The sequence below is a fragment of the Streptomyces canus genome, from assembly GCF_041435015.1.
GTDB classification, from domain to species: domain Bacteria; phylum Actinomycetota; class Actinomycetes; order Streptomycetales; family Streptomycetaceae; genus Streptomyces; species Streptomyces canus_G.
Map to the genome: position 1 here is coordinate 1366690 of NZ_CP107989.1, position 56591 is coordinate 1423280.

At 70.8% G+C, this 56591-nt stretch carries 52 protein-coding genes and 2 pseudogenes (2 of these 54 only partly in view); 30 read left to right on the forward strand and 24 right to left on the reverse strand.

The window, feature by feature from the left end:
- Positions 1 to 1228, reverse strand: partial view of a PA14 domain-containing protein gene (locus OG841_RS06390; protein ID WP_371563957.1) — the 5' end (the start) only. 1403 nt of this gene lie to the left of the window's left edge; the window shows 1228 of its 2631 coding nt (coding positions 1-1228); its start codon is at positions 1226 to 1228; the stop codon falls past the left edge of the window.
- 149 nt (positions 1229 to 1377) lie between these two features.
- On the opposite strand from OG841_RS06390, the gene OG841_RS06395 reads away from it, so the two are divergent.
- On the forward strand, positions 1378 to 1761 hold the full coding sequence (locus OG841_RS06395) for a hypothetical protein (protein ID WP_371563959.1): 384 nt from the start codon (positions 1378 to 1380) through the stop codon (positions 1759 to 1761).
- 12 nt (positions 1762 to 1773) lie between these two features.
- On the opposite strand, the gene glgC is transcribed toward OG841_RS06395, so the two are convergent.
- The 3 genes from glgC to OG841_RS06410 are packed head-to-tail and all read right to left on the reverse strand — an operon-like array spanning position 1774 to position 4999.
- Entirely contained in the window at positions 1774 to 2994 is a 1221-nt protein-coding gene (gene glgC, locus OG841_RS06400) for a glucose-1-phosphate adenylyltransferase (RefSeq protein ID WP_311716074.1), read from the reverse strand.
- Positions 2995 to 3043: 49 nt separating this feature from the next.
- The gene (gene glgA, locus OG841_RS06405; RefSeq protein ID WP_371563961.1) at positions 3044 to 4210 is read right to left on the reverse strand and encodes a glycogen synthase; all 1167 of its coding nucleotides are present in this window, start codon (positions 4208 to 4210) and stop codon (positions 3044 to 3046) included.
- 39 nt (positions 4211 to 4249) lie between these two features.
- Positions 4250 to 4999: a (2Fe-2S)-binding protein gene (locus OG841_RS06410; RefSeq protein ID WP_328643728.1), complete on the reverse strand. Its 750-nt coding sequence runs from the start codon at positions 4997 to 4999 to the stop codon at positions 4250 to 4252.
- Between the two features lie 210 nt (positions 5000 to 5209).
- Between OG841_RS06410 and OG841_RS06415 the strand changes: the two genes are divergently transcribed.
- Positions 5210 to 6355 (forward strand): DMT family transporter, encoded by a 1146-nt coding sequence (locus OG841_RS06415; protein WP_328642350.1) that lies wholly within the window; start codon positions 5210 to 5212, stop codon positions 6353 to 6355.
- Here the strand turns inward: OG841_RS06415 and OG841_RS06420 are convergent.
- Entirely contained in the window at positions 6345 to 7472 is a 1128-nt protein-coding gene (locus OG841_RS06420) for a transglycosylase family protein (protein ID WP_371563963.1), read from the reverse strand. The genes OG841_RS06415 and OG841_RS06420 overlap by 11 nt on opposite strands.
- A 263-nt stretch (positions 7473 to 7735) precedes the next feature.
- Here OG841_RS06420 and gndA point away from each other — a divergent pair, with 263 nt between their 5' ends.
- Positions 7736 to 9175: an NADP-dependent phosphogluconate dehydrogenase gene (gene gndA / locus OG841_RS06425; RefSeq protein ID WP_371563965.1), complete on the forward strand. Its 1440-nt coding sequence runs from the start codon at positions 7736 to 7738 to the stop codon at positions 9173 to 9175.
- 512 nt (positions 9176 to 9687) lie between these two features.
- Here gndA and OG841_RS06430 read toward each other — a convergent pair.
- Both OG841_RS06430 and panD read right to left on the reverse strand, forming a co-directional pair.
- The gene (locus OG841_RS06430) at positions 9688 to 10038 is read right to left on the reverse strand and encodes a GNAT family N-acetyltransferase (RefSeq protein ID WP_328642347.1); all 351 of its coding nucleotides are present in this window, start codon (positions 10036 to 10038) and stop codon (positions 9688 to 9690) included.
- Positions 10039 to 10072: 34 nt separating this feature from the next.
- Positions 10073 to 10492 carry an aspartate 1-decarboxylase gene (gene panD, locus OG841_RS06435; protein WP_328642346.1) on the reverse strand — a complete coding sequence of 140 codons (420 nt, stop codon included), beginning with the start codon at positions 10490 to 10492 and terminating at the stop codon, positions 10073 to 10075.
- A 632-nt stretch (positions 10493 to 11124) separates the two neighbouring features.
- Here panD and OG841_RS06440 point away from each other — a divergent pair.
- Positions 11125 to 11391 (forward strand): SDR family oxidoreductase, encoded by a 267-nt coding sequence (locus tag OG841_RS06440; protein WP_328642345.1) that lies wholly within the window; start codon positions 11125 to 11127, stop codon positions 11389 to 11391.
- 59 nt (positions 11392 to 11450) lie between these two features.
- Positions 11451 to 11777 carry a hypothetical protein gene (locus OG841_RS06445; RefSeq protein WP_328642344.1) on the forward strand — a complete coding sequence of 109 codons (327 nt, stop codon included), beginning with the start codon at positions 11451 to 11453 and terminating at the stop codon, positions 11775 to 11777.
- 204 nt (positions 11778 to 11981) lie between these two features.
- Here OG841_RS06445 and OG841_RS06450 read toward each other — a convergent pair whose 3' ends face one another.
- Positions 11982 to 12521 carry a MarR family winged helix-turn-helix transcriptional regulator gene (locus OG841_RS06450; RefSeq protein ID WP_327342689.1) on the reverse strand — a complete coding sequence of 180 codons (540 nt, stop codon included), beginning with the start codon at positions 12519 to 12521 and terminating at the stop codon, positions 11982 to 11984.
- A 326-nt stretch (positions 12522 to 12847) separates the two neighbouring features.
- Between OG841_RS06450 and OG841_RS06455 the strand changes: the two genes are divergently transcribed.
- The 15 genes from OG841_RS06455 to OG841_RS06525 all read left to right on the forward strand — a co-directional run bounded on the left by OG841_RS06455 (position 12848) and on the right by OG841_RS06525 (position 33247).
- Complete coding sequence (locus OG841_RS06455) at positions 12848 to 13351, forward strand: flavin reductase family protein (protein WP_328642343.1); 504 nt, start codon at positions 12848 to 12850, stop codon at positions 13349 to 13351.
- Positions 13352 to 13391: 40 nt separating this feature from the next.
- Positions 13392 to 14858, forward strand: coding sequence for a 4-hydroxyphenylacetate 3-monooxygenase, oxygenase component (gene hpaB, locus OG841_RS06460; protein WP_365118718.1), 1467 nt, complete (start codon positions 13392 to 13394; stop codon positions 14856 to 14858).
- Positions 14858 to 16291, forward strand: coding sequence for a fumarylacetoacetate hydrolase family protein (locus OG841_RS06465; RefSeq protein WP_328642341.1), 1434 nt, complete (start codon positions 14858 to 14860; stop codon positions 16289 to 16291). The genes hpaB and OG841_RS06465 overlap by 1 nt, the downstream gene beginning before the upstream one ends.
- Positions 16288 to 17220: a 4-hydroxy-tetrahydrodipicolinate synthase gene (gene dapA, locus OG841_RS06470; RefSeq protein ID WP_371563969.1), complete on the forward strand. Its 933-nt coding sequence runs from the start codon at positions 16288 to 16290 to the stop codon at positions 17218 to 17220. Before OG841_RS06465 ends, dapA begins: the two co-directional genes overlap by 4 nt.
- On the forward strand, positions 17217 to 18698 hold the full coding sequence (hpaE, locus tag OG841_RS06475; protein WP_328642339.1) for a 5-carboxymethyl-2-hydroxymuconate semialdehyde dehydrogenase: 1482 nt from the start codon (positions 17217 to 17219) through the stop codon (positions 18696 to 18698). Before dapA ends, hpaE begins: the two co-directional genes overlap by 4 nt.
- Complete coding sequence (hpaD, locus tag OG841_RS06480; protein ID WP_328642338.1) at positions 18695 to 19696, forward strand: 3,4-dihydroxyphenylacetate 2,3-dioxygenase; 1002 nt, start codon at positions 18695 to 18697, stop codon at positions 19694 to 19696. Before hpaE ends, hpaD begins: the two co-directional genes overlap by 4 nt.
- Before the next feature lie 51 nt (positions 19697 to 19747).
- Positions 19748 to 20701 carry a helix-turn-helix domain-containing protein gene (locus tag OG841_RS06485; protein WP_365118720.1) on the forward strand — a complete coding sequence of 318 codons (954 nt, stop codon included), beginning with the start codon at positions 19748 to 19750 and terminating at the stop codon, positions 20699 to 20701.
- 266 nt (positions 20702 to 20967) lie between these two features.
- Entirely contained in the window at positions 20968 to 22314 is a 1347-nt protein-coding gene (locus tag OG841_RS06490) for an MFS transporter (RefSeq protein WP_371563973.1), read from the forward strand.
- A 263-nt stretch (positions 22315 to 22577) separates the two neighbouring features.
- Positions 22578 to 23660 carry a PEP/pyruvate-binding domain-containing protein gene (locus OG841_RS06495; protein ID WP_328642335.1) on the forward strand — a complete coding sequence of 361 codons (1083 nt, stop codon included), beginning with the start codon at positions 22578 to 22580 and terminating at the stop codon, positions 23658 to 23660.
- Positions 23661 to 23710: 50 nt separating this feature from the next.
- Positions 23711 to 25552 (forward strand): PEP-utilizing enzyme, encoded by a 1842-nt coding sequence (locus OG841_RS06500; RefSeq protein ID WP_328642334.1) that lies wholly within the window; start codon positions 23711 to 23713, stop codon positions 25550 to 25552.
- A 27-nt stretch (positions 25553 to 25579) separates the two neighbouring features.
- On the forward strand, positions 25580 to 26287 hold the full coding sequence (locus tag OG841_RS06505) for an HD domain-containing protein (RefSeq protein WP_371563975.1): 708 nt from the start codon (positions 25580 to 25582) through the stop codon (positions 26285 to 26287).
- 31 nt (positions 26288 to 26318) lie between these two features.
- A complete protein-coding gene (locus tag OG841_RS06510; protein WP_371563977.1) occupies positions 26319 to 28730 on the forward strand; it encodes a SpoIIE family protein phosphatase in 2412 nt (803 codons plus the stop codon).
- Between the two features lie 409 nt (positions 28731 to 29139).
- Positions 29140 to 30087: a helix-turn-helix domain-containing protein gene (locus OG841_RS06515; protein WP_371570591.1), complete on the forward strand. Its 948-nt coding sequence runs from the start codon at positions 29140 to 29142 to the stop codon at positions 30085 to 30087.
- 146 nt (positions 30088 to 30233) lie between these two features.
- The gene (locus OG841_RS06520; RefSeq protein ID WP_371563979.1) at positions 30234 to 31784 is read left to right on the forward strand and encodes a GMC family oxidoreductase; all 1551 of its coding nucleotides are present in this window, start codon (positions 30234 to 30236) and stop codon (positions 31782 to 31784) included.
- An 11-nt stretch (positions 31785 to 31795) separates the two neighbouring features.
- Positions 31796 to 33247, forward strand: a complete 1452-nt coding sequence (locus OG841_RS06525) for an aldehyde dehydrogenase family protein (RefSeq protein ID WP_365118725.1) — start codon at positions 31796 to 31798, stop codon at positions 33245 to 33247.
- Between the two features lie 359 nt (positions 33248 to 33606).
- On the opposite strand, the gene OG841_RS06530 is transcribed toward OG841_RS06525, so the two are convergent.
- The 10 genes and pseudogenes from OG841_RS06530 to OG841_RS06575 all read right to left on the reverse strand — a co-directional run bounded on the left by OG841_RS06530 (position 33607) and on the right by OG841_RS06575 (position 40361).
- Complete coding sequence (locus OG841_RS06530) at positions 33607 to 34275, reverse strand: TetR/AcrR family transcriptional regulator (protein WP_328642329.1); 669 nt, start codon at positions 34273 to 34275, stop codon at positions 33607 to 33609.
- Positions 34275 to 34679, reverse strand: a complete 405-nt coding sequence (locus OG841_RS06535) for a PaaI family thioesterase (protein WP_328642328.1) — start codon at positions 34677 to 34679, stop codon at positions 34275 to 34277. The genes OG841_RS06530 and OG841_RS06535 overlap by 1 nt, the downstream gene beginning before the upstream one ends.
- A gap of 46 nt (positions 34680 to 34725) precedes the next feature.
- Entirely contained in the window at positions 34726 to 35007 is a 282-nt protein-coding gene (locus OG841_RS06540) for an SMP-30/gluconolactonase/LRE family protein (protein WP_371563982.1), read from the reverse strand.
- A 22-nt stretch (positions 35008 to 35029) separates the two neighbouring features.
- On the reverse strand, positions 35030 to 35527 hold the full coding sequence (locus OG841_RS06545; RefSeq protein ID WP_371563984.1) for an SMP-30/gluconolactonase/LRE family protein: 498 nt from the start codon (positions 35525 to 35527) through the stop codon (positions 35030 to 35032).
- 101 nt (positions 35528 to 35628) lie between these two features.
- A complete protein-coding gene (locus OG841_RS06550) occupies positions 35629 to 36594 on the reverse strand; it encodes a sugar kinase (RefSeq protein ID WP_328642327.1) in 966 nt (321 codons plus the stop codon).
- A complete protein-coding gene (locus tag OG841_RS06555; protein WP_328642326.1) occupies positions 36591 to 37211 on the reverse strand; it encodes a bifunctional 4-hydroxy-2-oxoglutarate aldolase/2-dehydro-3-deoxy-phosphogluconate aldolase in 621 nt (206 codons plus the stop codon). Before OG841_RS06555 ends, OG841_RS06550 begins: the two co-directional genes overlap by 4 nt.
- Positions 37212 to 37257: 46 nt before the next feature.
- Positions 37258 to 37575: pseudogene (locus OG841_RS06560) on the reverse strand (enolase C-terminal domain-like protein); the annotation flags it as partial.
- Positions 37576 to 37765: 190 nt separating this feature from the next.
- On the reverse strand, positions 37766 to 38695 hold the full coding sequence (locus OG841_RS06565) for a sensor histidine kinase (protein ID WP_328642325.1): 930 nt from the start codon (positions 38693 to 38695) through the stop codon (positions 37766 to 37768).
- On the reverse strand, positions 38692 to 38988 hold the full coding sequence (locus OG841_RS06570; protein WP_328642324.1) for an STAS domain-containing protein: 297 nt from the start codon (positions 38986 to 38988) through the stop codon (positions 38692 to 38694). Before OG841_RS06570 ends, OG841_RS06565 begins: the two co-directional genes overlap by 4 nt.
- Positions 38989 to 39149: 161 nt before the next feature.
- Complete coding sequence (locus OG841_RS06575) at positions 39150 to 40361, reverse strand: PP2C family protein-serine/threonine phosphatase (protein ID WP_328642323.1); 1212 nt, start codon at positions 40359 to 40361, stop codon at positions 39150 to 39152.
- A gap of 336 nt (positions 40362 to 40697) precedes the next feature.
- Between OG841_RS06575 and OG841_RS06580 the strand changes: the two genes are divergently transcribed.
- The 4 genes from OG841_RS06580 (at position 40698) to OG841_RS06595 (ending at position 42388) form a co-directional block, all read left to right on the forward strand.
- Positions 40698 to 40901, forward strand: coding sequence for a cold-shock protein (locus tag OG841_RS06580; RefSeq protein WP_007379522.1), 204 nt, complete (start codon positions 40698 to 40700; stop codon positions 40899 to 40901).
- A 60-nt stretch (positions 40902 to 40961) separates the two neighbouring features.
- On the forward strand, positions 40962 to 41246 hold the full coding sequence (locus OG841_RS06585; RefSeq protein ID WP_328642322.1) for a DUF2071 domain-containing protein: 285 nt from the start codon (positions 40962 to 40964) through the stop codon (positions 41244 to 41246).
- On the forward strand, positions 41243 to 41881 hold the full coding sequence (locus tag OG841_RS06590; protein WP_328642321.1) for a hypothetical protein: 639 nt from the start codon (positions 41243 to 41245) through the stop codon (positions 41879 to 41881). Before OG841_RS06585 ends, OG841_RS06590 begins: the two co-directional genes overlap by 4 nt.
- Positions 41882 to 42136: 255 nt before the next feature.
- Positions 42137 to 42388: a SpoIIE family protein phosphatase gene (locus OG841_RS06595; protein WP_328642320.1), complete on the forward strand. Its 252-nt coding sequence runs from the start codon at positions 42137 to 42139 to the stop codon at positions 42386 to 42388.
- A gap of 22 nt (positions 42389 to 42410) precedes the next feature.
- Here the strand turns inward: OG841_RS06595 and OG841_RS06600 are convergent, their stop codons facing one another.
- Positions 42411 to 44297, reverse strand: coding sequence for an ABC transporter ATP-binding protein (locus OG841_RS06600; RefSeq protein ID WP_328643726.1), 1887 nt, complete (start codon positions 44295 to 44297; stop codon positions 42411 to 42413).
- 150 nt (positions 44298 to 44447) lie between these two features.
- Between OG841_RS06600 and OG841_RS06605 the strand changes: the two genes are divergently transcribed.
- From OG841_RS06605 to OG841_RS06615, 3 genes and pseudogenes are all read left to right on the forward strand, one after another.
- Positions 44448 to 45422, forward strand: a complete 975-nt coding sequence (locus OG841_RS06605) for a lysylphosphatidylglycerol synthase transmembrane domain-containing protein (protein ID WP_328642319.1) — start codon at positions 44448 to 44450, stop codon at positions 45420 to 45422.
- Between the two features lie 387 nt (positions 45423 to 45809).
- Positions 45810 to 45976 (forward strand): annotated as a pseudogene (locus tag OG841_RS06610) (amino acid permease); the annotation flags it as partial.
- 158 nt (positions 45977 to 46134) lie between these two features.
- A complete protein-coding gene (locus tag OG841_RS06615; protein WP_328643725.1) occupies positions 46135 to 47220 on the forward strand; it encodes a mechanosensitive ion channel family protein in 1086 nt (361 codons plus the stop codon).
- 5 nt (positions 47221 to 47225) lie between these two features.
- Here OG841_RS06615 and OG841_RS06620 read toward each other — a convergent pair whose 3' ends face one another.
- Positions 47226 to 48761, reverse strand: a complete 1536-nt coding sequence (locus OG841_RS06620) for a M1 family metallopeptidase (RefSeq protein ID WP_328642318.1) — start codon at positions 48759 to 48761, stop codon at positions 47226 to 47228.
- Between the two features lie 205 nt (positions 48762 to 48966).
- On the opposite strand from OG841_RS06620, the gene OG841_RS06625 reads away from it, so the two are divergent.
- Entirely contained in the window at positions 48967 to 51186 is a 2220-nt protein-coding gene (locus tag OG841_RS06625; protein WP_328642317.1) for an NADP-dependent isocitrate dehydrogenase, read from the forward strand.
- A gap of 99 nt (positions 51187 to 51285) precedes the next feature.
- On the opposite strand, the gene OG841_RS06630 is transcribed toward OG841_RS06625, so the two are convergent.
- Positions 51286 to 51615, reverse strand: a complete 330-nt coding sequence (locus OG841_RS06630; RefSeq protein ID WP_328642316.1) for a DUF5713 family protein — start codon at positions 51613 to 51615, stop codon at positions 51286 to 51288.
- Between the two features lie 47 nt (positions 51616 to 51662).
- Between OG841_RS06630 and OG841_RS06635 the strand changes: the two genes are divergently transcribed.
- Positions 51663 to 52460, forward strand: a complete 798-nt coding sequence (locus OG841_RS06635) for an N-formylglutamate amidohydrolase (protein ID WP_328642315.1) — start codon at positions 51663 to 51665, stop codon at positions 52458 to 52460.
- On the opposite strand, the gene OG841_RS06640 is transcribed toward OG841_RS06635, so the two are convergent.
- The 3 genes from OG841_RS06640 to OG841_RS06650 are packed head-to-tail and all read right to left on the reverse strand — an operon-like array spanning position 52450 to position 55012.
- Positions 52450 to 52944, reverse strand: coding sequence for a hypothetical protein (locus OG841_RS06640; protein ID WP_328643724.1), 495 nt, complete (start codon positions 52942 to 52944; stop codon positions 52450 to 52452). The genes OG841_RS06635 and OG841_RS06640 overlap by 11 nt on opposite strands.
- Positions 52945 to 52949: 5 nt before the next feature.
- Positions 52950 to 53525 carry an RNA polymerase sigma factor gene (locus OG841_RS06645; protein WP_266392925.1) on the reverse strand — a complete coding sequence of 192 codons (576 nt, stop codon included), beginning with the start codon at positions 53523 to 53525 and terminating at the stop codon, positions 52950 to 52952.
- A 59-nt stretch (positions 53526 to 53584) separates the two neighbouring features.
- Positions 53585 to 55012, reverse strand: coding sequence for a S8/S53 family peptidase (locus OG841_RS06650; RefSeq protein ID WP_328642314.1), 1428 nt, complete (start codon positions 55010 to 55012; stop codon positions 53585 to 53587).
- A gap of 148 nt (positions 55013 to 55160) precedes the next feature.
- Between OG841_RS06650 and OG841_RS06655 the strand changes: the two genes are divergently transcribed.
- Positions 55161 to 56591: the 5' portion of a CHAT domain-containing protein gene (locus OG841_RS06655; RefSeq protein WP_328643723.1), read on the forward strand. Its footprint extends 1137 nt past the window's final position; the window shows 1431 of its 2568 coding nt (coding positions 1-1431); its start codon is at positions 55161 to 55163; its stop codon lies off the right edge, out of view.

The following is a 56591-nucleotide window of genomic DNA, read 5'->3' on the forward strand; positions in this document are numbered from 1 at the left end:
GCCAGTCGACCGCCCCGAAGTTGAGCTGGAGGCGCTTGCCGGAGCCGATGCGCCAGTCGGCCGGGACGGTGAAGGTGCGGCGGTACCACATGCGGTCCTCGTGCCGTTCCAGGCCGGAGAGTTGCGACTCCACGGGGTACGGGACGAGGATGCGCTCGGCCAGGTTCCTGCCCACCGGCGGCCGTTCACCCGCCTCGGCGGCGGCGAACTGCCAGCGGCCGTTGAGGCCCAGCCACGCCTCACGGGTCAACTGCGGCCGCGGGTACTCGGGGTGGGCGTTGTCCGGCCCCACCTCGTCGGCCCACTTCGTGCGCAGTTCGTACGTCGAGCGATTGGGCCCGCTGCTCCAGAACGCGCTGACAACGTTGCCGTCGGCACTGGTGAGCCCGGCTTCGCCGTCGTAGCGGAGGTCGGCCGTGCCGCGCGCGGTGCCGGTCCTGTTGCCCACGACGGGTTCGGCGAGGGTGACGAGCAGGACACGGGGGTCCGCCGGGTCCTGTTTCGCCGTACCCAAGGGCCACTTGGCGCCGCCGATCACCGCCTGGAGGTGGTCGGTGAGCGCGGCCGGCGGTGCGGCGAGGGGCTGGGCGAAGTCGAGCTTCAGGGTGCGGCCGGTGGCGAGGACGGTGGTCGCGACCGGTCCGTCGTAGTCGTAGCCCTCGGGCAGCCGGAACGCCGACTGCGGAACGGCCTGTTGGGTTCCGCCGGGCCGGACCCAGCGCAGGTGGAGGTTGGAGCCGCCGTAGTGCTCGAAGTACTCGACCTTGATGTCGTAGGACTCTCCGGCGGTCAACTCGACGGGCTGCGCGGTCTGTTCGCGGTCCCAGTCGTCGACCCAGTGGTCGATGAGGAGCTGTCCGCCGATCCAGAGACGGAAGCCGTTGTCGCCGATGACCGAGAAGGTGTGCGGTCCGGAGGCCGTCGGCACCAGCCTGCCGGTCCAGCGGACGCTGACGTCGTCCGAACGGCCGGTCGCGGCGGCCAGCCGGGGCTCCAGGTTGTCGAAGTCCAGGTTCGGGTCGAAGGTGGTCGCCTTGAGCTCGTGGAAGTCGAAGGCGCCGGGAGCGGACTGCGTGTAGTACTCGCCCTTGAGACCACGGGCCTCGACGGGATCGTCGGCCAGGGCGGGATTCGCGGTCAGACCGGCGAGACCGAGGAGGGCGGCGAACAGTAACGCCAGCCGGGCTCTGAGACGGGTGAGGTGCCTGCTGTGCACGGAAGCCTCCATAACAACGTTGTCATGGGCAGGAAGTGGCATGACAACACGGATTCCGGCTTCCGTCCAGGGACATGACAAGCCTGCCGCGCATGCCGTCGACGCGCAGTACGCGGAGAATTGACAGCAGGACCCTCCCCTGCCGGAAGAAGGCGATGGAGATGCCGAAGGTTTCCCGCGACACGGCCACCCAGGGCGGCGACTACGGCGCGGTCGTCGACCGCGCCGAGGAGTTCGGCGACTACACGGTCGACTTCGTGACGTTCCGTGAGGACATCGACCACCGGCCGCTGCTCAAGGGGCTGCCCGACGACCGCTGCCAGTGCCCGCACTGGGGCTACGTCTTCAGGGGCGAACTCACCCTGCACTACGCGGACCACGACGAGATCTACCGCGAGGGCGACGCGTTCTACGCCCCAGCAGGGCATGTGCCGATCCACACCGAGCCGGGCAGCGAATACCTCCAGATCAGCCCCTCGGACGAGCTGCGCCGAACCAACGAGGTGATCATGAAGAACTTCACCGCCCAGCGGCCACCGGACTGACCCCACCGCCGCTCAGGACACCAGCTGTCCCTTCCCGAGCGCGATCACCCCGCCCTTGGACACGGTGTACAGCTCCGCGTCCCGCTCCGGGTTCACGCCGATCGTCGCGCCCGGCGGGACCTCGACGTTCTTGTCGAGGACGGCACCGCGGACCACGGCGCCCCGGCCGATCTTCACGTTGTCGTGCAGCACCGAGCCCTGGACCACGGCCCCCGGGTCGACCAGGACACCGGGCGAGAGCACGGACCGGGTGACCTGGCCCCGGATCAGGCAGCCCGCGCTGATGATGGACTCGCTGGCGATGCCGCCGGAGTTGAAGCGGGCCGGGGAGAGCTGGCCCGAATGGGTGTAGATGGGCCACTGCCGGTTGTAGAGGTTGAAGGCGGGGCGCTCGGCGATCAGGTCCATGTGGGCGTCGTAGTAGGCGTCCAGGGTTCCCACGTCACGCCAGTAGCCGCGGTCGCGGGTGGTCTCGCCGGGGACGTGGTTGGCGCTGAAGTCGTAGAGCTGCGCCTCGCCGCGCTCGGTGAGCTGGGGCAGGATCGAGCCGCCCATGTCGTGGACGGAGTGCTCGTCCTCGGAGTCCCGCTGGAGCGCCTCGATCAGGGCCTTGGTGGTGAAGATGTAGTTGCCCATCGAGGCGAACACGCTCTCCGGGTCGTCCGCCAGCCCCGGCGGGTCGGCCGGCTTCTCGAGGAAGCCTTCCACCGTGAGGCCGTCCGAGCCCGGGGAGATCACTCCGAACGAGGGGGACTCCGAGCGCGGGACCCGGATCCCGGCCACCGTGACGCCCGCGCCGGACTCGATGTGCTGCGCGAGCATCTGGCGCGGGTCCATGCGGTACACATGGTCGGCGCCGAAGACCGCCACGTACTCAGGACGTTCGTCGTACAGCAGGTTCAGCGACTGCAGGATCGCGTCCGCGCTGCCCAGGTACCAGCGCGGCCCGAGGCGCTGCTGGGCGGGCACCGGCGTGATGTAGTTGCCGAGCAGGCTCGACATCCGCCAGGTGGTCGTGATGTGCCGGTCGAGCGAGTGCGACTTGTACTGCGTGAGCACACAGATGCGCAGGATGTCGCCGTTGACGAGGTTGGACAGGACGAAGTCGACCAGGCGATACGTCCCTCCGAAGGTGACCGCCGGTTTGGCGCGGTCGGTGGTCAAGGGCATCAGGCGTTTGCCTTCTCCGCCCGCGAGTACGATGCCGAGCACCGAAGGTCCGCCACGACGCATGGCCGCTCTCCTCACCCTGGTTTGACCCATCACTGCCCTTGCGAGGGGCCTAGTACGCCTGTTTGAGGATCTCCTCGTACAGCCGGACCGTGCGCCGCGCGACGGCGTCCCAGCCGAACTCGCCCACCGCGCGCTCACGTCCCGCCTCGCCCATCCGCCGCGCGGTCTCCGGATCGCCGATCACTGAGTCGAGTGCCCTGGCGAGGCCCGTCTCGAACGCGTCGTCCACGGTGACGAGCAGGCCGGTCCTGCCGTCGTCCACTACCTCCGGGATACCGCCGACCCGCGAGGCCACCACGGGGGTTCCGCAGGCCATCGCCTCCAGGTTGACGATGCCGAGGGGTTCGTACACCGAGGGGCAGACGAAGACGGCCGCGTGGGTCAGGAGCTGGATCACCTCGGGGCGCGGCAGCATCTGCGGGATCCAGTGGACGCCCTCGCGGACCCGGCTCAGCTCCTCGAAGAGCTCGCGGAACTCCCGGTCGATCTCGGGAGTGTCCGGCGCGCCCGCGCACAGCACGACCTGCGCGGCCGGGTCGATGTCCCGGACCGCCCGCATCAGGTGCGGCACGCCCTTCTGGCGGGTGATACGGCCCACGAACAGCACGAACGGACGCTCACGGTCCAGTCCGATCCGGTCCAGTACGTCGGTGCCGTGGTCGGGCCGGTACAGAGCGGTGTCGATGCCGTTGTGCACGATGTGGACCTTGGCCGGATCCAGCGCCGGGTAGCAGCCGAGGATGTCCTCGCGCATGGCTCCCGACACGGCGATCACCGCGTCGGCGGTCTCGATCGCGGTGCGCTCGGCCCAGCTGGAGAGGGCGTATCCGCCGCCGAGCTGCTCGGCCTTCCAGGGGCGCAGGGGCTCCAGGGAATGGGCGGTCATCACGTGCGGGATGCCGTGCAGCAGCTTGCCGAGGTGGCCGGCGAGATTGGCGTACCAGGTGTGCGAGTGGAGCAGCTCGCGGCCTTCGAGGCCCGCGGCCATGGAGAGGTCCACGGAGAAGGTGCGCAGCGCGTCGTTGGCGGTGTCGAGCCCGGACCAGGGCCGGTGCCGGATCACGCCCGCCGCTCTCTCCTTGACGGACACCTCGCCCCAGCAGTGCACGTCCAGGTCGACGAGGGACCTCAACTCCCGGGCGAGGAACTCGACATGCACACCGGCACCGCCGTACACGTCCGGCGGGTACTCCCGGGTCAGCAGGCCCACACGCACCCGGAACCCCCTGTCTCAGCGGTTGGTTGGCTTTCATGGTCACCCAGATGCGCCGCGCGGGGAAGGGCGCGGGGCTCGTGTGAAGCAACAGTCACCACATACGCCACCTTCCGGCACCCGGTAGTACAGACAGCAGCTGCGGCGGCGGAAGGCGGTGCCGGTGAGCGTGCCGGTTCCGGCGAGGAGGGGGTGGGCGAGGAGTTCCGCGGCCAGGTCACGGGCGCGCGCGGCGAGGTCCGGACGGTGGCCCAGCTGACGGGCGGCGCCCACGAGGGCCGAGGCGGCGTTGCCCCACATCAGTCCGGTGGCGAGCCGGTACTCGGCGTGCAGCGCCGCCGTGAGCGGTTCGAGGTGGCCGTGCAGGACGACGTCGGCGATGGTCCCGGCGTCGCCCGGCAGCGGCTCCACGGCATCCAGCCACAGGTCGTCGGGGGCACTCGCGTCGGGGTCCCAGTGCAGCCGGCGCGGCGCCAGGTCGGGGATCCGGCCGTACCGGGCCGCGCAGCCGAGGGCCACCGACCACAGCCGGGCCGCGAGGCCCTGCTGGGCGATGGAGGCCGCGATCCGGAGTTCGGGGGCACGCAGGGCCCCGGCGACCTTCCGGACACGAAAAGTCAGGGTATTTCCATAAACTTCCGGCGCCCCATGCTCGTAGACTTGTGCGAGGGTCGGCAGCGCCGGGCGCGCTGTCCCGGGAGTGCCGCCGATCGTCCGTAGTACGAAGAAGGCGCCGAGCGGTCGCAGCGCCACGAGATCAGGGTCCAGGTCCACGACCAGCAGTAGTACCAGGGCCCGTAGGGGTACCCACCAGGGGGCCTCCACCCCGTGTCACCCGCCTTGGGGAGGACACGGACCCTTTTGTACTCCATCGGCAGTAGGACCCATTGCCTGCTCAGGTACGACGACGGGAAGAACTTTTCCCGGCATCGTGTTGGTCATGGAAGACGACCGTTCGTCGCGCCGGGCAGCCAGCCCCCGCCTCACGCAGAGGAGCAGCTCATGAGTGCCCTCGCGTTGTCCGTGCTCCTCTCCCTCGTCTCCGCCGTCGCCTACGCGGGCGGAGCGATCGTGCAGGAGCAGGTCGCGGTGTCGCACCCGGACGAGCAGTACGCTCCGCTGCGCCGGCCGAGCTGGTGGGCGGCTGTCGCGCTGATCAGCCTCGGTGGACTGCTGCACGTGGTGGCGCTCGCCTACGGCCCCCTCAGCCTGGTCCAGCCGCTGGGCGCCCTGACGATCGTGTTCGCGCTGCCGATGGCCGCGCTGTTCGTCGGCCGCCGGGCCGGGGCCACCGCCTGGCGGGGCGCGATCATGGCGACGGTGGGTCTGGCCGGTCTGCTCTCCCTGGTGGGCGCGTCCGACGCCCAGTCCCTCGGCACGGCCCAGCGGGTGTTCGCCGGTCTGCTGACGGCCGCCGCGGTGGTCGCGCTCATGATCGCGGGACGGGCCGCGCACCGGCACCCGGTGGTGCGCAGCGTGCTGCTCGCGACCGCGTCCGGCATAGCGTTCGGTATGTCCTCGGTGTTCACCAAGACGGTCGCCGTCGACTGGAGCGGTGGCGTGTCGGCGGCGGACCTGCCCTCGCTGGCGGCGATCGGCGTCCTGGCGACGGCCGGGCTGATGCTGTCGCAGGCCTCCTACCGCGGCGCCGGTCTCGCGGCCCCGCTGGCGACCCTGACGGTCGTGAACCCGGTGGTGGCGGCGGCGGTCGGCATCACGATGTTCGGAGAAACCTTCCGCTACGGCGCCACGGGCACCGCGCTCGCCCTGAGCTGCGGTGTGGTGGCGGCCGGCGGCCTGATCCTGCTGACGACGGAGCGGATCCAGCGCACCCACGCCGAGCCGGAGCCCGCGGCGCCCGTCGTCCTCGACGGCGAGGACGGGTTCGTCCCGGCACCCGCAGAGGAGCCGGCGGCGGCCGTCCTCCGTGAGGGGGTACTCGTCGAGGAGATCGCCGCCCTGCGCGAGGAGATCCTCGTCCCGGCCCCCGCCTCACCGACGGCTCCGGAGGCGCTGCCGGACAGCACCTCCGACGAACTCCTGGAGAAGCTGGGCGACGAGCCCCCGGCGTACTACGGCCCCTTCTACGGCGCCGCGTACATCCCGGTGCCGGTCCTGGACCGGCACCGCACCCGTGTCAAATCCTGATACCGCCGGCCCTGAGATAGGCCACCGGGTCGATGTCGGAACCGAAGCCGGGCCCCGTCCGCACCTCGAAGTGCAGATGCGGGCCCGAGCTGTTGCCCGTGGAGCCCGAGCGGCCGATGCGCTGCCCGCCGCCCACGCTCTGCCCGGCCTTCACGGAGATCGCGGACAGGTGGGCGTACTGCGTGTAGCGGCCGTCGGCGTGCCGGATCACCACCTGGTAGCCGAAGGAGCCTCCCCACCCCGAGGTGACGACCTTGCCGGCCGCGACCGCCTTCACGGACGTCCCGGTGGGCACCGCGAAGTCGACACCGGTGTGGTAGCCCTTCGACCAGGCGGAGCCCGCCTTGCGGTAGGGCGTGCCGAGGGAGGCGTTCACGGGAGCGACCAGGCCGGTGTCCGCGGCCTTCTCGGTCTTCTCGGTCTTCTCCGCGGTGTCGGAGGAGGTCTTCTTCGTCGAGGTCCGGTCGGTGGTGGTCGTTCCGGCGGTGCCGCGCAGCTTGAGCCGCTGACCGGGCAGGATCAGGTCGGGGTCGGCCCCGACGGTCCTCCGGTTGGTGGCGTACAGCCCCCGCCAGCCGCCCCGGACCTTCTGGGCGTCGGCGATCCGGGAGAGCGAGTCGCCGCGGACCACGGTGTACATCTCGGCGGACCCGGCCCGCGACTGCGGGGTGGTCTGCGGCTGTACGTCCGCTACGGAGGCCGTCCTCTTGGTGAGGGGCTGGACGTCCGGGGCGGAGCCCCCACGGGTGAGCCCGGCCCGCACCGAGCACGCCGGCCAGGCGCCCGGTCCCTGTCCGTCCAGCACCTTCTCCGCCACGGCGATCTGCTGGTCCCTGGTGGCCAGATCCGCCCGTCCCGCGTACCGGGTGCCGCCGTAGGCCTCCCAGGTGGACCGGGTGAACTGGAGCCCGCCGTAGTAGCCGTTCCCGGTGTTGATGCTCCAGTTGCTGCTGGACTCGCACGCGGCGACCTTGTTCCAGGTGTCCACGTCGGCCGCATGGGCGGTGCCGGCGCCGATGAGCGGGACCGCGATGCCGACGCCGCCCGCGGTGACGGTGAGCGAGGCGCGGTTGATCCTGTTCGGCTGATACCGGCGGTGCCGGCCCCGTACGGCCATGGAGGCCTCCCCCTACAACATGCGTCAGGAGGGGCAAAAGTAAGCGCGGCGAACAGGCCATGACAAGACGGCAATCAGCCGCGTAGGGGCGCGCGCCGGACCGGCGTCTCCCGCTGAACGCAACGAGGCGCCCGAACCGTATCCCTGGTGTGCGGACAGTCCTCCGACAGGCCAGGATGACCGGTGGACGATACTGACAAGCACGACCGGCAGCAGCGACACATGACCTACGCGATCCACAGGATCTTTTGGGAGCAGGCGGTATGAGCACAACAGCGCAGATCGGCGTCACGGGCCTCGCGGTCATGGGCCGCAACCTGGCCCGCAACTTCGCCCGCAACGGCTATACGGTCGCCCTGCACAACCGGACCGCGTCGCGCACGCACGCCCTGGTCGAGGAGTTCGGTGGCGAGGGCGACTTCATCGCGGCCGAGACCGCCAAGGAGTTCGTGGCGGCGCTGGAGCGGCCGCGCCGGCTGGTCATCATGGTGAAGGCCGGTGAGCCGACCGACGCGGTGATCCAGGAGTTCGCGCCGCTGCTCGAGCCCGGCGACATGATCATCGACGGCGGTAACGCGCACTTCGCGGACACCCGGCGCCGGGAGCGCGAACTGCGCGAGCAGGGCATCCACTTCGTGGGCATGGGCGTCTCCGGCGGCGAGGAGGGCGCGCTGCACGGACCGAGCATCATGCCGGGCGGCCCGAAGGAGTCGTACGACTCTCTCGGCCCGATGCTGGAGAAGATCTCCGCGAAGGCGGCGGACGGGGCGCCCTGTGTGACGCACGTCGGTCCTGACGGCGCCGGGCACTTCGTGAAGATGGTCCACAACGGCATCGAGTACGCCGACATGCAACTCATCGGCGAGGCGTACCAGTTGCTGCGGGACGTGGCCGGGTACTCCCCCGCCCAGATCGCCGACATCTTCCGCACCTGGAACACGGGCCGCCTGGACTCGTACCTGATCGAGATCACGGCCGAGGTGCTCTCGCACGTGGACGCGGCGACGGGCAAGCCGTTCGTGGACGTCGTGGTGGACCAGGCGGAGCAGAAGGGCACGGGCCGCTGGACCGTGCAGATCGCACTGGACCTGGGTGTCCCGGTGTCGGGCATCGCGGAGGCGGTCTTCGCGCGGTCGCTGTCGGGTCACGCGGAGCTGCGGGAGGCGTCCCGCGGTCTCGCCGGGCCCAAGGCGTCGCCCTTGTCGGAGGCGGAGGCCGGGGCCTTCGCGGACCGTGTCGAGCAGGCGCTGTACGCCTCGAAGATCGTGTCGTACACGCAGGGCTTCCACGAGATCGCGGCCGCCCGTGAGGAGTACGACTGGGACATCGACCTGGGTGCCGTCTCGGCGATCTGGCGCGGCGGCTGCATCATCCGCGCGGCCTTCCTCGACCGCATCCGGTCCGCCTACGACACCCGCGCGGACCTGCCCAGCCTGCTCTCCGACAACACCTTCGCCCAGGAGATCGCCGACGCCCAGGACGACTGGCGCGAGGTCATCGTCGCGGCGACCCGCCAGGGTGTCCCGACGCCCGGCTTCGCGGCGGCGCTGGCGTACTACGACGCACTGCGCGCCGAGCGGCTGCCCGCGGCGCTCACGCAGGGGCAGCGGGACTTCTTCGGGGCGCACACGTATCGACGCACCGACCGCGACGGTTCCTTCCACACGCTGTGGGGCGGGGACCGGTCCGAGGTGACGGGCTGAGCTTCGCCCTGACGTGGAGGAGGGCCACCGTTCGGTGGCCCTCCTCCACTGTGTTCACGTTGATTGCCGTCAGCTGAGCGGTGGCCCCGGCTCCGGGTTCGGTACCGGTTCAGGGCCCGGCGGGACCGGGGACGGCGGCGGGTCGGGGACCGGGCCCGGTCCCGGAGTCGGGTCCGGGTCCGGGGGTGACGGGGGCTCCGGGGTGGGGCCCGGCGGCGTGGGGACCGGGCCGGGGCCCGGAGTGGGACCCGGTGGGACGGGGTCGGGATACGGGTTGGTCATGGGGTCCTCCAGCCAATCGGTCGACGTCGGCTCTGGACTACTCCCCCGCGTACCCGTGAGCCCTCCCGCCAGTCACCCACCCGCGTGACGGGCGTGGCCCGCGTGGGTGTGCTCGGGGTGGCTCCGGGTGCGGGGAGGGGGTCTCGACGTACGGCACGGCACGGCGCGATGCGGCCCGGCGCGGCGCGGTGCGCGAGGCCGGCGTGATCGCGGCTTTCGGACCCGCCCGCTCAGAAGCCCTCGGGGTGGGCCACCAGCCACTCCCGCGCCGCGCGGAGCAGTTCCGGGTCGGCTGCCGGCGCCTCGTCGGGGTGGCGCTCGGCCCACTTGACGACGTACGGGCAGAGCGGGGCGACGGTGATGCCCTCGCGAGCCGCGATGGTGTAGAGCTCGCGGGCCAGGGAGCCCGCGATGCCCTGTCCTTCGTGGGCCGGTTCCACGATGGTGTGGACCGGGACCAGGGCGCGCGCCGGTGATTCGAGGACGAAGTACTGGATGTGGCCGACGACCTCGCCTCCCCCGGAACCGAGGGCCTCGAGCCGGCCGGCCTGTCGGTCGTCGCGGATCTCTATGTCGCTCATGGGCACGCTCCTGGTCCGAAGGTCGTCGAGCAGGTCAGGCCGACACCGCCTGTGGGCTGCGCTCCTGGTCCGAACCCGGCACCGGCTCGGACGGGTCGGCCCCCAGCGCCACGATGCGGTTGTCGTGGTCCACGTGCACGACCTGGGGTACGAGCGCCCGCGCCTCGGCGTCGGTCACCTGAGCGTAGCTGATGATGATCACCAGATCTCCGGGGTGGACGAGATGGGCGGCGGCACCGTTGATGCCGATCACGCCCGAGCCGCGCTCCCCCTCGATGACGTACGTCTCGAGCCGGGCGCCGTTGGTGATGTCGACGATGTGGACGAGCTCACCGGGCAGCAGATCGGCGGCGTCGAGGAGATCCGCGTCGATGGTCACCGATCCCACGTAGTGCAGGTCGGCCTGGGTGACGGTGGCTCGGTGGATCTTGGACTTGAACAGAGTACGCAGCACTTTGGACTCCTAGAAGACGGCTCCCCGCCAGCTTCCTGCAGGTCAGGGGCGTCGTTCACTGTACATCGGCATGCCTTCGACTCGAAGACCAAGCCAAGATCTAACGCTTGGTCATCTATGCAGGTCATAGGCATGATGGAGCCGCCCGGGTCAGCACATGGTCAGCTTGGGGCGCGGTTCGCTACGTGGCTCGACAGCTCGCCCGCGGCATGGGGTCGTTCTTCAAGGAGCACGACTGCGGCAAACCGACCCGTTGCGCGCACCCATACACGATCCGTTTCAGGGACGCTCTGGGCAAGCGGCGCGAAGAGGCGGGCTTCGGCACGCAGGACGAGGCGATCCAACGTCCTACCCAAAGAGACACTGAAAAAGGCGCACGGCGCCCTCTGTGGCGGAAGCCCGCCGCGAGTTGGGGCAAAGGACGGTCGCGGAATGCGAAGCTCTGGCGGCTCCGACAGCGCCGGATGACCGAATACTCCACCGGAGAGAGATTTCCAGCGGGTCCCGGTGCGGTTCCGAGGCAGGGCAGGATCGGGTGGCTGGTCTCCCGCAGGCTGTGGGCGGGGATGCGCGTGCCCTCGTCCGGAGCGTCCGGTCGAGGGCACGCTACTGCGCCTCCAAGGGGCGTCCTCATGCCGGCCAAGGCACTGGCCACCGATCTTGACCCGCACGGGACACGCGTCAACTGTGTCGCCCCCAGCATCGTCGACACCCCGATGTCCCGCACCGACCTCGGCCTCACCGAGAGCGGCTTCGACGGCCAGCCGTTCCCCGTACACCGGCCCGAGGAGATCGCGGCGGCCGTCTGCTACCTCGTCTCCGACCTGGCCCGGGGCGTCAACGGCACCACCCACGTACTCGACTTCGGCGCCCTGGCCCGCTCGGCGTTCCCCGCCTGACCGGGCGTTCACGGCCGCCGGCCACTTCCTCCCCCAAAGGAACAGGAGTACCGCTCACCATGAGCACCACCCGCAAGCCCTCCCGGCGTGCCCTGGTCGCCGCTGTCGTCACCGCGGCCGTCGCCGTCGTGACCACCGCCCCAGCGGCGATCGCGGCACCCCGGACGCACTGCCCGAAGCCGACGACGGTGCATGAGAAGTCCGTCGCCGTCCAGGCCCTCAAGGGCGTGTTCGAGCGCGGCGACACCAAGGTCGTCGACCGTTACCGTACGGCCCCGCTTCTGGTCCGAGCACCTGATCGACCCTGCTCAACTCGAACTCTTCCCTGGGCCGGAACGGTTCTGGAAAGCGATCCCAGATCCCGGACTACTGAAGATCAGCCGTGAGGCACAGAAGATCGTCGACGAACTCGACCAGCTCGCGCGGGCACAGTCGTGGACCGATGCGACCCGCGCGAAGCGTGGTCGAACATGCTGGTGCTGATCGGCGGGTGGCCGACGTACATGGCGGACTGCCGGCCGGCCAGCAGGTGGGGGTTGGTGGTTCCAGGCCGGCGGCGAAGGCGTGCGGTGATCCATTCGGCGGCTGCGTCACGCGCGATGACGCGCTTCGAAGTGCACTGAGTGCGCTGTCAGCTTCTCGAGCAGGGCGATCAGCGTTGCCTGTTCCTCCCTGCTCAGCGAGCCCGCCCATTCCTGCTCGCGCGCGTTGTGCTCGCGGAAGGCCTCACTGATCGCTTCCCGGCCCTGCGCGGTCAGGGTCAGGTGAACGGCACGCTTGTCGTGCGGGGCGCGCTCCTTGGAGAGGAGGCCGTCCCGCTCCAGTGTGGCGACCAACGCGGAGACGGCGGCACGGCTCATCCCGGACAGCTCGGCAACCTTCTTGGCCTCGACCGTCCCGGTCAGCCAGACCGCGAAGAGCACCCGGAAGCCGGCCCAGGACCACCCGCGTGGCCGGTGGACAGTGGATTCCAGATCGTAGACCAGCATGTTCGCGGCGCGGTGGAGGGTGAGCACCAGGCGCATGGCGAGCGGGTCCAGGTCCGGAAGGTCCCGGGTGGTGTGCGAGATCGCGTGGTCGATGAACGACCAGAAGTGCAGTTGTTCGTTGTCCGGCTGGTCCTGGGGCACATCCGGAGTGTAGGCCGTCGACCCCGCCAGCGGTCCGTCCGCTCCCGGCACCTCCTGCGTCGGCGTCCGCCTGCCACCTGCCGCCTGGTCCGCTGCTGCACAAGGATGTGTCGGCCGCCGCCTCCGCAATGTTGCCGGCGAGTAGCAGAAACCTTGCCGCGAGGGGTTCCCAAGCAACGTTCCCGAAGGTACGGTCCCGAATTAATCAAAGCATTGATTACAAGCTTTGGTCCCCTTACATCCCCATTCACCCCTCCTCGTGGCACCAGTCGGACTACGGGGCATCCCGCCCGATGCCCGACCGGGCCTTGCCAAGGGAGTCACCCATGCCCGAAGCCCTCGCTCCCCCGAACCCCGGCACCCTGCGCGCCTGCATGTCCCGCTTCGCCACCGGCGTCACCGTCGTGACGTACGAAGCAGACGACGGACCGCGCGGCGCCACCATGAACTCCTTCACCTCCGTCTCGGCCGAGCCCCCGCTGGTGCTGATCAGCGTCGCCCGGCGCGCCCGCTGCCACGACCAACTGCTCGACCGGCCGTTCTGTGTGAACATCCTCGGTGCCGAACAAGAGGCCGTGGCCCGGCAGTTCGCCGGTGCCCAGGGCGCGGCCGAGCCCCGCTGGGTGGACGGCGCCCGCGTCCCGCGTCTCGCGCATCCCCTCGCCTGGGTCGAGTGCGAGCCCTGGCGCACCCACGACGGCGGCGACCACACCCTCGTCCTCGGCCGCGTCACCGACCTCGGCCACCGCGACGGCGACGCGCTCACCTACGCCTGGAGCCGATTCGGTACCGCGGCCGAGGCCACCGACGGCATCGAACACCTCATCTGACCTGCCCTCTCCCGGACACGCACATCTCAGGAGCACGAACATGGCCGCACGCACCGGCAAGGAATACCTCGAGCGACTCTCCGCCTCCCGCCCCACCGTCCACATCCAGGGCGAGACCGTCACCGGAGGGATCCAGGATCACCCCGCGTTCCGCAACGTGGTGCGCACCTACGCGGAGCTGTACGACCTCCAGCACACTGCCGAGCACAAGGACACCCTCACCTACACCTCCCCCACCTCCGGTGAGCCGGTCGGCACCTCCTTCCTCACCCCGAAGACCCCGGAGGACCTGACCAAGCGCCGCAAGGCGTTCAAGGTGTGGGCCGACCACAGCAACGGCATGCTGGGCCGCACCGGTGACTACATGAACAGCTCGCTGATGGCCCTCGCCTCGGCCGCCGACTGGTTCGCCCAGGCCAACCCGGCCTTCGGCGAGAACGTCCTGCGCTACTACGAGAAGGTCCGCGAGGAAGACCTTCTGTGCACCCACACGCTGATCCCGCCGCAGGTCAACCGCTCCGTCGCGGGCACCCAGCAGGCGGGCGGCAAGCTCGCCGCGCGGATCGTGAAGGAGGACGACAACGGCATCGTGATCCGGGGCGCGCGCATGCTCGCCACCATCGCCCCCTTCGCCGACGAGATGCTCGTGTTCCCCTCGACCGTGCTGCGCGGCACTCCCGAGGACAAGCCGTACTCCTACGCCTTCGCCATCCCCAACGACGCCCCCGGTCTGCGCTACGTCGCCCGCGAGCCCCTCGACTACGACCGGCCGCGCCACGACCACCCTCTCGCCTCGCGCTTCGAGGAGTCGGACTGCGTGGTCGTCTTCGACGACGTGCACGTGCCCTACGAGCGGTGTTTCGCCATCGGCGACGCCGAACTGTGCAACGGCTTCTACTCGCAAACCTCGTCCGTGGTGCACATGACCCACCAGGTCGTCACTCGCACCACCGCCAAGACCGAGTACATCCTCGGCCTGGTGACGCTGCTCACCGAGGCCATCGGCATCGAGCAGTTCCAGCACGTCCAGGAGGACATCGCCGAGATCATCACCACGTTGGAGATGCTCCGCGCCTTCCTGCGCGCCGCCGAGGCCGACGCCCAGGTCAACGAGTACGGCGTGCTCACCCCGGCCTTCGCCCCGCTCAACGCGGCCCGCAACCTCTACCCCAAGCTCTACCAGCGCTTCCCGCAGATCCTGCGCAAGCTCGGCGCCTCCGGCCTGATGGCCACCCCGACCGAGCTCGACATCAACGGCCCGGCCGCCGAGGACATCGAGGCGTACCTGCAGTCCGCGACCCTGACCGGCTCCGAGCGCGTCAGGCTGTTCCGGCTCGTGTGGGACACCTGCATCTCCGCGTTCTCCGGCCGCCAGGCGCTGTACGAGTACTACTTCTTCGGCGACCCGGTCCGCATGGCCGGCGCGTACGTGAAGTCCTACGACCGCGAGCCGTACAAGGCCAAGGTGCAGGACTTCTTGAATCGGCACAGCCTGGAGCGTTCCTGATGACGCACCCGCTGGGGAATCCCCCATCGAAGGTCATCGCCGTTCACCTCAACTACCGCAGCCGAGCCAGGGAGCGGGGCCGCATCCCCGCCCAGCCGTCGTACTTCCTCAAGCCGCCGTCGTCACTGGCGGGCACCAAGGAAGCGATCGTCCGGCCGGCGGGCTGTGAACTCCTCGGGTTCGAGGGGGAGATCGCCCTCGTCATCGGCTCGCGTGCCCAGCGCGTGGCGCCGGAGGACGGCTGGTCGTACGTCCGCTGGGTGACGGCCGCCAACGACGCGGGCGTGTACGACCTGCGGTACGCCGACCGGGGCTCCAACCTCCGTTCCAAGGGCGCCGACGGGTTCACGCCCCTGGGGCCACGGCTGCTGGACGCCCGCGAGGTCGACCCGGCCGGGCTGAGGCTGAGTACCTGGGTCAACGGCGAGCTGGTGCAGGACGACACGACGGACACGCTGCTGTTTCCCTTCGGGCAACTGGTCGCGGACCTGTCCCGGTTGGTCACCCTGGAGCCTGGGGACGTGATCCTCACCGGTACGCCGGCCGGCGCTTCGGTCGTCCGCCCCGGTGACCTCGTCGAGGTCGAGGTCTCGTGCGGGGAGCTGTCCACCGGGCGGCTGCGCAACCCGATCGCCGACGGCGACCCGCTCGCTCCCTACGGGGCCATGCCCAGGAGCGACGAAGCCGAGCGCGAGTCGGCATACGGCTCCGCCTACCTACGGGAGCCGCTGCTCGACCCGCGCCTGGCGGACGGACTGCGCTCGGTCGCCGTGGCCACGCTCAGCGCCCAGTTGCGCGCACGCGGCCTGCCGCACATGTCCGTCGACGGCGTACGACCGGTCGGCTCCGACGGCGGGACGATGGTGGGTGTCGCCCACACGTTGCGCTATCTGCCGCTGCGCGAAGACCTGTTCAAGCGGTACGGCACCGGCATGAACGCCCAGAAGCGGGCGATCGAGGAGGTGCGGCCCGGCCATGTCCTGGTGATGGACGCCCGCCGCGACGCAACCGCGGGCACACTCGGCGACATCCTCGCGCTGAGGGCCCTCAAGCGCGGGGCGGCCGGCGTCGTCACCGACGGTGCCGTGCGCGACGCCGCCGCCATCGCGGACCTCGGCCTGCCGGTGTACGCGGCCGGGGCCCACCCCTCGGTCCTCGGCCGCCGGCACGTCCCGTGGGACACCGGCGTACCGATCGCCTGCGGCGGCGCCCTGGTCCAGCCCGGGGACCTGATCGTCGGGGACTCCGACGGCGTGATCGTCGTCCCGCCGGACCTCGTCGAGGAACTGATCGTCGACTGCCGGGAGCAGGAGCGCCAAGAGCGCTTCATCACCGAGCGGGTCGCGGCGGGCGAGAGCGTCGAAGGCCTGTATCCGCTGGGGCCGGCCTGGCGGGACGCCTACCAGAACTGGTGCAAGGGAGAGACACAATGAAGTTCCGCAGTGATCCGTCGGGAATCCGGGGGTCCATCACCCCGGTCGTCACACCGTTCACCGCGGCGGGCGCCGTCGACCACGACAGCCTGAGCGACCTGATCCGCTTCCAGATCGAGTCCGGCTCGCACGGCATCTCGCTGGGCGGTTCGACCGGCGAGCCGAGCGCCCAGAGCGTCGCCGAACGGATCGCGGCCATGCGAACGGCGGTGGCGGAGATCGGCGACCGGGTGCCGTTCCTGCCCGGCACCGGTTCCCACAAGCTCGACGAGACCCTCGAACTCACCGCTGCCGCTCAGGAGTTGGGTGCGGACGCGGCTCTCGTGATCACGCCGTACTACGCGCGCCCGACGCAGGAGGCGCTCTACCAGTGGTACGCGACGGTGGCCCGGGAGTTTCCCGACCTGCCGATCGTCGCCTACAACGTGCCCTCCCGCACCGCCGTGGACATCGACCCGGAGACGGTGAAGCGGCTGTTCACCGACTTCGACAACTTCGTCGGGGTCAAGGAGACGACGAAGGACTTCGAGCACTTCTCGCGTGTGCTGCACGCGTGCGGGCGTTCACTGCTGGTGTGGTCGGGCATCGAACTGCTGTGTCTGCCGCTGCTGGCGCTGGGCGGTGCCGGGTTCGTGTCGGCCGTGTCCAATCTGGCCCCGACCGCCGTGGCACGGATGTACGAGCTGTGGGAGGCGGGCGACTTCGACGCCGCGCGTGACCTGCACTACCGGCTGCACCCGCTGGTCGACCTGCTGTTCGTCGAGACCAACCCCGCCCCCGCCAAGTGGGTGCTCGCCCAACAGGGCCGTATCGCCTCGGACTTCGTCCGCCCACCGCTGGTCTCCCCCACTGAGCAGGGCCTGTCCAAGATCCGCGCGCTGCTCGCGGAGGGCGGCGACCTCACCGCACAGATCGGAACCGAGAAGTGACCCCTGAGAACCTGCCTTCCGTCATCCGGCACTGGATCGGCGGTGAGCTCGTCGACTCCGTCGACGGGCAGACGTTCGACGTCTCCGATCCGGTGTCCAACACCCCCTACACGCAGGCCGCGCGCGGTGCGGCGGGCGACATCGACCGCGCGGTGTCCGCGGCGGGCGCCGCGTTCCCCCAGTGGGCCGGTCTGTCCAACCGGGCCCGCGCGAACACCCTGTACCGCATCGCCGACGCTGTCGAGGCCTGCCACGACCAGCTCGCCGACTTCGAGTCCTACGACTCCGGACTGCCGATCACCCAGGCGAAGGGGCAGGCCCGGCGCGCGGCAGAGAACTTCCGCTACTTCGCGGACGTCATCGTCGCGCTCGGCGAGGAGGCGTTCCGGCAGGGCGAGGAGCAGTTCTCCTACGTCGTACGCCGGCCGGTCGGGGTCGCCGGGCTGATCACGCCCTGGAACACCCCGTTCATGCTGGAGAGCTGGAAACTGGCTCCCGCCCTGGCCTCCGGCTGCACGCTGGTCCTCAAGCCGGCCGAGTGGACCCCGCTGTCCGCGTCGCTGTGGCCGGAGATCTTCGCCGAGGCCGGCGTCCCGGCGGGGGTGGTGAACATCGTGCACGGCATCGGTGAGGAGGCCGGCCAGGCACTCGTCGACCATCCGGACGTGCCGCTGATCTCCTTCACCGGGTCGACCGACACCGGCCGCCACATCATCCGTTCCTCCGCCCAGCACCTGAAGACCACTTCCATGGAGCTGGGCGGCAAGTCCCCGGCCATCGTGTTCGCCGACGCCGACCTCGAAGCCGCCCTCGACTCGGTCGTGTTCGGGGTGTTCTCCCTCAACGGCGAGCGCTGCACCGCCGGTTCACGGGTCCTCGTCGAGCGCCCGTTGTACGAGGAGTTCACCCGTCGGCTGGCCGAACGGGCGGCGAACGTCCGCGTCGGGCTGCCCGCCGACCCCGCCACGGAGGTCGGCGCGCTGGTCCACCCCGAGCACTACGCACGGGTCCTGAGCTACGTCGAGACCGGCCGGAAGGAGGCCCGCCTCGTCGCGGGCGGCACCCGCCCCGACCATCTGCCGGACGGCAACTACCTCCAGCCCACCGTCTTCGCCGACGTCGAGCGCGACGCCCGCATCTTCCAGGAGGAGATCTTCGGCCCCGTCGTCGCCGTCGCCCCGTTCGACGACGAGGCCGAGGCGATCGAGCTGGCCAACGCCACCCAGTTCGGTCTTGCCGCCTACATCTGGACGTCGGACCTCAAGCGCGGCCATCGCATCGCCCACGCCGTCGACTCCGGAATGATCTGGCTCAACTCCCACAACGTCCGCGACCTGCGCACCCCCTTCGGCGGGGTCAAGGCCTCCGGCGTCGGCCGCGAGGGCGGCGCGCACTCCATCGACTTCTACACCGAATCGAAGATCGTCCACGTCGCCCTCGGCGACGTCCACACTCCCCGTTTCGGAGCCATCTCATGAGCACCCCGGCACCCGACGTCATCCGGTCCGCCTACGCCCAGCTCGCCGTCACCGACCTCGGCGCGGCCCGCTGGTTCTGGGTCGACATGCTCGGCTTCCACCTCCAGTACGAGGACGCCGAGTCGCTGTACCTGCGCGGCACCGACGAGCTCACCCATCACTCCCTGGTACTGCGCAAGGGTGAGATCGCGGCCCTGGACCACATCTCCTACCGGGTCCGCACGCCGGAGGACGTCGACAATGCGGAGAAGTTCTTCGCCGAACTCGGCCGCCCGGTCAAGCGGGTGAAGAAGGGCGAGGGCACCCACGGCATCGGTGACGCCGTGCGCGTCATCGACCCGCTCGGCTTCCCCGTGGAGTTCTTCCACGACATCGACCGCGCCGAGCGCCTCATCCAACGCTACGACCTCCGCCGCGGCGCCGAGATCGCCCGCCTGGACCACTTCAACATCTGCACCCCCGACATCCCGGCCGCCTACGCCCACTACAAGTCCCTCGGCTTCGGCTGCTCGGAAACCATCGAGGGCGACGAGCACGAGCTGTACGCGGCCTGGATGTACCGCAAGCAGACCGTCCACGACGTCGCCTTCACCGGCGGCGCCGGCCCGCGCCTGCACCACCTCGGGGTGGCCACCCACGAATCCCACCAGGTCCTGCGCAGCGCCGACATCTTCGGCGCCCTGCGCAAGGAACACCACATCGAGCGCGGCCCCGGCCGGCACGGTGTCTCCAACGCGTTCTACCTCTACCTGCGCGACTGCGACGGACACCGGGTCGAGATCTACACCTCCGACTACTACACCGGCGACCCCGACCACGAGACGTACCGCTGGAACGTCAAGGACGACCGACGCCGCGACTTCTGGGGCAACGCCGTGATCGAGTCCTGGTACAAGGAGGCCACCCCGGTCCTCGACCTGAACGGACGGCCGCAGCCCGTCTCCGACGCCCTGCTCGACGAGTCCGCCGTGCAGGTCGGCGCGGACGGACTCGGCTGAGTCACCCGGGAGCCCCGACCCGCGGGCTCCCGATCCGCGAAGGAGACCACCATGCCGTCGATGACGACGCCACGGGACGACACGTCCGCCGGGCGCTTCGAGTTCTGGCGGGAGACCGTCCGCCGGAGCTTCGTACCGCTGGAGGCTCTGCCGGGCGATGCCTGCGACTTCCACGCGTCCCTGCACACCGCACACCTCGGCGCCGTACAGGTGTCCGTCGTGACCGCGCAGCCGCACGGTGTCATCCACACTCCCCGACACATCGCCGCCGACCAGCCCGACTTCGTCAAGGTGAGCCTCCAACTGGCGGGCCGGTGCCGACTGGCCCAGGCAGACCGGCAGGCCGAGCTCGGCCCCGGTGAGCTGGCTGTTTACGACACGCGCCAGCCGTACAGCCTCGACTTCGACCTGCCGTACCGCATGCTCGTGCTGATGTTCCCCCGCGCCCTGCTACGGCTGACCGATCAGGAACTGGCGCTCCTGAACGCCACCGCCATTTCGTGCCGTGAAGGGCTTGGTCCGGTGGTCCAGCCCCTCCTGCGCGGCCTCGCCGGCCAGGTTCGGGAACTGGAGCACCTGGGCACACCCCAGGTCGCCGACAGCGCCGTCGACCTGGTCGGCGTCCTGCTCGCACAGCACAGCCGCGCGTCCCGCGCCCTGGAGGCCGACGGGCGGGAGGTGCTCAGACAGCGCATCTTCACGTTCATGGAACAGCGGCTGGCCGACCCCGAACTGGGCCCGGACCGAATCGCGGCCGCCCACCACATCTCCCGCCGCTACCTGTACAAACTCCTGGCCGAGCAGGGGCATACCGTCTCCGGCTGGATCCGGGAGCGGCGCCTTGCCCGGTGCCGACGCGACCTCACCGATCCCGCGCTCGCCCATCTGCCCGTCGGCGCCGTGGGCAGCCGGTGGGGCTTTCCCGACCCGGCCCAGTTCAGCCACACCTTCAAGGCGGCATACGGGGTGAGCCCTCGGCAGGCGCGTACCACCGCGTACGTGTAGTCGGCCGGGCGTGGCAGCCATGCCCGGCTTCACAAGAACCCGTGCACACCACGGCAAGCTTGTCGGCTCCGCCGGGCGCACCCTTCCGACAGGAATTCCGCCCGTGGCCGTGCGTCTTTCGTCCAGTCGCCGGTCGGCGGTCTTCCGGCACGAGCGCCCCGGCGCACGAAGACAGCGCCGCAGGCCGCTCCGGCCCTCGACTCCCCCACGAGTCCGGCCGCCCGTGCCATTCAGGGACACCACTCAAGCCCGCAAGCGAGGCAATGATGCTCGACCCGACTCCCCTGCCCGGCTCCGACCGTGGCGCGGACCGCGCGGCGCGCCGCTACGAGAACAAACTGCTCCTCATCCTGTTCCTCACCTTCGGCTTCGTCTTCTTCGACCGGCAAGCACTGCTCTTCCTCATCCCGTTCATCAACAAGGACTTCCACCTGTCCAACACCGCACTGGGCACACTCTCCGGCGTGCTGGCCCTGGCCTGGGCGCTGTCGGGGATGTTCTCGGGCCGACTGGTGGACCGGCTCGGCAGACGCAAGCCCGTCATCATCGCCGCCGTGCTGCTGTTCTCCGCCTTCTCGGCGGTGGGCGGTCTGGTCGCGGGGTTCGCGGCGCTGCTGGTCGCGCGTGCCCTGATGGGAACGGCCGAGGGCGCCGTGCTGCCGTCGGCGCAGTCCCTGATGGTCGAGGCGTCCCAGGAGCACAGGCGCGGGCTGAACATGGGACTGCTGCAGGGCTCCTCGGCCGGCCTGCTCGGCGGCATCCTGTGCCCGCTGGTGGTCGTGTGGGTGGCGGAGCACTACCACTGGCGCACCGCGTTCCTCGTGACCGTCGTCCCGGGCATGCTGCTCGCCCTCTGGATCTGGCGGTCCGTGAAGGAGGTGCCGCCGGGCGGTGTCGTGGCGGCCGCGGAGACCGCGCCGGTCGGCGCGGCCTGCGCTCCGGCCGACCGGAAACCGGGGATCCGTGAGATCCTCGGGCACCGCAACATCGTCCTGTGCGTGCTGATCTCCTGCGCCTACATGACCTGGTTCTTCGTCATCGTCACCTTCACCCCGGTGTACCTCACCACGGTGAAGGGCTTCTCGCCGGGCACGATGAGCACGGTCATGACCTGCTTCGGGGTCGCCTGGGTCATATGGGGCTTCCTCACTCCGGCCGTCTCGGACCGTTTCGGGCGGAAGGCCACCCTGATCGCGTTCACCGCCGTCGCCGCGGTCTGTCCGCTGGCCGTGATGTACGTGGGCAGCCCGCTGCTGCTCGGCGTACTCGTTCTCCTCACGTACACCGGTCTGGGCTGCTTCACCCTGTTCATGGCGACGATCCCTGCCGAGACCGTGCCTCGGGGCGCGCTCGCCACCGCGCTGGGACTGGTCATGGGCATCGGTGAGCTCGCCGGCGGCTTCCTCGCTCCAGTGATCGCCGGGTGGGCGTCGGACACCTGGGGACTGCAGGCCGCCATGTACATCTCCGCGGCGGGCGCCGTGGTCGTCGTACTGCTGTCCCTCGGCCTGCGCGAGACGGCCCCGGCGGTCCTGCGCCGCCGGTCCGCCTCGGCCCCGTCCGGCCTGAGCGCGTCGCCCGACCGGGCTCCGGCCGACTCCGGGGCCGCCTGAGCACCACGTGATCGTCGCCTGAGCACCACGCGATCGGCCCTGTCTCCACCTCTGATGCGAGGCGGGAGCCGGGGCCGATTTCCTGGCAGGGGCGAAGGTCCCGGGTTACCAACGGAATTCACTGACCTGCGGAAACGTAACCCACGTCGGGTGGACTTCCGCCTGGCACGACGCCTGCCGGGCCACCGACTGCCGTCGCCGCACACACGCCGTAAGCTCAATGGGGGATGCCGTGCAGCCGTGTCAGTGCGGAGAACCCTTCCATGACCGACCAGTACACCCTCGCATTCGATTCCGGTGCCGATCCCTCCACCGCCCGGGTCGGCGGCAAGTGCGCCGGTCTGCTGACGATGACCCGCTGCGGGGTACCGGTGCCGCCCGGGTTCGCGGTGACCACTGATGCCTTCGACGCCGTACTCGACGGCGGCGGTCCTCGTGCGGAGATCGGCTCCGTCCTCGCCGGGCTCGACCCCTCCGACACGGCCGACACCGAAAGGCGTGCCGCCGAGGTCCGCGGGCTGATCACAGGCCGGCCCGTACCGCCCCCGGTCGCTACGGCCGTCACCGCGGCCTACCGAGTCCTCGGGGCGGCCGGGGACGTCCCCGTGTCCGTGCGGTCGAGCGCCGAGATGGAGGACCTGCCGGCCATCAGCTTCGCCGGGCAGTACGACACGTACCTGGGGGTCCGCGGGGCCGACGCCGTCGTCGACGCCGTACGCCGCTGCTGGGCGAGCCTGTGGACGGCACGGGCGATCACCTACCGTGCCGCACGCGGGGTGCCCGAGCTGGGGCTGAGCATGGCGGTCGGCGTGCAGGCAATGGTCGACGCCCGCACCGCCGGTGTGGCCCTGACCGTGAACCCGGCCGACGGCGACCCGTCGAAGATCGTCATCGACGCCGCCTGGGGACTCGGCGACCCGGTGGTGTCCGGCGGGACGACCCCCGACAACTACGTCGTGGACAAGGTGCTGCTCGTTCCCGTGAAGACGACCCTGTCGCCGATCCACCACGAGCTGGTCCTCGCTCCGGACGGGCACGGCCTCGTCCGACGTGCGGTCGAGGACGCCCGACGGAGGCAGGCGTGCCTGGCGCCCGCCGAAATCACCGCGGTCGCCGAGCTGGCCAAGAGAGTCGAGCGCCACTACGGCTGCCCGCAGGACATCGAGTGGGCCATCGCCTGTGACGCGGCCCTGCTCCCGGACGGCGGCCCCCGAGTGCTGCTGCTCCAGGCGCGGTCCGAGACGTTCTGGAGTCGCAGACCACGCGCGAGAGCCGCGGTGGTGCCCGGGGCGGGCGTCTCCAGCATCGCCGACACCATGCTCGGACTCGGGACCCTCCCGACCTGAGCGACTCGACCCCAGGCCCAGCCATCATCGGCCCGACGAAGGGATCTCGCATGGCGACCCAGCAGCGCACGTCGTCCGGACAGCACACGAGCTTCCCCAGCCCCTACGAGCAGCCGGCGCCCGAGGGAGCCGAGGACTGGCGGAGCCTGTACCCCTACAACGTGCTCTTCCAGCCCGAGCGGCGTGCCATGGAGGAGGCGAAGTTCTGGTTCTGCGACAGCCAGCACTGGCCCACGGTGCTCAAACCGTTCGAGACGATCGGCCCCGAACTGTCGACGAAGTGCCTGGGCCAGTTCAACACCCGGTACTTCCTCGTACCGCCCGCCAACGGCCTGGAATGCCGCATCCACCAGGGCTACGTCTACCACAGCCCGGTCACGGTCGATCCGGACGAGGCGGCGGCGAGGGTGCCGGAGTTCCTCCGGCGCGCCGGGTACTACTTCAAGCACTGGGACGCGCTGCTGGTCAACTGGAAACGCAAGGTTCTCGCCACGATCCGGGAGCTGGAGGCTCTCCGGTTCGGCGAACTGCCCGACGCCCAGCCGTACGAGGAGATCGAGCGCGGCACCGGGCTGGACGCGACCGACACCCTGCTCGGCGGGTACGACAGGCTCCTGGCGCTGTGCCATCGGGCCTGGCAGTACCACTTCGAGTTCCTCAACCTCGGCTACGCGGCCTACCTGGACCTCTTCCAGGCGTGCAGACAGTGGTTCCCCGGTATCCCCGACCAGGCCGTCGCGACCATGGTCCAAGGCGTGGACATGGAACTGTTCCGCCCGGACGACGAGCTGAAGCGACTGGCGAAACTCGCCGTCGAACTCGGCCTGGACCACCTGCTGACCGCCCCCGGACCGGCCCCCGGCCAGGACACCCTCGACACCGTCGCGTCGGCGCCGAGGGGCGAGGACTGGCTGGTTGCCTGGGAGACGGCCCGCGACCCGTGGTTCAACTTCACCTCCGGCAACGGCTTCTATGCCGACGACCGGTACTGGCGGGACGATCCCGCGCTCCCCCTGGGCTACATCCATGACTACGTCCTGCGGCTGCGCCGGGGCGAGTACATCGATCGGCGCGTGGCCGAACTCGTCGCCGAACGAGACCGGATCACGGGCGAGTACGCCGCCCTGCTCGACCCCGCACAGCGCGCGGACTTCGAAGCCAAACTGCGGCTCGCCCGACAGGTCTACCCGTATGTGGAGAACCACAACTTCTACATCGAGCACTGGACCATGGGCGTCTTCTGGCGCAAGACCCGCCAACTGTCCGCACTCCTGCACCGGGCGGGCTTCTGGCCCGGCGAGAACGACATGCTGTACCTCACGCGCGACGAGGCCCGCGTCGCATTGTTCGACTTCGCGTCCGGCTGGGCGCGGGGCTCCGCGCCCCTTGGCCCCGACCACTGGCCGCCCGAGGTGGAACGGCGGCGGCGAATCGTGCGTGCCCTCGCGTCCCGGCGCCCGGAACCGGCGCTGAACCGGCCGCCGGCGGCCGTCACGGAACCGTTCAGCATCATGCTGTGGGGCATCACCAGCGAACGCGTCCGGTCCTGGCTGACGGACCTGGACACCACCGGTGACCTGATCGGCCTGGCCGCCTCACCCGGACGCGCGGAAGGCCCGGCCCGGATCGTCCGCGGCCCCGCCGAGCTGGATCTCGTACAGGACGGAGAGATCCTCGTCGCGCCGGTCACCGCGCCCAGCTGGGCCCCGGTGTTCGGGCGGATACGAGCCACCGTGACCGACATAGGCGGGGTGATGTCGCACGCCGCCATCGTCTGCCGCGAGTACTCCCTGCCCGCTGTGACGGGGACCGGGTCGGCGTCCACCCGTATCAGGACGGGGCAGCGGATCCGGGTCGACGGCACGGCCGGCACCGTCACCGTCCTCGACTGAGTCTGCCCGCACCAAAAGGAGACCGGCATGCCCCCCACACCGCTTCCTGTCCTCCCGCTCGTCCCGTCGCTCGTCCCCCCGGCGGACAAGGTGCCCGCGCTGGTGCGCCTGACCGGGGTCGAACAGGAGATCTGGGACCGAGCCCTGCCGTATCTCGACGTGCGGGACAACGACGCGCACTCACTCCACGCCTACGGCCTCGCGGGCGCGCTGCTGACCGCGATGCCGCAGGCCCGCGCCGAAGTGGTGCTCCCCGCGATCCTGCTGCACGACACCGGCTGGAAGACCGTCGACCCGGCACGCATCCTGCCCGCCATCGCCCCCGGCTCCCACGACCCCGAGACCGTCCGCCGACACGAGACCGAGGGCTCCGTCATCGCCCACCGCATCCTCACCGACCTCGGATACCCGCAGGACGTCACCGCGCGGATCACGGAGATCGTCGACGGCCACGACACCCGGCGGCACGCCCTCAACGCCGACGACGCAGTGGTCAAGGACGCTGACAAGCTGTGGCGGCTCACCCCGCACGGGCTGCGGACCGTCGGCTCCTGGTTCCGCCTCGACGCCGAGCAGACGCTGCGACTGGTCCTGTCCGTCACCTACGACCGGCTGCTCACCGAAACGGGCCGCGCGATCGGCCGAGCGCTGGCCGCCTGCGCGGGGTTCGACCACGGCCCGCGGCCGGGGTTCACGGCCCGGACCCCACCGGCTGGCGGTGACCATACAGGTTGATTATGGGCATCGCGGGCACCACGCTGGACGCATGGACACATCGCGCGCCCTCGGGCTGGTCGTGACCGACCATGACGGCCTGATCACGGGGTGGAGCCGGGGGGCGGAACAGCTGCTGGGCCACACGGCCGCGGAGGCCGCGGGGCAGCCGGTCGCGGAGCTGCTGGGGCTGGAGGACGCCGCGGGCCCCGAGGAACGCCACATGGCGCTCCCCGTGCGGGACAGGGACGGGAGCCTGCTGACGCTGCCGGTCTCCAGCTACCCACTGGCCGATGGCATGGCCGGGTGCGAAACGAGGCCCGGTTCAATCCTGGTCGTCGGCCCACCGCCGACAGGGGACGCGCTACAGGAGCGGGAGGCGCTGTCCACGTGGACCCTCGAAGCCTCGCCGTTGGCACTCACGGTCTATGACACCGACCTGCGCTGTGTGTGGCAGAGCGACCGGATGCGCCGCCTGAGCGGACTCTCCGACGAGGAACGGCGCGGGCGCCGCCTCACCGATGTTCTGCCCGCCCCGGACGCGGCGAGGTGGGAGGAGCGGGTACGGCGGGCTCTGCTGACGGGCGAGGAGCAGACCGACGAGATCAGGGGCAGCAACCCGGCGGCGTCCCCCACCCGGGTCTTCGGTGTCTCCGCGACGCCACTGCGGGACGAACGGGGCCAGACGCTCGGTGTCTGCACCACCGTGACGGACGTCACCCGCGCCAGCCGCGACCGAGAGCGCCTGGCCCTGCTGAACGACGCGAGCGTCCGCGTCGGCAGCACCCTGGACGTGACCCAGACCGGCCGGGAGCTGACCGAGGTGGTGGTGCCCCGGTTCGCCGACTTCGCCCGCGTCGACCTGCTGGAAGTCCTGCTCAGGGGAGACGAGCCCGCTCCCGGGCCGATCGCCGGGGCCGTCCGGCTGCGCCGGATCGCGGAGCTGAACCTGTTCGAGGGCGTTCTGGAGGCGCAGACCACCGCCGGCGACTCCGACGTCTATCTCGTCAACTCACCCGCGGCACTGTGCCTGGCCAGCGGACGCTCGGCGATGTACCGGACCGAGGACCCGGTGATCCGCGCCTGGGCGGCCCTGAGCCCGGCCCGGCAGGCGAAGATCGCCCGGTTCGGGACGCACTCGTGGATGCTACTGCCCGTCAGGGCCCGCGGAACGACGCTCGGCGTGGTCATGCTCACCCGAACCCGCGAGACTCCAGAGCCCTTCGAGCCCGGCGACCTCCCCCTGGCCGAGGATCTGGTGGCCCGGGCGGCGGTGTGCCTGGACAACGCGCGGCGGTTCACCCGGGAGCGGACGGCGGCACTCGCGCTTCAGCGAAGTCTGCTTCCGCGCCGGCTGCCGCACCAGTCGGCGGTGCAGGTGGCCTCGCGCTATCTGCCCGCGTCACCGAGCATCGGGGTGGGGGGCGACTGGTACGACGTGATCCGTCTGTCGGGTGAGCGGGTGGCCCTGGTGGTCGGGGACGTGGTGGGACACGGGATCCACGCGGCGGCGGCGATGGGGCGGCTTCGAACCGCCGTACGTACCCTCGCGGACGTGGATCCGACCCCGGACGAATTGCTGACCCGACTGGACGACCTGGTGATCCAGCTCTCCGCGGAGTCGGACGGTGACCGGGACGACGATCTGGCGACGAACATCGGTGCGACGTGTCTGTACGCGGTGTACGACCCGGTGTCGCGGCGGTGTTCGCTGGCCCGGGCCGGTCACCCGGCGCCTGTTCTGGTGGCACCTGACGGGGCGGCCGGCTTCCTGGAGGTCCCGGCCGGACCGCCGCTCGGCCTGGGAGGTGTGCCGTTCGAGTCGGTAGAGGTGACGCTGTCGCCGGGAAGTCTGCTGGCGCTGTACACCGACGGCCTGGTCGAGGCCCGACAGCGCGACCTGGACGCGGGCCTGGAGGTGCTGCGAACAGCGCTGACCGTGCCCGCCGACTCGCTGGAGGACGTGTGCGAACACGTGGTGAGGACGGCGCTGCCGAACAGCCCCGTCGATGACGCGGCGTTGTTGCTGGTGCGGACCAGGGCGCTGGACGGGCGGCGGGTCGCGGCGTGGGATATCGCGGCAGACGCGGCGGCTGTGTCGCGGGTGCGTTCGGAGAGCGTGCGCAGGATGGTGTCCTGGGGTCTGCAGGAGGCCGCGTTCGTGACCGAACTGGTGGTCAGCGAGCTGGTGACGAACGCCATCCGGTACGGCGCGCCCCCGATCCAGCTGCGGCTGATCCATGACCACGTGCTGACCTGCGAGGTCTCGGACGCGAGCACTACCGCGCCGCACATGCGGCGAGCTCGGGTGTTCGACGAGGGGGGACGAGGCCTGCTGCTCGTCGCCCAGCTGACGCAGCGATGGGGGACCCGGCAGACCTCGACGGGCAAGACCATCTGGTGCGAGCAGGCCCTGCCGACCGAGGTGGGTGCCGTCGGGCCGGAGTCGGCCGAGGCGGCCTGACCCGGTCCACAGCCGACCCGGGAACGACCGGCGAAACCGGCCGCGTTCCCAGCAGGTGACTCCACCGCCCTCCCGGGCGCAACCGTTCAAGGACAGAACCACATGCTCACTCGGTGAGATCGCCGAGACCACCCGGAAAGGCGTGCACGGTTCACCTGCTGTCGGAAGCTCCGTCCGCGCCGTCCACGGCCACGCCACCCTGTACACCCGGCCCTCCGCCATCACCGAGAAGCGCGCCGGGTTCTCGCGCTCGCCACGGAGTCATTTCGTCGGTTCGACGACCTCTGGGAGCGGCCGGGCCAAGGGCGGAGGCTGTCCCTGCACCGGGGGACGCGACGGCTGTATGCCAAGACACCTGTTTTGTCGTACTGTGCGCCAATCCGACGGAAGGAGGACTCCCGTGCCCACCATGACCACGCCGCCCGACGGGACTCCTGCAGAACGCTTCGACTTCTGGCGGACGCTCATCGGAAACAGCTTCGTCCCCCTGGAGGCGGTGCCCCGCGAGACGCCGGACTTCCGAGGGCGTCTGCGCAGCGCCCGGCTCGGCCCGGTGCAGGTCTCGGTCGTCGAAGCGAATGCCCACGGTGTGGCTCATACGCGTCGGCACATCGACCCCGATCTGCCGGACTTCGTGAAGGTGAGCCTGCAGTTGTCGGGGCAGTGTGTGCTGGCGCAGAATGACCGGCAGGTGCTCCTGCAGCCGGGCGGACTGGCGCTTTACGACACCCGCTTTCCCTACACACTCGAGTTCCAGGACACCTATCGTCAGCTCGTCCTCATGCTGCCCAGAGCCCTGCTCAGGCTCCCCGAGCAAGGGCTCGAGCGAGTCACGGCGGTCCCTGTGCCCTGCCAGACAGGTATCGGGCCGGTCGTTCTGCCCTTCCTGGGAGGGCTGGCGCAGCAGGTGGAGGAGCTGGAGTGCGTGGCGGCGCCACGGTTCGCGGACACCGTCGTCGACCTGCTCCAGACTCTCCTGGCACCGTACGGCGAGGTCCCGCGGGATGTCCGCGAGGAAGGCCGGGACGCACTCACCCGGCGGATCCTGATGTACATGGAGCAGCGGCTGCCCGATCCGCACCTCGGTCCCGACGAGATCGCCGCCGCCCACCACATCTCCCGCCGATACCTCTACAAGCTCCTGGCCGAGCAGGGACACACCGTCTCCGGCTGGATCCGGGAGCGGCGCCTTGCCCAGTGCCGCCGCGATCTCGCCGACCCCGCGCTGGCCCATCTGGCGGTCGCCGCCATCGGTGGCCGCTGGGGCTACCCCGACCCCGCGTATTTCAGTCACGCCTTCAAGTGCGCGTACGGCGTGAGCCCGCGTGAGGCGCGCATGACGCCCCAGCGCCCGTAGCCGACCGTCGGCGTCAGCACCGTCTTCGCCGTGCACGCCGCCTGTAGCGGCGAGAAGGAGCCGGCCAGCCCTTTGTGCCCGCCGCCGCAAGGCATCGTGCACAGGACCACAAGCCTGCACCCGGCTGATGGAGCGACGCTCACCGCATGCGAGCCGCACACACCGAATACGACCACATCGTGGTCGGCGCCGGGTCCGCGGGCTGCGCCGTCGCGCGCAGGCTCATCGACGCCGGCCGAAGCGTTCTGCTGATCGAGACGGGCGGCCGGGACGACAACCCGGCCATCCACGACCCGGGCCGCCTGTGGGAGCTCTGGAACTCCCCCCAGGATCACGCCTTCACCACCGAGCCTCAACGGCACGCGAACGGGGCCCAGGTGTTCTGGCCGCGGGGCAAGGTCCTCGGCGGATCCAGCGCCCTCAACGGCATGATCTACGTCCGGGGCCACCGCTCCGACTACGACGACTGGGCGATGCGGTACGGCGCGACCGGCTGGTCGTACGACGAGGTGCTGCCCTACTTCAAACGCTCGGAGGACTTCGAGGACGGCCCCTCCGCCTACCACGGCGCAGGCGGCCCCCTGCCCGTCACCCGCAACCATTCGCCCAACCCCGTCACCAGTGCGTTCATGGCGGCCTGCGAGCAGTACGGAATCCCCTACAACGACGACTGCAACGCCGAAGAGATCCTCGGCGTGAACCTCATCCACCGCACCATCCGCGACGGCAGACGGGTCAGCGCCTGGACAGCCTTCGTACAGCCGGTCCTCGACAACCCCCTCCTCACGGTACGGACCGGAGCGCTGGTCACCCGCGTCCTCGTCGCAGGCGGCCGCGCCGTCGGCGTCGAGGTGTTCCACGAGGGCCACACGGACACCGTCCGCTGCTCGGGTGATGTGGTCCTGTCCGCCGGCACCATCGGCTCGGCGCAGCTGTTGCTGCTCAGCGGCATCGGCCCCGCCGACGAGCTGCGCGCCCTCGGCATCGGTGTGACCGCCGACCTGCCCGGGGTGGGCGGGAATCTGCACGACCACACCCTGACGCCGGTGGTGTGGGAGTCCGCCAGGGCTGTGCCCGAGGGCACAGCGAACAAGCTGGAGGCCCACTACTTCGCCAAGACCGACCCATCCTTGCCCGCACCCGACCTGCAGCCCCTCATGTCCCACGTACCGCTGCCCGTGTCGGGGCAGACGGTGCCGGAGGAGGGCCACGGCTACTCCGTGCTGGCCGGCACGATCCGACCGCTCAGCAGGGGCCGACTCTGGCTGCGCTCCGCCGACCCCACGCAGGCACCGGCGCTCGACCCGAACCATTTCGCCGAGCCGGGCGATCTCACCGCCATGGTGGAAGCGGTCAAGCAAGTCCGCGAGATAGGGGCGCAGCGCGCACTCGGCGACTGGCGGTCGAAGGAGATCGCGCCGGGTCCGGGCATCCACACGGACGCCGAGATCGCCGCATACATCAAGCGCAACCTGCTCAGCTACCACCACCAGGTCGGCACCTGCCGCATGGGCACAGGCTCCGCAGCGGTCGTCGACCCCCGCCTGGCCGTCCACGGCCTTACGGGACTGCGGGTCGCCGACGCCTCCGTCATGCCGGCCGTCACCTCCGGCAACACTCACGCGCCCGCGGTCATGATCGGCGAGCGGTGTGCCGGCTTCGTCCTCGATCCACAGGAATTCGACGCACAGCGATGAGGAGCACAGCAATGGGGAGTACAGCAATGGGGCAGACCCTCTTCATCGGCGGCACCTGGCTGTCGGCCGCCTCCGGCGCCGAGTTCGACACCGTCGACCCGGCGACCGGCCAGCCGCACGCCCGCTGCGCCGAGGCCGGGCCACTTGACGTGGACGACGCCGTCACCGCCGCCCGCGCGGCGCTCGAAAGCCCCGCCTGGGCAGGACTCGCGCCCGCCGAACGCGCCCGCGTCCTGTGGCGCGTGGGCGACCTGATCGACGAACACGCCGAGGAACTGGCCGAGTTGGAGACCCGCGATCAGGGCCAGCCGCTCGGGATCTCACGGATGGTGAGCGTCAGGAGCGCGGCGGAGCACTTCCGTTACTACGCCGGATGGGTCACCAAGCTCTACGGTGAGACGGCGCCCGTGTCCTTCCCGAACGTGCTGCAGTACACGAAGCGGGAGCCGGTCGGCGTCTGTGCCCTCATCACGCCTTGGAACTTCCCGCTCATGATCGCGAGTTGGAAGATCGCACCCGCCCTGGCGTGCGGCAACACGGTCATCGTGAAGCCCGCCGAACAGACACCCATGACGACGGTCCGGCTGGTGGAGCTGTGCCAGGAGGCGGGCTTGCCGGACGGTGTGGTGAACCTGCTGACCGGCGGCCCGGAGGCCGGCCGCGCCCTGGTCGAGCACCCGGGCGTCGACAAGGTGTCCTTCACCGGCTCCACGGAGACCGGCCGCGCGATCGTGCGGGCCTCGGCCGGCAATCTGAAGCGGGTCTCATTGGAGCTGGGCGGCAAGGCGCCGAGCATCGTGCTGCCCGACGCCGATCTCGACGCGGCCGTCGCCGGCTGCCTGCAGGGTGCGCTCCTCAACAGCGGCCAGGTGTGCGCCGCATACACCCGCTTCCTCGTCCACCGCTCCCTCGCCGACGAGTTCGCCGAACGCTGCGCCAAGGCCGTCAGCGAGATGAGAATCGGACCGGGCAGCGCGCCGGAGACGGAACTCGGCCCGCTGGTCACCGCCGACCACCTCGCCCATGTCGACGCACTGGTCCGCAGCGGCGTCGAGGAGGGGGCGACCCTGCTCACCGGCGGATCTCGCGCCGAAGACCTCCCCGGTTACTTCTACCGACCCACCGTCTTCACCGGCGTGAGCGACGACATGCGCATCGCCCGCGAGGAGATCTTCGGCCCCGTGCTCTGCGTCCTTCCCTACGACGACGAGGACGAGGCCGTCGCCCGCGCCAACGACACCGAATACGGCCTCGCAGCCGCAGTCTGGACCCGTGACGTGGCCGCCGCCCACCGCCTCGCCGGGAACATCCGCGCCGGAACGGTCTTCATCAACATGCCCAACCCCGTGGACGCCTCGGCCCCCTGGGGCGGCTTCGGCGCCAGTGGCTGGGGCCGCGAGATGGGGAGCGGCGCGCTCGACCTGTATACCGAGGTCAAGAGCGTTTGGACGTCTCTGGCATAACTCCCACGCCCGAGAGCTGGTACACGGGCATGCAAGCTCGCGAGCTTGCCGTGGGCTTCGGCCTCGCAGCAGCGGAACACATCGTGCAGCAAAGCCGGCCGCTTCGGCTGGCAGAAGCCCTGAGGCGCCGCGCTCTGCACCGGATCAGGCGACTTCGGAATCAATCTGCGCGCGATGCGGACTGATGTCCCGTCGCTCTCTCTGGGTGCGATGTCCGCGCCCTTCACGGCGAAGTAGTACGCGACCTCCTCGCGGAGGTCGCGTTCCCGCCAAGACCACCGATACCGCCGGTGCTGCCGACGACGAGGGACCGCCGGTCCCGGACATGCCAAGCCTGCGCAGGGCGCGGCACCCGCACTTCAGCCCAAGCGCAGCACATCGGCGATCGAGGGTGTGGACGCCTGGGACGCGGTGAGAAGGGCGCCATGGACGGCTGAGGACGCCGCCCGTCTGACATACCGGTCCCTGTCCGAAGGCCAGGCATCGCGCTCTTGGTGGATCAGAAGAGAAACCGCCCCGTGCACGCCGGCACACAGCACTCTGGCGGTTTCGGTCTTGCTCTCCACAGGGACCCCGGCATCACGACAGGCCGCGACCTTGTCCCGGAAATAGCGGAAGCACGCGTCCTCGTTCTGGCGGCTGGCTTCGGTGGCCTCACCGGCCATCACCAATCGGTACGGGGATGGATGACGCAGTCCGAACGCGATGTAGGCGGCACACGTTTCATGGAGCGCCGTCACGGGGTCCGCGATGTCCCGGGACACTGCTTCCAACTCGATGAACAGGGAGCTCCACACACGCAGGCACGCCGCATGGACGAGTTCCCGCTTCGAGGCGAAGTGGAGGTAGACGGCCGGCGGGCTGACCCCCGCGCGCGTCGCCACTGCCCGGATCGTCAGCGCGTCGGCGCCACCGTCTTCGAGGAGGTGGTCGGCGATGTCGAGAAGCTGGTTCCGGAGCAGGCCGCCGTGCCCCTTGGCGGCGCGAACTCGAGCGGCGCGATGTTCTGACGGTGCGTCACCGGGCATCAGGGCGCCTTCGGTTTGACGCTCGTGACCACTTGGGTCACCCGTGCGCACAGTTCGCCTTCGTCATCATGGATGTTGACCTCGACGACACTGTTGCGCCCCACCCGCAAGGGACGAGCCGTCGCGACGACGCTCGTGCGTGCCGGCCGGAGAAAGTGCGTGCTCGACTCGACAGTGGCCGGCGCGGCGCCGGCTGGACCGTTGAGGGCGGCGCACACGGCGGCACACACATCGGCGAGCCCCATCAACGCCCCTCCATGGAGGCCACCACCCACGGTGGAGAGGGAGAGGTCGTGCACCAGCCTGGCTCGCACGCCGACTTCCGAGATCTCCTCGAACACGACTCCGAGCGTCTTGGCGTACGGCGCCAGCGCGTAGACATCTTCGGCTTCAAGTGTGGGCACAGGCTGCTCCCGTCTGAGTTAACGGCGATAACTTATCGACGTCAACTCAGGTCGTCAATCTCAGAGCCGGCCCCGCCAGGAAGAGCCCGCCGTTCCCCGGACCGGCGCCGGGAAGTCGAGCACCGCGCCGGAGTACGCGGTCGGGTTCTTCACCCCGTGGCGGCCGTGGTGACGAACAGGCGATTGCGTCGGGGGGCAGGCACACCGACGTGGGATGCGGGGCGGTGACGGTCAGGGTGTGGAGGAGGTGGCCGTCGGGGTGGTAGCGGCGGACCGCCCCGGCGCCCCACAGGGCGACCCACAGACATCCCTCCGCGTCGACGGTCATACCGTCGGGGCTGCCTTCGTCGTCACGCAGGTGGGCGAAGGTTTCCGGGCTGCCCAGGAGATCGCCCGAGCGGGTCGATCCGGCAGCGCAGGATGGTTCCGGCGGCCGTGTCGGCGAGGTACATGGTGGTGCCGTCCGCGGTGAACGCCGGGCCATTGGCGATGGTCAGGCCGTCGAGGACGCGTGCCACCGTGCCGTCGGGGTCCGTGCGGTACAGCGAACCCGCCCCGGGGGTGCCGTCGTAGGCCATGCTGCCGGCCCAGAAGCGACCCGCGGGGTCGGCGACGCCGTCGTTCATGCGGCTGGGGAACGGGGTGCGGTCCTCGGGTCGGTCCAGCCAGTCCAGGGCGCCGTCGGGGGTGAGCAGCGCGATGCCGGTGCCCGCGGTGGCGATCCAGGTGTCCGGTCGGCCGTGCACCGGCGCGACGGCCCCCAACGGTACGTCGAGACCGGCGAGTCGAGTCGGCTCGGTGTCGTCGCGCAGTTCGAGGAGCCGACCGCTGAGGATGTCGACGTACACCTAGCGACCGTCGAACCAGCGGCTGCCCTCGGCGAGTTCGTACCCCCCATCGACGACGACCTTCGCGGGCGCTGCCGTTGATGTCACGTTCGGTCTCCTGTTCAGCGAATCGTCGTGCCGTCGGGCTGGTCGAACAGCCCGAGTTCGTCCCGCGTCGGAAGGCCCTCCCAGTCACCCCGGGTGGCGACGGCGAAGGCCGCGGTGGTGACGGCTCGGTGCAGCCGCGCCGGGATGTCCGCACCGTCGAGAAGTCCGGACAGGTATCCGGCCACGAAGGCGTCGCCCGCGCCGACCAGGTCGATCGCGTCGACCTGTCGAGCGGCGCGGTCCATCGCCCCGTCGGACGTGAAGGTGGTCGCGCCGTGTGCGCCACGCTTGACGACCACCTCGTTGACGCCTGCGGCCAGGAGGCTGTGCAAGGCCTGGGATTCGTCTGCGCAGGGCCGTTCCAGCACCAGTGCCAGCTCGTCCTCGGAGGCTATGAGCAGGTCGGTGTGAGCCAGGATCGGGCGGAGGGCGGCGCGGGCCCGATCGGCGGTCCACAGCTTGGAGCGGTAGTTGACGTCGAGGCAGACGGTGATGCCGGCCTCGCGGGCGGATGCGGCGGCGGCCAGGACGGCCTCGGCAGCCGACGGGCTGAGCGCGGGGGTGATGCCGGTCAGATGCAGGATGCGGGATCCGGGAACCAGTGCGGGCAGGACGTCGGCCGGTGAGACGGCCGAACCGGCGGAACCGGCGCGGTAGTAGCTGACGCGCGTGAGCGTGCCGAGGCGGGGTTCGGTGAGCAGCAGTCCGGTGGCCCGGTCGGTGTCGTCGGTGACCGCGTGGCTGATGTCGACGCCCTCGGCGCGCAGGGTGCGCAGGACCAGCGCGCCGAGTTCGTCCGCGCCGACCCGGCCCGCCCAGCGCACCCGGTGTCCGAGCCGGGCGAGGCCGATGGCGACGTTGGACTCGGCTCCCGCGACGGACAGGCCGAGGCTGCCGCCGAGCCGCAGCGCGCCCCGGGCCCGGAGCGCCGCCATGGTCTCGCCGAAGGTGACGACCTCCGGTGCGTCCGGGGTCGTCATGGCGTCTCCCCCGCGGCCACCGCGCGGAACTCGGCTGCCCGGGCGCGGAGTCCGGCGAGGTCGCCGCCGTCGGCCGCGTCCCCCACGAGGGGTGAGCCGACGCCCACGGCGAGGGCACCCCGGTCCAGGTAGTCGCGTGCGGCCTGCGCGTCCACTCCGCCGACGGGAACGAAGGGCACCTCGGGGAAGGGATCCCGCAGAGCGCGCAGATAGCCGGGCCCGCCGAGCGAGCCGGGGAAGAGTTTGATGGCGTCGGCGCCCCGTGCGAGGGCCTGTTCGATCTCGCTCGGGGTCAGGGCCCCCATCAGCACGGGTACGCCGTACGACGCCAGTCCCTCGACCAGTGCCGGGGTGACGAGGTAGGACGCACCGGCGTCGACGGCGCGTGCGGCGTCCTCGGCCGTGCGCACGGTTCCGGCGCCGAGGAGCGCGTCGGGGCCGAGTTCGGCGCGGGCCTGCCTGATGACGGCCAGGGCGTCGGCCGTGGTCAGGGAGACCTCGACGGCCGGGATGCCCGCCTCGGTGAGGGTGCGTACGGTCCGCAGGGCCGCGACGGGATCCTTGCCCCGTACGATCGCCAACAGGCGGTGGGCTCGGAGGGATTCCACCAGGTTCATGGGAGCGGGCTCTCCTTGGGTTCGGGGTGCGGGGGCCTGAGGGTGCTCACCACTCGGTGAACGCACCGTCTGCTCCCCGCCACACGGGGTTGCGCCAGCGGTGTCCGGTCTCGGCGGCCCGGCGTACCGCGTTTTCGTCGATGTCGACGCCGAGGCCGGGGCGGGAGCCGGCGACGGCGTATCCCTCCTGGAAGCGGAAGGGTTCGGGGTCCATCACGTACTCCAGCAGGTCGCACCGCTGGTTGTAGTGGATGCCCATGCTCTGTTCCTGGATGAGGAAGTTCGGCACGGAGAAGGCGATCTGGAGGCTTGCGGCCAGGGCGATCGGGCCGAGGGGGCAGTGGGGGGCCAGGGCGACGTCGTACGCGGCCCCGCACCACCCCATGTGGCACACCGACCGGGTCTGGATGCGGCGGGTCAACTCCCGTGTCACCGCGGCCTGAACGCCCCTGCGGCCGGTCGTGGACCGTTTCGGGGAGGGTCCGAGGACGCTGGTCACCGTGCGTGGTGGCCTCCGCTCGTGACATGCGTGGCGGGTGGCTGTACGGAAGGGATCAGTGCTGACCGATGTAGCTGCGAACGACCGTTCCGTCGGGGCCGGTGTGGATGCGTACGAGGTCGGCGAGGGAGTGCACGAGCAGCAGGCCCCGGCCGCCGAGCCTGTCCGGTGCGGGCGGGCGGCGGCCGGCGAGCGGATCGTTCAGGGCCCCGTGGTCGCGCACCTCGCACACCACTCGGCCCTCGTCGGCCCACACCCACAGGATGCCGGAACCCCCGCCGTGCACAACGCTGTTGGTGGTCAGCTCGGCCACGATCAGGGCCACGTCCTCCAGGCGGCCACCGGAAAGACCGAACCGCGCGGCCCGTTCGACGGCGAAGAGCCGGGCGCTCGGCAACCGGTCGGCGTCGAAGACGAGTTCCTCGGCCGCCGCCGGCTGCTCCAGGGGCTGGTTGTAGCGTGCGACCACCTGCTCGGGAGCGTAGGCGGTGCTGGGCCGTTCCCTGCCGCCGGAGATGATCAGGGGATGGGTCGCGTACGCGTCGGTGAGCACCTGTTCGTCGAGGTGGTCGGCGTCGTACGGGCACAGGATGGTGACGTCCCGGCCTTGGAACGCCGGGTTGATCAGTGCCTCGTGCTGGACGCACGCCGGGTACTCCACGGTGCTGCGGCCGGCCCAGATCGGCTCACCGATGATCCGCACCCGCGTCCGGCGATGGGTGTCCGCGAAGGCGCGCAGCACCCTGGGGATGATCCGCCCCGGGTTGCGCCCCGCCTCGGTCATGTCGAGGAACTTCACGTGCGCGACGTCCTCGCCCAGAGCCTCCTTGAGCATGGCGAGGTTCGGCCCCGGGACGGCCACCGCCACCGGCTCCCCGGCCTTCAGGCCCTCGCGGACGAAAGGCACCGTGCCGTGCAGATACTCCTCCTCGCCTCGGTAGAACAAGGCGGGGTGAACGAACGGTTCGACGCTGGGAGCCGTCATCGCCCCATCACCTCGACAGTAAGCAGGTCCGGCCAGAACATGTCCAGAACGCGCCGCAGGGTGGCGGGCGGCTCCTCGAGCACGATGCGTCGCCCCTGCGAAAGGCCTTGGGCGGTCATCGCCAGGGCGGAGACACCGGCGACGTCGACGAAGGTGACCGCTGAAAGCTCCAAGTGGCACGTCTCTTCGTCGCTCCGGGCAAGGTGGTCCAGCGTCCGCTCCCAGGCCGGGCGGGTGAGCAGACTGATCTCGCCTGCCGCTTGCCAGCCGGGCCGGTCCGTCAGCGGGAGCATGCGTAGAGCGCCCCCGGGCGGGCCCGACGATGCCGTCGGCGCGTCCGCCTTCCCTGAACTGTCCACGCAGTCACTCCTGGTTGCCTGCCGTCTTGCTCCCCAGTATCTCCTTCCGGTGGAGAGTAGGCGACGACAGCGTGCAGGACGGCGGCGGAGTAGCCCTACGAGCCGTCGGGTCTCTCCGGTCTCTCCCCGGAGCCGGTCTCGACCGGTCGGCGGCGATCGCCGTGCCAGTCCAGGATCAGGACCGTGGCGTCGTCCCTGAGGCTGCCGTGGCAGGCATCGAGGACCGCGCCGGTCAGGGCCCTGACGGCTTCTCGCGGGTGCAGCGCGCGTGTCTCGTGAATGACCGAGGCCAGGTCGGCGGCCGCGGCACCGCGCTCCTGCATGCCGTCGGTGAGAAGGATCAGACGGTCTCCGGGACGCAGTTGCACTTCCTGGACGCGGTAGGAGGCGGGTGCCGCCACACCGAACGGCAGGTTGACGGCGAGCTTGACCTCTTCGACGGTGCCGTCACGCAGCCGCAGCGGCCAGGGGTGGCCGGCGTTGACCAGTTCGCACAGGCCGGTTTCGAGGTCGACGCACAGCAACTGTCCGGTGGCCAGCCCGCGGCTGTGGCTCAGCAGGGCCTGGTGGGCGTGATGAGCCTGCTTGAGGGCGTCGCAGCCGCTGCGGCGAGCCCGCCGCAGCGCGCCGACCAGCAAGGTGGCCAGCAGTGCGGAGTTCGTGTCGTGGCCCATGGCGTCCGTGATGGACAGGTGCAGGGTGTCGCGGTCGAGGGTGTAGTCGTAGGTGTCGCCGCCGATGTCGTCTGCCGGGACCAGCCCGGCGGCGAGGGTGAACTGGGCCGCCTCGCAGCAGGGGGCCGACGGAAGCAGCTGGTGCTGGATCTCCGCGGCCAGGCTGGTCTCGGTGGTGCGCCGGCCCAGGTGGTAGAGGTCGGTGAAGCGCCCGTCCGTGACGATGATGTAGGCCAGCGTGTGTGCCGCGTCGCGGACCTGCCGCAGCACGGTGTCGTCCACGGACTGCAGCGTCACCTCCAGGACGCCGATGCAGTCGCCGCGGTTGGTGACGGGCGTGATGACGCGCTGTCCGTCCTGGCCGTCCGGCTCCACATGCTGGCGCTGGCTGCGCAGCACGCTGTCGTAGACACTGCCCTGAAGGTCGATCGGCTCGATTTGGTCCGCGACCTCGTCGTCGATCGCGGCGAGCCGTACCAGCCGCTGACCGATGAGGTCGACGAACAGGAAGGACACCCGCTGCGCACCGAACCGCTTCTGCAGGTCGCGGGCCACCACATCGACGGACTCACCGGGCGGGGCCGCTTCCGCAGCGGCCAGCAACTCGCCCAGTTCCAGATCTCCACCCTCCACAGCAACCTCCCATCGGCTGTCGCAACTTCTTCCCCGCATCTCCGCAACGTCACCCGACGTGGCCAAGCCGCCTGGTCAGAGACAGGCCCCCGGCGCCGGGTGCCGGGACCGCGGTGGAGGCGGCCGATGGCTGGAAGTACGCCGACACGGGGCCCGTCCTGATGGCGGCTGCCGCTCCCCGGGTGTAGCGTCATGACCTAGCAGTCGTGGTTCCGAAGTCCCGTTCGCCCGTGATCGCCATCACGGGCGTTCTTGCGTTTCAGCGCCTCTCCGGACCAGGGCGATCACCTCCGGGCACGCAGGGTGCGGGCCCGGTTTCCCTCGAAGGAGACTGTCGTGGCCAAGGGCACTGTCAAGTGGTTCAACAGCGAGAAGGGCTTCGGCTTCATCGAGCAGGAGGGTGGCGGCCCTGACGTCTTCGCCCACTACTCCAACATCGCCGCCCAGGGATTCCGCGAGCTGCAGGAAGGCCAGAAGGTCGAGTTCGACGTGACCCAGGGCCAGAAGGGCCCGCAGGCGGAGAACATCCGCCCCGCCTGATCGCGCTGTGCGGCAAGGCCCGGCGACCCCACTTGGGTTCGCCGGGCCTTGTTGCCTGCCGTGGCGCGGCAACGGGTCGATGACGTCGCGGTGCGGGCCCTGCTCCCCCGCGAGCTGATCCTGTACGAGTCCATCGAGGTTGGCCTCGCGCGGGGCACCCGTCGGCTGGGCCACCTCTGGGAGACGACCGTGGAACACGAACCCTGGCCGCTGATCACCGCGGCCGTCGACGTGCTGGAGCAGACGCGTACCGCCGCGGTGGTCCCGCCCGCCCCGCTCGACGAGCCCGTCGTGCACTTCTCCTCCGCAGGCGAGCTCGGGCCCTCCCGGCGCCTTTTCTCGTGAGTGGGCCGCCCGGCGGGGCCCTGCGTGGCGGACGGCTGCGTTTCGACGGCTGGATCGCCGGCCTGGGCACGGCGTCCGGGACCCGCATCGTGCTGGGGCACTGGCCGCGGTCGCCGTTCGGGCCGTTCAGCGACGTGATGGTGGAGCGGCCCGACGGAGAACGGCTGCTGCTCGCCCCCACCCGGCAGACGGCGGAATTCGTCGGCGGCACCTACGCGTTCGACACCGTACGCGTCGTCCCGGTCCGGGTGCGCGTCGCGGACGGGACCTGGAGGGTCGCCGCGGGGCCGCTCGACCTGTGTTTCGTGACGGGCCGCAGACGACTCCTCGGGCTGCTGCTGTGCGCGGTGCCCGGCGTGCTCGCCGGACGGCCGGGCTGGTGCACGCTCACGTCCCTTCCGGCCCGCGTGCTGCTGCCCGGCGTACGCACCCGTGGCAGTGCGCGAGCGGGCCGCCGGGAGTGGTACGGCGCCCGGGACCTGCGGCCGATCCACGCGGTGTCGGCGGTCTTCGACGGAGACGACCTCGGTGCGATGGCACCCGTCGTTCCGCCGGTGCGCTTCGGATTCGGATCCGTGCCGAGGAGGCCCGCTCTGACCCGGGTCACGACCACGGTGGCTCTGGAGCCGGACTGAGGACTCACGGCCAGGGGTACCCGGCAGGCCCGTCCCCGGAGAGGCAAACCGCCCGGGGACACCGCACGGGTGCGGAGAGGCACGCGTGGACGTGATGAAACACGCCCGCGCCGAGGAGCGGTACGAGTTCAACCACATCCGCCGCCACGCGGACAAGGCCCGTCCGGCCTCCATGGCCACCGCTCCGAAGGCGGCCGAGGCCGTGGCCCCTGCCCACCCCGCCCCGGGACCGAGTCGGCGGCCAAGAACATCGTCATGGAGCCGGGCGACCGGCTGCTGCTGCACACCGACGGGATCGTCGACGCCCGCGATGCCGAGGGACGGCGGTTCGGCCGTGAGCGTGCCGACTTCGTCGTCCGCCACCACTCCGGCCGCCAGACCCTGCACGAGACCCTGCGTCGGCTGATGCACGCCGTCCTCGACCACCACTGCGGCCGCCTGGACGACGACGCCGCCGTCCTGCCGGCCGAATGGCGCGCCGGCCACCAGCACCGGCTCGTCCCCTGACTCCCTGAGAACGCCTGACGGGCTACGCCACGACGGTCTCGGTCACCCCGTCGTCGTGCGACGCGAACTGGGTCCGGTACAGCTCCGCGTACCGGCCGTCGAGCACGAGCAGTTCCTCGTGCGTCCCCCGTTCCACGATCCGCCCGTCCTCGACCACCAGGATCTGGTCGGCCGCGCGGACCGTGGACAGCCGGTGGGCGATCACGATCGCCGTCCTGCCCTCCAGCGCCTCGGCGAGCGCCTCCTGGACGGCGGCCTCCGAGGTGTTGTCCAGGTGGGCGGTGGCCTCGTCGAGGATGACCACCCGCTGGCGGGCCAGCAGGAGACGGGCGATGGTCATGCGCTGACGCTCGCCGCCGGAGAGCCGGTAGCCGCGCTCGCCGACCACGGTGTCGAGACCGTCCGGCAGGGACCGTACGAGATCGTCCAGGCGGGAGCGGCGCAGGGCGTCCCACAGCTCGGCCTCGGCCGCCTCCGGGCGGGCCAGCAGCAGGTTCGCGCGGACCGTGTCGTGGAAGAGATGGCCGTCCTGGGTGACCATGCCGAGGGTGGCCCGCAGGGACCCGGCGGTCACGTCGCGGACGTCGACGCCGCCGATGCGTACGGCGCCCTCGTCCACGTCGTACAGCCGCGGCAGCAGTTGCGCGACGGTCGACTTCCCGGCGCCGGAGGAGCCGACGAGGGCGACGGTCTGGCCGGGTTCGGCGCGGAACGAGACGCCGTGCAGGACCTCGGCGCCGCCGCGGGTGTCGAGGGAGGCGACCTCCTCCAGGGAGGCCAGGGAGACCTTGTCGGCGGAGGGATAGCCGAAGCGGACGTCCGAGAACTCGACGGCGACCGGACCCTCGGGGACCGCTCGGGCGTCCGGCTTGTCCTCGATCAGCGGCTTCAGATCGAGTACCTCGAAGACCCGCTCGAAGCTGACCAAGGCGCTCATGACCTCGACGCGGGCACCGGCGAGGGCGGTGAGCGGGGCGTACATGCGGGTCAGGAGCAGCGCGAGGGATACCACGGCACCCGGTTCCAGGGTGCCGCGCAGGGCGAACCAGCCGCCGAGGCCGTAGACCAGGGCGAGAGCCAGCGCGGAGACCAGGGTCAGGGCGGTGATGAACACCGACTGGGCGGTGGCGGTCCGGACACCGATGTCGGCCACGCGACGAGCCCGGGCCGCGAACTCCTCGGACTCCTGCTCGGGGCGGCCGAAGAGCTTGACCAGGGTGGCGCCGGGCGCGGAGAACCGCTCGGTCATCCGCGTGCCCATGGCCGCGTTCAGCGCGGCCGCCTCCCGCTGCATCCGGGCCATCCGGCTGCCCATGCGGCGGGCCGGGATCACGAACACCGGGAGCAGCGCGAGCGCGAGCAGGGTGATCTGCCAGGACAGGGTGAGCATCACCACAAGGGTCAGCAGCAGGGTGACCAGGTTGCTGACCACGCCCGACAGGGTGTTGCTGAAGGCGCGCTGCGCGCCGATGACGTCATTGTTGAGACGGGAGACCAGCGCTCCCGTACGAGTGCGTGTGAAGAACGCGACCGGCATGCGCTGCACATGATCGAACACAGCCGTCCGCAGATCGAGGATGAGTCCCTCCCCGAGCGCGGCCGACAGCCGTCTGCCGAGGACGCCGAGGGCGGCCTCCGCGACCGCGATGAGGGCGATGAGCAGGGCCAGGCGTACGACCTTGCCCTCGTCGTCGCCCGACACGATCGCGTCGACGATGTGTCCGGCCAGCACGGGCGTGGCGACGGCGAGCAGCGCGGTCGCCACCCCGAGTACGACGAAACGGACTATACGGGTACGGTGCGGGCGGGCGAACGAGCCGATCCGGCGCAGTGTCGCGCGGGCGAACGGGCGGCGCTCCTGCTCGGCGGTCATGACACTGTGCAGCTGTGTCCAGGCTGTGGTCTCCATGCTCATGGGAGAGAACTTAGAACCTCGAGCGTTATTGAGGTCAACGTCCGCACAACAACCGCCCGACCGAAGGACTCGATGACCGTACGTAAGACCCTGGCCCCGCTTCCGCAACCCGCCGTTGGCGCGGCGAGGCAAACCTCTCCCGATGTGACAGCGGTAGAACTCCCCCAGGGACGCCCTCTCCAGCGCCTCCCCGTCCGCCGTATCCGCCAGATCCTGTGTCTGCTCCCGCTCCTGCTGGTCACCGTCGTGGCGGTGCGGCACCGGTCCGTGCTCGCCGAGGGCTTCGGCCATCTGCGGCACGCCGAGTGGCCGTGGCTCCTCGCCGCGGCCGGTGCCACCTGTCTGACCTGGGTGGCCGCGTCCTTCACCCGGCAGGGCGCGGTGGTGGAGCGGCTGCCCCGGCGGCGGCTGCTGGCGACGCAGTTCGCGGCGGGCGCGGCGAACCACCTGTTGCCGACGGGTCTCGGCGCGGGGGCGGTCAATCTGCGCTTCATGACCGTGTGCGGTGTCTCGCTCGCCCGCTCCTCGGCCGCGCTCGCCCTGTATCTGCTGGCGGAGTCGATCGGCCGGCTCACCCTGCTGGCCGTACTGTTCGTCGCCTTCCCGGACGCGTTGCGCCTGGACGGGCTGCTGCCCGACACCGCGGTCGGTCCGCTGCTGCTGGGCCTGGGCGCGGTGCTCGTGGTGGCTGTGGGTGTGCTCACGGGTGTCCGCCGGGTGCGGACGGCCGTGGCTGCCTTCCTGCGGACCGCGCTGGGCGAGGCCCGCTCGGTGCACACCCGCCCGTCCCGGGCGCTCGCGCTGTGGGGCGGTTCGCTCGCTTTCCCTGCGTTGCAGGCGGCAGGGCTGGCCGCGGTGGGGCAGGCGCTGGGGTTGTCGGTGCCGCCCTTGCACATGGCGGTGGCGTATCTCGCGGCGACCTGCGCGGTGGCGCTGGTGCCCACACCGGGCGGGGTCGGCTCGGTGGAGGCGGCTCTGGTGGTGGCGCTGGTGGCGGCCGGCGGCCCGGTGGCCGTGGCCACGGCGGTGGTGCTCGCCTACCGGATCATCACGGTCTGGGTGCCCCTGGTGCCGGGGGCCCTGACGCTGGGTGCGCTGGTGCGGCTGAAGGTGATCTGACCCGGGCGTCGCGCACCAGGCCGTCCTCGGGTCGACCTGGTGGGTCCAGCGGGCGGTCAGGGTGATGGTCCGGTGGGGGCCGCCCTGCGCAGGCGGGCGCGGTGCAGGGTGCGGCCGTCCTGGGTGAGGTACGGGACGGGGCGGGTCAGCGGGGTCGCCGTGCGCAGGACGTACGGCAGGCGGTCGGCCGGGGGACGCGGTTCGAGGCATTCGGCTCCGGCGCGGGTCTCCAGGGCGGCACCGCCACATACGCGCCCTCCCGGGCCGCGGTCGCCGCGCTCCCCGCGCGGTGCGGCACACTGCCGACGGCGAACGCGCCGGGCCGTGAGGTGTGCTGCGAACCGTCGACCTCCGGGCCCCGCGTGCTGGTGTCCAAAGCCAGGTCGTCCCGCTCTGCTGCGGCTGCGCGCGGGGAGCCGTTTTCGGCCGGGTCCGTGGAACCTGGGCGGTGGAGCAAGCCCATCGGGTGGACGGCCCGGCGGTCGTACGGAACGCCCACGACCGCCGCGAACTCCGACCGGGAGCAGGTCGAACTCGCCGAGGGCATCGTCTGAAACCGGGCCGTCCGGCATGAGGTCAGGTACGAACTCCCGTGCCGGATACGGCAGGATGAGCGGTCGCGTCGGCCACGGAACCTTCACACGGCCGACGCGATCGCACCCCGCACTTTCGAACAGGTGGCAACGTGACGGCATTTCAACGGGATCTCACCATGGACGACATGGTCGGCGCCGGCATCGCCGTGGTGGCGGGCCTGGTGGCGGCTTTCCTGCTGCGCATGCTGCTCAAGTGGCTGGGCAAGCACGCGGACCGCACCAAGTGGGGCGGCGACGACGTCCTCGTGGCCGCGCTGCGGACGGTGGTGCCCTCGGCGGCGGTCGCGGGCGGCATCGCCGTAGCCGCGGCGGCGCTGCCGCTGACCAAGGCGGTCCAGCACACCGTCAACCAGGTGCTGACCGTGCTGCTGATCTTCGTCGTCACGGTGGCGGCGGCCCGGCTGGTCGCAGGGCTCGTGCGGACGGTCACCACGTCCCGCTCCGGGGTCGCCGGTTCGGCCACGATCTTCGTCAACATCACGCGGGTGCTGGTCCTGGCGATCGGATTCCTGGTCGTCCTGCAGACCCTCGGCATCTCCATAGCGCCGATGCTCACCGCCCTCGGCGTCGGCGGTCTCGCGGTCGCGCTCGCCCTTCAGGACACCCTCGCCAACCTCTTCGCGGGCATCCACATCCTCGCCTCCAAGACCGTCCAGCCCGGCGACTACATCCGGCTGGCCAGCGGCGAGGAGGGCTACGTCGAGGACATCAACTGGCGCCAGACGACGGTCCGCGCGCTCTCCAACAACCTGATCGTCGTGCCCAACGGCGAGCTCGCCAAGACGAACATGACCAACTTCATGCGTCCCGAGCAGCAGTTGACGATCCTGGTGCAGGTCGGGGTGGCCTACGACAGCGATCTCGACCACGTCGAGCGGGTCACCTGCGAGGTCGTCACCCAGGTCATGACGGAGATCGAGGGCGCGGTCCCGGAGCACGAACCGCTGGTGCGCTTCCACACGTTCGGCGACTCCCGCATCGGCTTCACGGTCATCCTGGGCGTCGGCGAGTTCAGCGACCAGTTCCGCATCAAGCACGAGTTCATCAAGCAGCTGCACAAGCGCTACCGCGAGGAGGGCATCCGGATTCCCGCGCCCGCGCGGACCGTTGCCCTCCAGCAGGGGTCGGTGTCGATTCCGCAGCAGCGCGGGGCCCAGATCATGATCGAGCCGGGCGAGGTGTCCTCCACCCGGCTCGACTGAGTCCGCTAGAGGGTCGCCGAGTTGTCGTGCCAGTGGCCGTCCGTCCGGTTCTGCGGCTGCCGCAGCGCGGAGCCGGCCGGCGTCACCGTCCAGTCCGGGTGGCCGGGCATCCTCGGGGTCTTGGTGCCGTAGAGCCAGTCCCGCAGGAAGCCGGACTGGTCGGTGCCGGAGACCTCCGAGGCGACGGCGATGTAGTCGCCGGTCGACGCCGAGGCGTTGCGGAAGCGCTCCAGGAAGGTGGACTCGATCGCGCTGAAGACGCTCTCGCCGACCTGCTGGCGCAGTGCGTACAGGACGAGGACGCCGCCCAGGTAGCGCTGGCTGTCGAAGAGGTTCGCCTCGTTCGGGGCGGCGACCGGGCCCGAGGACCTGCGCCACTGGTCGCCGCGCGCGTAGGTGTCCTTCATGCGGGCTTCCATCGTGGTCAGACCGAGGGAGTCGGCCCAGCCGCGCTCGTAGCGGTAGAGCAGCCCGTAGAAGTCGGCGTGGCCCTCGTTGAGCCACAGGTCGGACCAGGTGGCCGGGCTCACGCTGTTGCCGAAGTAGGAGTGGACCAGCTCGTGCATCATGTGCGAGCCGATGCTCTTCTCCGCCTGGAGCAGGAAGTTCGGCTTGTACAGGGTGAGGGTCTGGGTCTCCAGACCCGTGAAGTCGAAGGCGTTCGAGGCGTCGTTGTTGCACGGCAGCAGGCCGTACGTCTCGAACGGGAAGGCCCCGAGCCGCTGTTCGATCCAGCTCACCAGGTTCGGGGTGAGGGCGAGCGCGGGCTCCAAAGCGGTGGCCCGGGCGGTCGGGACGACGTCCCTGAGCGGGAGTCCGTGCGGCCCCTGCCGATCCTTGATCACGTAGTCGCCGACCGTGATCTGCACGATCTCGGTGGCGATCGGCTCCCGGGACCGGTAGCAGTACGCGGTCCGGCCGTCGCCGAGGTCCTCGGTGCTCACCAGGTGGCCGCTCGCGACGCCCTTGAGTCCGGCAGGGACGGTGATGCGGATGGTGAAGTCCGCCTTGTCCGAGGGGTGGTCGTTGCACGGGAAGACGGTGTGCGCCGTATTGGGCTGGGGGCAGATCGCGAAGCCGTCCGGGGTGGGCACCCAGGCGGTGTGGGCGAGGGCGGCCCGCGGGTCCGCCGTGTACGTCACGGTCACGGTCGCCGTGGTGTGCGCGGCCAGGGGGACGGCCGGGGTGATCCGCAGCTTCTCGCCGGCCTGCTCCCGGGCGGCCGGGACGCCGTCGAGCAGCACCTCGTGCACGTCGAGGCCCAGCGCGTCCAGGGAGAGGCGGCTCAGCTCCTGGGTGGGGGTGAGCGTCAGGGTCGCCGTCGCGTCGACGAGCCGGGTCGTGGCGTCGTACGCGAGGTCGAGGTGATAGGCAAGGACGCGGTAGCCGTCATTGCCTAGGCCCGGGAAGACGGGATCCCCGAGGGTCTCCGGGCCAGGGGTGCCGGTCTCCGGGTCCGCGTGCGCCGGGGAGGCCACGGACAGGGCCGCCACGGTGCCGAGCAGAGCTGCCGGGGCCGTCACTCTGGTGCGATATCTCATGGTCTGCTTTCCCTCGGGCGGCCGGGTGGTCGGGTCCGGCCGTCGGATGAGTGCGATCACCCTGCATGACCACAAGATCGGATGCTTCGGTTGCCCCGGGGATGTGCAGGATCTTCGGAAGTAGGCGAGGACCGCTGTCGAGGTCGGCGGGATCACGAGATATCTTGATGTCGAGCAATGTTGCAGACGTGGAGCGGAGCACCCGGTGACTGACTCGACCATCATCTATACGCACACTGACGAGGCCCCGGCCCTGGCGACGTATTCCTTCCTGCCGGTGGTCCAGGCGTACGCCTCGCAGGCGGGTGTCTCCGTGGAGACGCGGGACATCTCGCTGGCCGGACGCATCATCGCCGTGTTCCCGGAGTACCTGACCGAGGACCAGCGGATCCCGGACGCCCTGCACGAGCTGGGCGAACTGGCCAAGACGCCCGAGGCCAACATCATCAAGCTGCCGAACATCTCGGCGTCGATCCCGCAGCTCAAGGCCGCCGTGGCCGAGCTTCAGGCCCAGGGCTACGCGCTGCCGGACTACCCGGACGACCCGAAGACCGACGAGGAGCGGGACATCCAGGCCCGCTACGACAAGGTCAAGGGTTCCGCCGTGAACCCCGTCCTGCGTGAGGGCAACTCCGACCGCCGCGCCCCCGCCTCGGTCAAGAACTACGCCAAGAACCACCCGCACCGCATGGGCGCCTGGTCGTCGGAGTCCAAGACCAACGTGGCGACCATGGGCGTGGACGACTTCCGCTCCACCGAGAAGTCCGTGGTGATCTCCGAGGCCGGCTCGCTGCGGATCGAACTGGTCGGCGACGACGGCTCCACCACCGTGCTGCGCGAGTCCGTACCGGTTCTCGAGGGCGAGGTCGTCGACGCCTCGGTGCTGCACGTGGCCCCGCTGCGGGAGTTCCTCACCGCGCAGATCGCCCGCGCCAAGGCCGAGGACGTGCTGTTCTCCGTGCACCTGAAGGCCACGATGATGAAGGTCTCCGACCCGATCATCTTCGGTCACGTGGTGCGCGCGTTCTTCCCGAAGACCTTCGCGCAGTACGGCCAGACGCTCGCCGCGGCCGGCCTGACCCCGAACGACGGTCTGGGCGGCATCCACAAGGGCCTGGAGTCCCTGCCCGAGGGCGCCGAGATCAAGGCCTCCTTCGACGCCGAGCTCGCCGAGGGCCCGGCCCTGGCGATGGTCGACTCCGACAAGGGCATCACCAACCTGCACGTGCCGTCCGACGTGATCGTGGACGCCTCGATGCCGGCCATGATCCGCACCTCCGGCCACATGTGGGGCCCGGACGGCCAGGAGGCCGACACCCTCGCGGTCCTGCCGGACTCGTCGTACGCCGGTGTCTACCAGGCCGTGATCGAGGACTGCCGTGCCAACGGCGCCTACGACCCGTCGACCATGGGCTCCGTCCCGAACGTCGGCCTCATGGCGCAGAAGGCCGAGGAGTACGGCTCCCACGACAAGACCTTCGAGATCCGGACCACCGGCACGGTCCGCCTCGTCGACCGGAACGGCACCGCCGTCATCGAGCAGACGGTCTCCGCCGGCGACATCTTCCGCGCCTGCCAGACCAAGGACGCCCCGATCCGCGACTGGGTGAAGCTGGCCGTCACCCGCGCCCGCGCGACCAGCAACCCGGCGGTGTTCTGGCTCGACGAGACCCGCGCCCACGACGCCAACCTGATCGCCAAGGTCGAGCAGTACCTGACCGAGCACGACACCGAGGGCCTGGACATCCGCGTCCTGAACCCGGTCGAGGCCACCAAGCTGTCGGTGGAACGCATCCGCCGCGGCGAGGACACCATCTCCGTCACCGGCAACGTGCTGCGCGACTACCTCACCGACCTGTTCCCGATCCTGGAGCTGGGCACCAGCGCCAAGATGCTGTCGGTCGTCCCGCTGATGGCGGGCGGCGGCCTGTTCGAGACGGGCGCCGGCGGCTCCGCGCCGAAGCACGTCCAGCAGCTGGTCAAGGAGGACTACCTGCGCTGGGACTCCCTCGGTGAGTTCTTCGCGCTGGTCCCGTCCCTGGAGCAGTACGCCGACTTCACGGGCAACTCCCGCGCGAAGGTCCTCGCCGACACCCTCGACCGCGCCACGGCGACCTTCCTCAACGAGGACAAGTCCCCGACCCGTCGCGTCGGCGGCATCGACAACCGCGGCAGCCACTTCTACCTGTCCCTGTACTGGGCCCAGGAGCTGGCCGCGCAGACCGACGACGCGGACCTGGCGAAGGCCTTCGCCCCGCTCGCCGAGACGCTCGCCGCGCGCGAGCAGAAGATCGTCGAAGAGCTGAACGCCGTCCAGGGCAAGCCCGCCGACATCGGCGGCTACTACCAGCCCGACCCGGCCAAGGCCGCGAAGGTCATGCGCCCGTCGACGACGTGGAACGAGACGCTGGCGTCCCTGAGCTGACCCGGGCTCGCTCCGTGACCCCGCCCCGACCGGCAACTGTCCGGCCGGGGCGGGGTCGTCTCCGCCGTGGGGAGGCCGCGAGTCCGCGGCGAGGATCTCTCACCAGTCCCGGGTCGCGATGAGCTCCTCGACGTCGGCGTCCGCGAAGCCGTAGGCGTCGGCCACGAACCAGAAGTTCTCGGCTATCTCCTCGCGGGCCACGGTCTCGATGTCGAAGTCGTCGTCCTGCAGGTCGTTGAACTCCTCGGTGGCCGCCTGGGTCAGCACGTACAGCGCGGCCAGGTCGGCGGGCCGGTCCGCCTCGATCCGCTCGCACAGCCGCAGCAGGATCTCCTTGCCCCGGTCCACCGCGCGGTCGGGGTAGTAGCCGTCGCGGTAGAGCGCCTCGAGGAACGAGTGGGCCGTCACCTGCTGGTTGCTGATGTTCATGCTGAGATGGTGCACCACGCCACTGACAACGCCCCGGGAGCAGCCGTATGCCCTCGTTCGACCTGTTTCCCGGTGCCGAGCGGTCGCCGGTGATCCTCCATGTGCCGCACTCGGGGCGGGAGATACCGGCCGAGGTGCGGGCCGGGATCGTGCTGGACGACGTCGCGCTGGAGCGGGAGCTCGATCACATCGTCGACGCGCACACGGCTCGGCTCGCCGAGGAGACGGCCCGTCAGGCCCGCCTGACGCCGTGGCGGTTCGTGAACCGGCTCTCGCGGCTGGTCGTCGATCCCGAGCGGTTTCCGGACGAGCGGGAGGAGATGCTCGCCGTGGGGATGGGGGCCGTGTACACGCGGACCACGCACGGGGAGGAGCTGCGGCCCGCGGACACCGACCCCGAGCCGCTCCTCGCGCGCTACTTCCGGCCGTACGCCCGGGCGATGACCGACGCCGTGGCCCAGCGGCTGGCCGTCACCGGCCGGGCGGTCGTCATCGACGTGCACTCCTATCCCAGCGCGCCGCTGCCCTACGAGCTGCACGGCCAGGGGCCACGGCCGCCGGTCTGCCTCGGCACCGACTCCTTCCACACCCCGCCCGAACTGCTCACCGCGGCCCGCGAGGCGTTCGGGGACGTCGGGCTGGACAGCCCGTTCGCTGGGACGTACGTGCCGCTGGAGTTCTACGGCCGCGAACCCCGCGTGAGTGCCCTGATGGTGGAGATTCGGCGGGACACGTACATGACGGAACCGGGCGGACCCCCGGGGCCGGGGATCCACCGGCTCGCGCAGGCACTCGCCGCTCTCGTGGACGCTCTGGAGTCTCCTGACGCGCGGTTCAGACGGTGAGCCAGTCGGTGACGATCACTCCTTCGCCGGTGCGCAGCCGCAGGGCGAAGGGACCGGCGGGCGACACCTCGTAGAGGAAGCGCCCCATGTCGTCGGTGGCGAGCGGCGAGCCGGCCTGGGGACCGCTGAGCACCTCGATCCGGGCCGACTGGGGTGGCAGCACCTGCCCCATGAGGCCCTGCGGGGTGAGTTCGACGTCGACCGTCACCTCGCCCGCGTGGAAGGTCAGCATCCGCGGCGCCCCCGTCGCTCCCCTCACCGGAAGGGCGTCCACCACCGAGTCGAAGGCGAGTTCGGCGATCCTGCTGTCCAGGTCGTGCAGCGCGAACGCCTCGACGGCGATCTGCCGCAGGGCGGGCGGTACGGGGTCCAGGATGGCCGTCGCCTGCCGGAGTTCCTCTTCCAGCAGTTCGAGGGCGAACTCCTCGTCCGGCGACGCCTCTTCGTCGAAGACCGCGTCCTGATCGTTCTGCTCGTCGTTCATGTCGCTCATACCGCCCCCCGGGCTTCGAGCCGCGCCCGCAACCGCCTCAGGCAGCGCTGGCGCAGTGGTCCGATGCTGCCCACCGCGATACCCAGGGCGGCGGACACCTCCTGGTAGCCGGGCTTCGGCGAGGCCATCAGGATGCGCAGCAACTGACGACAGCGCTCGCCGAGTTCCTCGAACTCCTGCCACAGGTACCGGACGCGCTCGCTCTGGGCGGCGGCCTCCTCGGAGTCGATGAACGACTGCTCGGGTGTACGGTCCTCGCTGATCCGGTCCAGGAGCTGCGGATCGTCCGTGACGGTCAGCCGCCTTAAGCTCTTGAGCACCTTCAGGCTCTCGTGGCGCGCGGTGCTCGCCAGCCAGGACTTGGCCTTGTCGGGTTCGCGGATCCGCCCGAGGTGCTGGGCGAAGCGGAACCACACGGTCTGGTACACCTCGTGCGCGTCGGCGTCGGAGAGCCGGTGCGCGCGCACGACGGACCACACCAGTGGGCTCAGCCCTTCCACGAGCGCTTTCCAGGCCGCCGCGTCACCGTCGACGGCGGACTGGACCAGCGCACCGACATCTGCTCGGTCCACGGCCCCACCCCTCGTGTACGGCCAGTCATCGTACGCCGTGGAAGGGGCCACTCCGGCCCTCATGCGCCGACAGGGCGCTGCACGACCGGCACCGGGCGCCAGCCGGCCGGCCTCAGCGCCGGTACGTGCGCCCCGCGCACTTCGGCGAACTGCGTGTTCGTGGCCAGCAGCTGCTGCCGGGCGGCGCGCGGGTCGGTCTCCTTGTTCGCGGTCATGTGGGCAGCGACCAGGCCGGCCACGACCGGGGTCGCGAAGGAGGTGCCGCTCCAGTGCGCGTACCCCTCGAACATCACCTGGTCCGGCTTGGCCGTGGTGCCGTCCTCGCTCAACACGCCGACGTGGGAAGGGGACTGGCAGGTGCACACGTAGGTGAACCCGAACCTGCAGGCCTCGTACGTGGAGTGCTGGTAGAGGTACGGCACGGGAGCCTCGAAGCCGGTGAGGGCGCTGGTGAGCCGCTCGCCGGGGGCGTAGACCTTCACCCAGGAGCCATGGTTGCTGAAGCAGGCGCCGAACTCGCCGTCGCCGCGCAGCGCGCCGACCGACAGGACGACGTCCTGGTACTCGGGCAGATCGGCGTAGGCGGCGGGCCAGAAGGGGCTGGCGCTGGCGTTGTTGCCGGCCGCGGCCACCAACAGGGTGCCGTGGGCGCGCAGTTCCTGCATGAAGGAGTCCATGCCGAGCAGTCCGTCGCTGCGGCCGTTGGAGGTGCCCGCGGAGAGGCTGATGAGGTCGGGCCAGCCGTCGGCGACGGCCTCGAAGAGTTTCTCGCCGAGCTCGGACTCCAGGATGGCGCCCGCGTCGTTGAGGGTGCTGCGGACGGTGATGTCGGTGTTGGGCGCGACGGCCGCGAGGACACCGGCGATGAACGTGCCGTGGCCGACGTACTGGAGGAGGTTGCCGGACCCGTCGGTCTCGGTGCCGTGCAGGTCGCCGTCGACGTGGGCCAGCAGCGGGACGAGGCCGTGGTCGTGGGTGAGACCGTTGTCGACGACGAGGACGCCCACGGCGGTGTCGGGGTCGTGACCGGCTTCCGCGGGGGCCGGGTTGGTGCCCTGGCTGAGCGCGGCGGGCACGGGCTCGTCGCCGGGGCAGGAGTTGACCGCGATCGACACCACGTGGTTGCGGCTGATCAGCCGGTGTCCTGCGCGTCCCTCGCGTTCGCTCATGGCGCGCAGGGCGTGGGTGACGGCACGGTCGCCGCGCCGGTCGCCGTGGCCCGGGTCGCCGACCTTGATCCGGGTGATGCCCGAGCGGTTGGTCTCGGGGCTGTCCCGGCGCACGTAGTCGCCGGTCAGACCGGTCGCTGCAGTGAAGTGGCTGCGGACGGTCTCCTCGACGAGTGCCGCGTCGCGTCCGTCGCGGGCGAGCACGACCCCCTTCTCGTAGATGAACTCCGAGGCGTCGTCGGGTCCCAGTGCCAGCGGGACGTCGGGCATGGAGCGCTGGATCTGGTCGAACTGCTCGTGGAATCGCTGAGGTGCCATGGCGTTTCCTCCCACTGAGGCGGCGGTCGTCAGTCAGAGCCGCGGGGACGGTGATTGATACAGCGCCAAACCGGTGTGGCCTGCCACCTGGGCCACTACCATCCATGGAGTGACAGCGGGAAGCGACTCGGTTCTCGAACTGCTGCCGATGGTGTTCGCCGCGCCCAACCAGGCGCTGGCGAGGGCAGAGGAAGTACTCGGCTCGGATCCCTCACCGCTGCACGCCTCCGTCGCCCACCAGGTGATCGGCATCTGGCAGCGGGACTGGGGCGACATGCGGATCGCCCTGGACCATCTGCGCCGGGCCCGCGATCTCGCGGCGCGGGCGGAGTCGGCCGACCGGGAGGCGGACGTGCTGGCCGCGCTCGGTGTGGCGCTGGTCCACGCCGGGCGGACCCGGGAGGGTCTCGCGGCGCTGGAGCGGGGGGTCGAGGTCGGCAGCGGCCACACCCGCGCGCGTGTTCTGTTCCGGCGCGCCTACGCGTCCTGGGTCCTCGGGCATCACCGGGCGGCGCTGGAGGACGTACGGCGGGCGGTTCCGGTGCTGCGGCAGGCCGACGACGTGATCTGGACGGCGCGGGCGCTGACCCTGCGGGCCACCGTGCATCTGGCGCTCGGGGCGGTGGAGCGGGCGGACGCCGACTTCACGGCGGCGGAGGCGCTGTGGGACACCACGGGCCAGGAGCACGACAAGGCCGACGCGGTGGAGAGCCGAGGGCTGGCCGCGTACCGGTCGGGGAACATCCCCGCCGCGCTGCGGCTGCTCGACGAGGCGCAGGAGCGGTACGCCAAGCTCGGCACGCCGATGTTCATGCTCAACATCAGGCGCTGCGAGGTCCTGATGGCGGCGGGGCTCGCCCCGGAGGCGCTCGCGGAGGCGGACGCGGCGATCGGGGTGCTGGACGGGATCGGCGGGCAGTCCACCCGCAAGGCGGAGCTGCTGCTCGCCGCGGCGCGGGCGGCCCGGCTCGCGGGGGACGCCCACACCGCGATCGCGCGCGCCGACTTGGCCGTACGACTGTTCGCGGGGCAGCGGCGCACCTGGTGGGAGACCCATGCGCGGCTGGTGCTGATCGAGGCGCGGGTCGCCGCGGGGCGCGGCTCGGGCCGGCTGGTCGCGGACGCGGTCGCGGTCGCCGACCGGCTGGCCTCCTTCGGCGCGCCGGCCGCCCCGGAGGCCTCGCTGCTCGCGGGCCGGATCGCGCTCGGTCTGGGGTGGCGGGAGGACGCCCAGCGGCATCTGGAGGTGGCGGCCCGCAGCCGGCACAGCGGGCCGCCGCTGGCGCGGATGACGGGGTGGGCGGCGCAGGCGCTGTGGGCGCGGGCCGTGGGCTCCGACCGGCGGGTGCTCGAGGCCTGTCGCCGGGGTCTGGACGTGCTCGACGACCACCGTACGACGCTCGGCGCCTCGGAACTGCGGGCGCGGGCCACCGCTCAGGGCGCCGAGCTGGCCGGCCTCGCCGCGCGGGCCTCGCTCGCCTCGGGCGGGCCGCGGCGGCTGCTGGTGTGGAGCGAGCGCTGGCGTGCCACGGTGTTGTCCGCGCCGCCGACCCGCCCGCCCGCCGATCCTGAACTGCTC

What these genes read in the sequence shown, in the direction of transcription:
- OG841_RS06490 (WP_371563973.1), top strand. Translation starts at nt 20,968, where the DNA reads ATGCTCGACCCGACTCCCCTGCCCGGCTCCGACCGTGGCGCGGACCGC.
- OG841_RS06595 (WP_328642320.1), top strand. Translation starts at nt 42,137, where the DNA reads ATGGAGCCGGGCGACCGGCTGCTGCTGCACACCGACGGGATCGTCGAC.
- OG841_RS06520 (WP_371563979.1), top strand. Translation starts at nt 30,234, where the DNA reads ATGCGAGCCGCACACACCGAATACGACCACATCGTGGTCGGCGCCGGG.
- dapA (WP_371563969.1), top strand. Translation starts at nt 16,288, where the DNA reads ATGAAGTTCCGCAGTGATCCGTCGGGAATCCGGGGGTCCATCACCCCG.
- OG841_RS06495 (WP_328642335.1), top strand. Translation starts at nt 22,578, where the DNA reads ATGACCGACCAGTACACCCTCGCATTCGATTCCGGTGCCGATCCCTCC.
- OG841_RS06500 (WP_328642334.1), top strand. Translation starts at nt 23,711, where the DNA reads ATGGCGACCCAGCAGCGCACGTCGTCCGGACAGCACACGAGCTTCCCC.
- OG841_RS06630 (WP_328642316.1), bottom strand. Translation starts at nt 51,615, where the DNA reads ATGAACATCAGCAACCAGCAGGTGACGGCCCACTCGTTCCTCGAGGCG.
- OG841_RS06455 (WP_328642343.1), top strand. Translation starts at nt 12,848, where the DNA reads ATGCCCGAAGCCCTCGCTCCCCCGAACCCCGGCACCCTGCGCGCCTGC.
- OG841_RS06640 (WP_328643724.1), bottom strand. Translation starts at nt 52,944, where the DNA reads ATGAACGACGAGCAGAACGATCAGGACGCGGTCTTCGACGAAGAGGCG.
- hpaB (WP_365118718.1), top strand. Translation starts at nt 13,392, where the DNA reads ATGGCCGCACGCACCGGCAAGGAATACCTCGAGCGACTCTCCGCCTCC.
- OG841_RS06430 (WP_328642347.1), bottom strand. Translation starts at nt 10,038, where the DNA reads ATGAGCGACATAGAGATCCGCGACGACCGACAGGCCGGCCGGCTCGAG.
- OG841_RS06485 (WP_365118720.1), top strand. Translation starts at nt 19,748, where the DNA reads ATGCCGTCGATGACGACGCCACGGGACGACACGTCCGCCGGGCGCTTC.
- OG841_RS06540 (WP_371563982.1), bottom strand. Translation starts at nt 35,007, where the DNA reads ATGACCGTCGACGCGGAGGGATGTCTGTGGGTCGCCCTGTGGGGCGCC.
- hpaD (WP_328642338.1), top strand. Translation starts at nt 18,695, where the DNA reads ATGAGCACCCCGGCACCCGACGTCATCCGGTCCGCCTACGCCCAGCTC.
- OG841_RS06505 (WP_371563975.1), top strand. Translation starts at nt 25,580, where the DNA reads ATGCCCCCCACACCGCTTCCTGTCCTCCCGCTCGTCCCGTCGCTCGTC.
- OG841_RS06440 (WP_328642345.1), top strand. Translation starts at nt 11,125, where the DNA reads ATGCCGGCCAAGGCACTGGCCACCGATCTTGACCCGCACGGGACACGC.
- gndA (WP_371563965.1), top strand. Translation starts at nt 7,736, where the DNA reads ATGAGCACAACAGCGCAGATCGGCGTCACGGGCCTCGCGGTCATGGGC.
- OG841_RS06650 (WP_328642314.1), bottom strand. Translation starts at nt 55,012, where the DNA reads ATGGCACCTCAGCGATTCCACGAGCAGTTCGACCAGATCCAGCGCTCC.
- OG841_RS06565 (WP_328642325.1), bottom strand. Translation starts at nt 38,695, where the DNA reads ATGACGGCTCCCAGCGTCGAACCGTTCGTTCACCCCGCCTTGTTCTAC.
- OG841_RS06570 (WP_328642324.1), bottom strand. Translation starts at nt 38,988, where the DNA reads ATGCTCCCGCTGACGGACCGGCCCGGCTGGCAAGCGGCAGGCGAGATC.
- OG841_RS06420 (WP_371563963.1), bottom strand. Translation starts at nt 7,472, where the DNA reads ATGGCCGTACGGGGCCGGCACCGCCGGTATCAGCCGAACAGGATCAAC.
- OG841_RS06510 (WP_371563977.1), top strand. Translation starts at nt 26,319, where the DNA reads ATGGACACATCGCGCGCCCTCGGGCTGGTCGTGACCGACCATGACGGC.
- OG841_RS06555 (WP_328642326.1), bottom strand. Translation starts at nt 37,211, where the DNA reads ATGAACCTGGTGGAATCCCTCCGAGCCCACCGCCTGTTGGCGATCGTA.
- OG841_RS06515 (WP_371570591.1), top strand. Translation starts at nt 29,140, where the DNA reads ATGACCACGCCGCCCGACGGGACTCCTGCAGAACGCTTCGACTTCTGG.
- OG841_RS06615 (WP_328643725.1), top strand. Translation starts at nt 46,135, where the DNA reads ATGGACGACATGGTCGGCGCCGGCATCGCCGTGGTGGCGGGCCTGGTG.
- OG841_RS06620 (WP_328642318.1), bottom strand. Translation starts at nt 48,761, where the DNA reads ATGAGATATCGCACCAGAGTGACGGCCCCGGCAGCTCTGCTCGGCACC.
- OG841_RS06465 (WP_328642341.1), top strand. Translation starts at nt 14,858, where the DNA reads ATGACGCACCCGCTGGGGAATCCCCCATCGAAGGTCATCGCCGTTCAC.
- OG841_RS06395 (WP_371563959.1), top strand. Translation starts at nt 1,378, where the DNA reads ATGCCGAAGGTTTCCCGCGACACGGCCACCCAGGGCGGCGACTACGGC.
- OG841_RS06635 (WP_328642315.1), top strand. Translation starts at nt 51,663, where the DNA reads ATGCCCTCGTTCGACCTGTTTCCCGGTGCCGAGCGGTCGCCGGTGATC.
- OG841_RS06530 (WP_328642329.1), bottom strand. Translation starts at nt 34,275, where the DNA reads ATGCCCGGTGACGCACCGTCAGAACATCGCGCCGCTCGAGTTCGCGCC.
- OG841_RS06415 (WP_328642350.1), top strand. Translation starts at nt 5,210, where the DNA reads ATGAGTGCCCTCGCGTTGTCCGTGCTCCTCTCCCTCGTCTCCGCCGTC.
- glgC (WP_311716074.1), bottom strand. Translation starts at nt 2,994, where the DNA reads ATGCGTCGTGGCGGACCTTCGGTGCTCGGCATCGTACTCGCGGGCGGA.
- OG841_RS06525 (WP_365118725.1), top strand. Translation starts at nt 31,796, where the DNA reads ATGGGGAGTACAGCAATGGGGCAGACCCTCTTCATCGGCGGCACCTGG.
- OG841_RS06600 (WP_328643726.1), bottom strand. Translation starts at nt 44,297, where the DNA reads ATGGAGACCACAGCCTGGACACAGCTGCACAGTGTCATGACCGCCGAG.
- OG841_RS06445 (WP_328642344.1), top strand. Translation starts at nt 11,451, where the DNA reads ATGAGCACCACCCGCAAGCCCTCCCGGCGTGCCCTGGTCGCCGCTGTC.
- OG841_RS06550 (WP_328642327.1), bottom strand. Translation starts at nt 36,594, where the DNA reads ATGACGACCCCGGACGCACCGGAGGTCGTCACCTTCGGCGAGACCATG.